This is a genomic window from Streptomyces sp. NPDC029836, assembly GCF_055574495.1.
In genome coordinates, this window is sequence record NZ_JBVHZI010000024.1 from 1 (window position 1) to 57671 (window position 57671).

At 73.6% G+C, this 57671-nt stretch carries 41 protein-coding genes and 1 riboswitch (1 of these 42 running past the window's edge); of the genes, 24 read left to right on the forward strand and 17 right to left on the reverse strand.

The features are described from left to right. The 16 genes from ACZ4XJ_RS35285 to ACZ4XJ_RS35360 form a co-directional block, all read left to right on the forward strand. Window positions 1-775 (forward strand): phosphopantetheine-binding protein (locus ACZ4XJ_RS35285; protein ID WP_468498622.1); only part of this gene is annotated, 775 nt, incomplete at its 5' end. Beyond that, entirely contained in the window at window positions 772-1563 is a 792-nt protein-coding gene (locus ACZ4XJ_RS35290; RefSeq protein WP_468498623.1) for a thioesterase II family protein, read from the forward strand. The genes ACZ4XJ_RS35285 and ACZ4XJ_RS35290, both read left to right, overlap by 4 nt. 128 nt (window positions 1564-1691) lie before the next feature. Next, window positions 1692-2759: a TauD/TfdA family dioxygenase gene (locus tag ACZ4XJ_RS35295; RefSeq protein ID WP_362878406.1), complete on the forward strand. Its 1068-nt coding sequence runs from the start codon at window positions 1692-1694 to the stop codon at window positions 2757-2759. Between the two features lie 5 nt (window positions 2760-2764). Beyond that, window positions 2765-4636 (forward strand): non-ribosomal peptide synthetase, encoded by a 1872-nt coding sequence (locus ACZ4XJ_RS35300; RefSeq protein ID WP_468498624.1) that lies wholly within the window; start codon window positions 2765-2767, stop codon window positions 4634-4636. Between the two features lie 19 nt (window positions 4637-4655). Next, on the forward strand, window positions 4656-9968 hold the full coding sequence (locus ACZ4XJ_RS35305; RefSeq protein WP_468498654.1) for a condensation domain-containing protein: 5313 nt from the start codon (window positions 4656-4658) through the stop codon (window positions 9966-9968). A 296-nt stretch (window positions 9969-10264) separates the two neighbouring features. Continuing rightward, on the forward strand, window positions 10265-17419 hold the full coding sequence (locus tag ACZ4XJ_RS35310) for an amino acid adenylation domain-containing protein (protein ID WP_468498625.1): 7155 nt from the start codon (window positions 10265-10267) through the stop codon (window positions 17417-17419). Further along, the gene (locus ACZ4XJ_RS35315; RefSeq protein WP_468498626.1) at window positions 17416-17622 is read left to right on the forward strand and encodes an MbtH family protein; all 207 of its coding nucleotides are present in this window, start codon (window positions 17416-17418) and stop codon (window positions 17620-17622) included. The genes ACZ4XJ_RS35310 and ACZ4XJ_RS35315 overlap by 4 nt, the downstream gene beginning before the upstream one ends. A 165-nt stretch (window positions 17623-17787) precedes the next feature. Further along, the gene (locus ACZ4XJ_RS35320) at window positions 17788-18231 is read left to right on the forward strand and encodes a cobalamin B12-binding domain-containing protein (RefSeq protein ID WP_468498627.1); all 444 of its coding nucleotides are present in this window, start codon (window positions 17788-17790) and stop codon (window positions 18229-18231) included. Continuing rightward, window positions 18228-19643, forward strand: a complete 1416-nt coding sequence (locus tag ACZ4XJ_RS35325) for a methylaspartate mutase (protein ID WP_468498628.1) — start codon at window positions 18228-18230, stop codon at window positions 19641-19643. Before ACZ4XJ_RS35320 ends, ACZ4XJ_RS35325 begins: the two co-directional genes overlap by 4 nt. Window positions 19644-19771: 128 nt before the next feature. Then, entirely contained in the window at window positions 19772-20755 is a 984-nt protein-coding gene (locus tag ACZ4XJ_RS35330) for an asparagine synthetase A (RefSeq protein WP_468498629.1), read from the forward strand. After that, window positions 20752-22065 carry a glutamate synthase-related protein gene (locus tag ACZ4XJ_RS35335; protein WP_468498630.1) on the forward strand — a complete coding sequence of 438 codons (1314 nt, stop codon included), beginning with the start codon at window positions 20752-20754 and terminating at the stop codon, window positions 22063-22065. Before ACZ4XJ_RS35330 ends, ACZ4XJ_RS35335 begins: the two co-directional genes overlap by 4 nt. Next, window positions 22062-22367 (forward strand): hypothetical protein, encoded by a 306-nt coding sequence (locus ACZ4XJ_RS35340; RefSeq protein ID WP_362878419.1) that lies wholly within the window; start codon window positions 22062-22064, stop codon window positions 22365-22367. Before ACZ4XJ_RS35335 ends, ACZ4XJ_RS35340 begins: the two co-directional genes overlap by 4 nt. A gap of 135 nt (window positions 22368-22502) precedes the next feature. Beyond that, window positions 22503-23774, forward strand: coding sequence for an MFS transporter (locus ACZ4XJ_RS35345; RefSeq protein ID WP_383994002.1), 1272 nt, complete (start codon window positions 22503-22505; stop codon window positions 23772-23774). 10 nt (window positions 23775-23784) lie between these two features. After that, the gene (locus ACZ4XJ_RS35350; RefSeq protein WP_468498631.1) at window positions 23785-24498 is read left to right on the forward strand and encodes a 4'-phosphopantetheinyl transferase family protein; all 714 of its coding nucleotides are present in this window, start codon (window positions 23785-23787) and stop codon (window positions 24496-24498) included. A gap of 118 nt (window positions 24499-24616) precedes the next feature. Beyond that, the gene (locus ACZ4XJ_RS35355) at window positions 24617-25267 is read left to right on the forward strand and encodes an alpha/beta hydrolase family protein (RefSeq protein WP_362878425.1); all 651 of its coding nucleotides are present in this window, start codon (window positions 24617-24619) and stop codon (window positions 25265-25267) included. A gap of 258 nt (window positions 25268-25525) precedes the next feature. Then, window positions 25526-25822, forward strand: coding sequence for a hypothetical protein (locus tag ACZ4XJ_RS35360; RefSeq protein ID WP_468498632.1), 297 nt, complete (start codon window positions 25526-25528; stop codon window positions 25820-25822). Here the strand turns inward: ACZ4XJ_RS35360 and ACZ4XJ_RS35365 are convergent. After that, window positions 25812-25985, reverse strand: a complete 174-nt coding sequence (locus ACZ4XJ_RS35365; RefSeq protein WP_468498633.1) for a hypothetical protein — start codon at window positions 25983-25985, stop codon at window positions 25812-25814. The two genes, ACZ4XJ_RS35360 and ACZ4XJ_RS35365, sit on opposite strands and share 11 nt — an antisense overlap. A 199-nt stretch (window positions 25986-26184) precedes the next feature. Here ACZ4XJ_RS35365 and ACZ4XJ_RS35370 point away from each other — a divergent pair, with 199 nt between their 5' ends. After that, a complete protein-coding gene (locus tag ACZ4XJ_RS35370) occupies window positions 26185-27120 on the forward strand; it encodes a trypsin-like serine peptidase (RefSeq protein WP_468498634.1) in 936 nt (311 codons plus the stop codon). Between the two features lie 65 nt (window positions 27121-27185). Here ACZ4XJ_RS35370 and ACZ4XJ_RS35375 read toward each other — a convergent pair whose 3' ends face one another. From ACZ4XJ_RS35375 to ACZ4XJ_RS35390, 4 genes are all read right to left on the reverse strand, one after another. Next, the gene (locus ACZ4XJ_RS35375; protein WP_468498635.1) at window positions 27186-27374 is read right to left on the reverse strand and encodes a hypothetical protein; all 189 of its coding nucleotides are present in this window, start codon (window positions 27372-27374) and stop codon (window positions 27186-27188) included. Between the two features lie 19 nt (window positions 27375-27393). Next, the gene (locus ACZ4XJ_RS35380) at window positions 27394-28614 is read right to left on the reverse strand and encodes an RNA-guided endonuclease InsQ/TnpB family protein (RefSeq protein ID WP_468498636.1); all 1221 of its coding nucleotides are present in this window, start codon (window positions 28612-28614) and stop codon (window positions 27394-27396) included. Window positions 28615-28645: 31 nt separating this feature from the next. Then, window positions 28646-28825: an FAD-binding protein gene (locus ACZ4XJ_RS35385; protein WP_468498637.1), complete on the reverse strand. Its 180-nt coding sequence runs from the start codon at window positions 28823-28825 to the stop codon at window positions 28646-28648. A gap of 203 nt (window positions 28826-29028) precedes the next feature. Beyond that, complete coding sequence (locus ACZ4XJ_RS35390) at window positions 29029-29997, reverse strand: transcriptional regulator (protein WP_362878431.1); 969 nt, start codon at window positions 29995-29997, stop codon at window positions 29029-29031. A 197-nt stretch (window positions 29998-30194) separates the two neighbouring features. On the opposite strand from ACZ4XJ_RS35390, the gene ACZ4XJ_RS35395 reads away from it, so the two are divergent. Genes ACZ4XJ_RS35395 through ACZ4XJ_RS35410 form a run of 4 tightly spaced genes read left to right on the forward strand, consistent with a single transcriptional unit; the run spans window position 30195 to window position 34279 of the window. After that, the gene (locus ACZ4XJ_RS35395) at window positions 30195-31412 is read left to right on the forward strand and encodes an MFS transporter (protein WP_468498638.1); all 1218 of its coding nucleotides are present in this window, start codon (window positions 30195-30197) and stop codon (window positions 31410-31412) included. Then, on the forward strand, window positions 31409-32737 hold the full coding sequence (gene cbiE / locus ACZ4XJ_RS35400; protein ID WP_468498639.1) for a precorrin-6y C5,15-methyltransferase (decarboxylating) subunit CbiE: 1329 nt from the start codon (window positions 31409-31411) through the stop codon (window positions 32735-32737). The genes ACZ4XJ_RS35395 and cbiE overlap by 4 nt, the downstream gene beginning before the upstream one ends. Then, entirely contained in the window at window positions 32734-33483 is a 750-nt protein-coding gene (gene cobM, locus ACZ4XJ_RS35405; protein ID WP_468498640.1) for a precorrin-4 C(11)-methyltransferase, read from the forward strand. The genes cbiE and cobM overlap by 4 nt, the downstream gene beginning before the upstream one ends. Then, window positions 33473-34279: a cobalt-precorrin-6A reductase gene (locus ACZ4XJ_RS35410; protein ID WP_362878437.1), complete on the forward strand. Its 807-nt coding sequence runs from the start codon at window positions 33473-33475 to the stop codon at window positions 34277-34279. Before cobM ends, ACZ4XJ_RS35410 begins: the two co-directional genes overlap by 11 nt. A 61-nt stretch (window positions 34280-34340) precedes the next feature. Here the strand turns inward: ACZ4XJ_RS35410 and ACZ4XJ_RS35415 are convergent, their stop codons facing one another. From ACZ4XJ_RS35415 to cobG, 3 genes are read right to left on the reverse strand one after another with little or no spacing between them, the layout of a single operon-like run. Further along, window positions 34341-35840 carry a precorrin-2 C(20)-methyltransferase gene (locus ACZ4XJ_RS35415; protein ID WP_468498641.1) on the reverse strand — a complete coding sequence of 500 codons (1500 nt, stop codon included), beginning with the start codon at window positions 35838-35840 and terminating at the stop codon, window positions 34341-34343. Continuing rightward, window positions 35837-36484 carry a precorrin-8X methylmutase gene (locus tag ACZ4XJ_RS35420; RefSeq protein ID WP_362878441.1) on the reverse strand — a complete coding sequence of 216 codons (648 nt, stop codon included), beginning with the start codon at window positions 36482-36484 and terminating at the stop codon, window positions 35837-35839. Before ACZ4XJ_RS35420 ends, ACZ4XJ_RS35415 begins: the two co-directional genes overlap by 4 nt. A 38-nt stretch (window positions 36485-36522) precedes the next feature. Then, the gene (gene cobG / locus ACZ4XJ_RS35425) at window positions 36523-37860 is read right to left on the reverse strand and encodes a precorrin-3B synthase (protein WP_468498642.1); all 1338 of its coding nucleotides are present in this window, start codon (window positions 37858-37860) and stop codon (window positions 36523-36525) included. Window positions 37861-38057: 197 nt separating this feature from the next. Further along, window positions 38058-38184, forward strand: a riboswitch (cobalamin riboswitch). Between the two features lie 40 nt (window positions 38185-38224). Between cobG and cobN the strand changes: the two genes are divergently transcribed. Next, the gene (gene cobN / locus ACZ4XJ_RS35430; RefSeq protein ID WP_468498643.1) at window positions 38225-41842 is read left to right on the forward strand and encodes a cobaltochelatase subunit CobN; all 3618 of its coding nucleotides are present in this window, start codon (window positions 38225-38227) and stop codon (window positions 41840-41842) included. 92 nt (window positions 41843-41934) lie between these two features. Here cobN and ACZ4XJ_RS35435 read toward each other — a convergent pair whose 3' ends face one another. Both ACZ4XJ_RS35435 and ACZ4XJ_RS35440 read right to left on the reverse strand, forming a co-directional pair. Continuing rightward, entirely contained in the window at window positions 41935-42705 is a 771-nt protein-coding gene (locus tag ACZ4XJ_RS35435; protein ID WP_468498655.1) for an alpha-ketoglutarate-dependent dioxygenase AlkB family protein, read from the reverse strand. Between the two features lie 37 nt (window positions 42706-42742). Beyond that, window positions 42743-43972, reverse strand: coding sequence for a hypothetical protein (locus ACZ4XJ_RS35440; protein ID WP_468498644.1), 1230 nt, complete (start codon window positions 43970-43972; stop codon window positions 42743-42745). Between the two features lie 321 nt (window positions 43973-44293). On the opposite strand from ACZ4XJ_RS35440, the gene ACZ4XJ_RS35445 reads away from it, so the two are divergent. Further along, a complete protein-coding gene (locus ACZ4XJ_RS35445; protein WP_468498645.1) occupies window positions 44294-46510 on the forward strand; it encodes a terpene synthase family protein in 2217 nt (738 codons plus the stop codon). 57 nt (window positions 46511-46567) lie between these two features. Here ACZ4XJ_RS35445 and ACZ4XJ_RS35450 read toward each other — a convergent pair whose 3' ends face one another. The 7 genes from ACZ4XJ_RS35450 to ACZ4XJ_RS35480 form a co-directional block, all read right to left on the reverse strand. Next, window positions 46568-47803 (reverse strand): GNAT family N-acetyltransferase, encoded by a 1236-nt coding sequence (locus ACZ4XJ_RS35450; RefSeq protein ID WP_468498646.1) that lies wholly within the window; start codon window positions 47801-47803, stop codon window positions 46568-46570. Window positions 47804-47950: 147 nt separating this feature from the next. Continuing rightward, on the reverse strand, window positions 47951-49300 hold the full coding sequence (locus ACZ4XJ_RS35455; protein WP_468498647.1) for a YncE family protein: 1350 nt from the start codon (window positions 49298-49300) through the stop codon (window positions 47951-47953). A 212-nt stretch (window positions 49301-49512) separates the two neighbouring features. Beyond that, window positions 49513-50676, reverse strand: a complete 1164-nt coding sequence (locus tag ACZ4XJ_RS35460) for an XdhC family protein (RefSeq protein ID WP_362878459.1) — start codon at window positions 50674-50676, stop codon at window positions 49513-49515. A 98-nt stretch (window positions 50677-50774) separates the two neighbouring features. Then, entirely contained in the window at window positions 50775-52235 is a 1461-nt protein-coding gene (locus ACZ4XJ_RS35465; protein WP_468498648.1) for an NCS2 family permease, read from the reverse strand. A 306-nt stretch (window positions 52236-52541) separates the two neighbouring features. Beyond that, complete coding sequence (locus tag ACZ4XJ_RS35470) at window positions 52542-54947, reverse strand: xanthine dehydrogenase family protein molybdopterin-binding subunit (protein WP_362878463.1); 2406 nt, start codon at window positions 54945-54947, stop codon at window positions 52542-52544. 2 nt (window positions 54948-54949) lie between these two features. After that, the gene (locus tag ACZ4XJ_RS35475; RefSeq protein ID WP_362878465.1) at window positions 54950-55555 is read right to left on the reverse strand and encodes a (2Fe-2S)-binding protein; all 606 of its coding nucleotides are present in this window, start codon (window positions 55553-55555) and stop codon (window positions 54950-54952) included. A gap of 2 nt (window positions 55556-55557) precedes the next feature. Beyond that, on the reverse strand, window positions 55558-56451 hold the full coding sequence (locus tag ACZ4XJ_RS35480; protein WP_362878467.1) for an FAD binding domain-containing protein: 894 nt from the start codon (window positions 56449-56451) through the stop codon (window positions 55558-55560). Between the two features lie 253 nt (window positions 56452-56704). Here ACZ4XJ_RS35480 and ACZ4XJ_RS35485 point away from each other — a divergent pair, with 253 nt between their 5' ends. Then, on the forward strand, window positions 56705-57671 hold the 5' portion of the coding sequence (locus ACZ4XJ_RS35485; RefSeq protein WP_362878469.1) for a PucR family transcriptional regulator. The gene runs 713 nt beyond the window's last position; 967 of the gene's 1680 nt are visible here — the first part of the coding sequence; the start codon lies at window positions 56705-56707; the stop codon falls past the right edge of the window.

Sequence of the window (57671 nt, forward strand, 5' to 3'; positions counted from 1 at the left end):
CCACGGCTACCTCGCCCAACCCACCACCACCGCCACCCACTTCGTCCCCAACCCGTACGGACCCCCCGGCAGCCGCCTCTACCGCACCGGCGACCGGGCCCACTGGGACACCCACGGCAACCTCCACTACACCGGCCGCACCGACACCCAGATCAAGATCCGCGGCTTCCGCATCGAACCCACCGAAATCGAAACCACCCTCACCACCCACCCGCAGATCACCCAGGCCACCCTCGCCACCCACCCGGACCACCACAACACCCCGCAACTAACGGCCTACCTGGTCACCACCGAGCCGGCCCCGGCTCCGCAGGACGTCCGCCTCTGGCTTCGGACCCTGCTGCCCGACCACATGGTTCCGGCGTTCGTGGTCCTGCTGGACCGGCTGCCGCTGACCCCCAACGGCAAGATCGACCGGAGCGCCCTGCCGTCGCCCCGTACGCAGACCACGCCCGGCGGCCGGGAACCGCGCACCCCGCTGGAGGAGACGGTCCGTACCTCCTTCAGCGAGGCGCTGGGCACGCCGTCGCCACTGTCGATCGACGACGACTTCTTCGACCACGGCGGCCACTCGCTGCTCGCCGCCCGCCTCACCCACCGTCTCGGTACCGCCCTCGGCGTCACCCTCACCCTCCGCGACGTCTTCCAGCACCCCACCCCGGCCACCCTCGCGCACCACATCGGGACGCGGCTGCAGGCCGCCCCTCCCACACCACGACGTGCCAGGCCGGCCCTGCGCCGCCGCACCCCCGACCAGGAACGGAGTTCCTCATGAGCCACGACCAGCAGTCGGACTTCCAGCCCGCACCCGACGACGTCGTCTGGGACCTGCCGGGCGAAGGCCCGCAACGCACCGCGCTGTTGGTGCTGCCCCACGCCGGCGGGAACGCCCACGCGTACGCACAGTGGCGCGACCACCTCCCGCCGGACGTCCGGCTCCTCATCGGCCAGTACCCGGGCCGCGGCGCCCGCTTCGCCGAGGACCTGCCCCGGGACATCGGTGACCTGGCCGGGCCGGTGGTGGCGGCCCTGCCCGCCGGGGTCGCCGACGACCTGGTGGTGCTGGGGCACAGCATGGGCTCGCTCGTCGCGTTCGAGGTCGTACGCAGCCTCCAGGCGGCGGGCCGTACGCCGAGGGCCCTGGTCGTCTCGGCCTGCCGGGCGCCGTTCCTGGCCAACCCGTGCGCCGTCCACCCCGAACTCCTCGACGACGACGGCCTGGTGGCCGCGATCAAGGAGCGCGGCGGCACCGACGACGGCATCCTCGACGAGCCGGAGCTCCGCGAGATCATCCTGCCGTCCATCCGTGCCGACTTCGCGATCGACGACGTCTACCGGTGCGCGGAGTCCGCGGCCCGCGTGGAGTGCCCGGTAACGGTGATCGGCGGGGACGTCGACCCCGTCGCGCCCGCCGCCTCCCTGGACCGCTGGGCCCGCATCACCGACCGCGGGTTCTCCTCGCACGTGCTGCCGGGCGGCCACTTCTACTTCCAGGAGCGGCTCCCCGAGTTCTTCGCGGTGCTGGCCCCGGTGGTCGGCGGCCACGCCCCGGCCCCCGCCTGACCCCGGTCCGGCCGCGCCACCGCGCCCCTTCCCTGCCCCGCACTCCGTTGCACTTCTCCGCGCTCCTCCGTATTCCTCTGCCTTCCCCCGCATTCCTCCGCATTCCTCCGCATCCCGAGGGAAAACCCATGACCATCACGCACACCGAAGCGTCACCGGCCCCGACCCCGCAGCCGGCCGCCGGCACCGGCATCGACCCCGTCCGTGAGCCCGGCAAGCCCGTCGTCGTGCACACCCCGGCCGGGCTCGGCCTCGCCGCCTCCGTCGCCTGGCTGACCGAGCACCGAGCGGCGATCCAGGCCGAGTTGCTGCGCAGCGGGGCCGTCCTGCTGCGCGGACTGCCCGTCGAGGACGCGGCCTCCTTCGCCGCCGCCCGGGACGCCCTGATCGAACGGCGCGCCGGTTACAAGGAGAAGGCCACTCCGCGCACCGACTTCGGCGAGGGCGTGTTCTCCTCCACCGACCTGCCCGCCGTGCAGCCGATCCGGCTGCACAACGAGAACAGCTACACCCTCGACTTCCCCGGCGTCCTGCTGTTCGGCTGCGTGACCGCCCCCGAGGAGGGCGGCGCCACCACCGTCGGCGACATGCGCGAGGCCCTGCGGCTGCTGCCGCCGGAGTTGGTCCGCCGCTTCGAGCGGGCCGGCTGGCTCCTCGTACGGAACTACTCGGAACTGGCCGGGCTGCCCTGGTACAAGACCTTCGCGACCGAGGACAAGGCGGTGGCGCAGGCGTACTGCGAGGAGAACACGATCGGCTACGAGTGGACCGACGAGGGCGACTCGATGATCACCCGGCAGCGTCGCTCGGCGATCGTCACCCACCCGGTGACGGGCGAGCGGACCTGGTTCAACCACTTCGCGTTCTGGAACAGCCGCACCCTCGACCCCGACGTCCGCGAGGTGCTCCTCGACACGTACGGCGAGGACGGGCTGCCGTTCAACACCTACCTGGGTGACGGCTCCCGGCTCACCGACGCCGAGGTCGACGCGGTCAACGCCGTCTACGACCGGGTCACCGTACGGGAGACCTGGCGGACGGGCGACCTGATGATCGTCGACAACATCCTGTGCGCGCACGGCCGCGAGGCCTACCGGGGCGACCGGAAGATCCTCGTCGCGATGGGCGAGCCGGTCGCGCTGGCCGACTGCGCGCCCGCCACCCAGCCCTCCACCACCGTCCACACCGGGGAGTGACCGCCGTGACCGCCGTACTTCCCGAACGTTCCCGCACCCACGCGGCCCCCTCGTCCGTACCGGACCTGCTGGAGCGGCTCGCCCAGGCACCCGCCGGCCGTACCGCCGTCGTCGCGGGCGGCGACGAGCTGACCTTCGCCGCGCTGCGCGCGGGTGCGACGCGGTTCGCCGACCGGCTGACCGCGCGGGGCATCGGCCCCGAGAGCGTGGTGGCGCTGTGCCTGCCGCGCGGCGCGGACCTGGTCGTGGCGCTGATCGGCACCCTGACCGCGGGGGCCGCCTACCTGCCGGTGGATCCGAAGTTGCCCGCCGAGCGGCGGAGTTACCTGGTCGAGGACGCGCGCGCCGACCTGGTCGTCACGGCCGGGGAGGGCGACGGGCCGGCGGCCGGAGGCGTACCGCACCTGCCGGTGGCCGAACTGCTGTCACCGGCGCCGGAGCGGCCCTACGCCCCGGTGACCGTCGGCGCCGACACCCTCGCGTACGTCATCTACACCTCCGGCTCCACCGGCCGCCCCAAGGGCGTCGAGATCGGCCGGGCGGCCGTGTCCGCGCTGCTGGCCGAGCTGGAGGAGTCGGACATCGCGGTGACGGACGGCGGCCGGGTCGGCTGGAACGCCTCGCCATCCTTCGACGCCTCCGTCCAGCAGTGGGTGCGGCTGTGCCGGGGCGACACCCTGGTCATGATCGACGAGGAGACCCGCGCGGACCCGGCGCTGCTGGCCCGCTTCGTCGACGAACAGGCCCTGACCGACCTGGACATCACCCCCTCGCACGCCGATCCGCTGCTGGACCTGATCAGCGCCGACGGCGGACCGCGCCCGCTGACCCTGCTGGTCGGCGGGGAGGCCGTCAGCCCCGCGCTGTGGCGGCGCCTGGACTTCCTGGGCGCACGCGGGGTGCTGCGTACGGTCAACCTGTACGGGCCGACCGAGTGCACGGTCGACGCCACCGCCGGCTGGGTCGACGCCGGCGGCGAGCCGCACATCGGCCGGGTGCTGCCCGGGCTGCGGATGCGGGTCCTGGACGCGGCGCTGAACCCGGTGCCGGAGGGCGGCAGCGGCGAGCTGTACCTCGCGGGGCCGCGGGTGGCCCGCGGCTACCGGGGGCGGCCGGCTCTGACGGCGGAACGGTTCGTCCCGGACCGGGCGAAGGACTCCGGCGACGGTGCCGGCTACGGCTACGGCGACGGCGACGGCCCCGTCGGGGACCACGGCGGGCGCATGTACCGCACCGGTGACCTGGTCCGGGTGCTGCCCGAGGGGCGACTGGCCTACCTCGGTCGCGCCGACGGGCAGATCAAGCTGCGCGGCCACCGGATCGAGCTCCGGGAGGTCGAGGCCGCGGTGGCCGCGGCGCCCGGGGTCGCCGAGGCGGTCGTCGTCCTGCACCCGGAGGTGCACGGGGCCCCCGGCCTGGTGGCCTATCACCGGGGCGACGGGCCGGCCGTCGCCGAGGGGCGGTTGCGGGCCCACCTGGAAGCCGTCCTGCCCGCCTACATGGTCCCATCGCTGTTCGTGGCCCTGGACCGGTTCCCGACCACCGTCAACGGCAAGGTCGACCGGGCGGCCCTGCCCGCCCCGGCCACCGCCGCGCCCCTCTCCCCGGCCGGGCCGGCCGACGACGGGCTGAGCGCCTCGCAGCGGCTGATCGCGAAGGTGTGGGCCACCGTGCTCGGCGCCCCGCGCATCGGCCCCGACGACAACTTCTTCAAGCTCGGCGGCCATTCGCTGCTCGCCATCAAGCTGGTCTCGCGGGTCCGCGCCGAACTGGGCGTCGCCCTACCCGTGAAGGCCGTCTACGCCAACCCGCGCCTGCGGGACCTGGCCGCCCACATCGACACGCTCGTGGCGGCCACCGCGGGCCAGGACCGTTGAGGACGCCGAGGACATGACCCTGATCCCGTTGTCGTACGCGCAGCGCCGGCTGTGGTTCCTGGGCCGGCTGCACGGTCCGTCCGCGACCTACAACGCGCCGGTCGTCCTGCGCCTGGACGCCGACCCCGCCGCCGGCGCGTCACCCGACACCCCGCCCGGTGTGCGGTTCGACGCGCTGGCCGACGCACTGGCCGACGTCGTGGAGCGGCACGAGGTGCTCCGTACGGTCCTGCCCGCCGGCGCCGACGCGGAGCCGTACCAGCGGGTGGTGCCGGCGGCCGACGTGCCCCGGCTGGTCGTCGAGGACTGCGCGGACGACGCACGGGAGGCCCGGGTCGCCGCCTTCGTCCGGGAGACGTTCGACATCACCCGCGAACCGCCGCTGCGGGCCCGGCTGTTCCGCTCCGGCGTCGGGACCCGGGTCCTGGTCCTGCTGATCCACCACGTGGCGACCGACGGCTGGTCGGTGCGCCCGCTGCTGCGGGACCTGGCGCGGGCCCACCGGGCGCGGCTGGCCGGGCGGGCCCCCGACTGGGAGCCGCTGCCCGTGCAGTACGCCGACTACGCGCTGTGGCAGCACGAGGTGCTCGGCGACCCCGAGGACCCGGAGGGCGCGGCCGGGGAGCAGTTGGCGTACTGGCGGGACGCCCTGAAGGGCGCGCCGCCGGTGCTCGCCCTGCCCGCCGACCGGCCCCGTCCGGCGGAGCCGTCGGGGCGCGGGGGCGCGGTGACCGGCCGCCTCGACGCGGTGGCGCACGCCGCGCTGCTGGCGTTGGCACGCGGTCGGCGCGCGACGGCGACGATGGTGGTGCGGGCCGCGCTCGCCGCGGCCCTGTCGGCGGCGGGGGCGGGTGAGGACGTGGTGATCGGCGTGCCCGTCGCGGGCCGCCCCGAGGAGGACCTGTACGAGCTGGTCGGGTTCTTCGTCAACTCCCTGGCCCTGCGCACCGATCTGGCGGGCGCCGGGTCGGCGGCGGAGCTCGTCGACCGGGTCCGGGACGCGGACCTGGCCGCGTACGAGCACCAGGAACTCCCCTTCGACCTGCTGGTGGAGAAGCTGTGCCCGGAGCGGGCGCTGGGCCACCACCCGTTCTTCCAGACGATGTTGACCGTGGACGCGGACGCCGCCGGTAGCGCCTCGGTGGAGCTGGGCGGGGGTCTGGTCGGGCGGCTCGCCGATGTCGGCCTGGGCGCCGCCAAGTTCGACCTGACGTGGTACTGCGCGCAGCGGCACACCGCGGACGGGCTGCCGGACGGCATGGACGTCGCCCTCCAGTACGCGGGTGACCTCTTCGACGAGGACACGGCCCGGCTGCTGCTGGAGCTGTTCGTGCGGACGCTCGACGCCTTCGGGCGGACTCCCGACGCCCCGCTCGGCGAGGCGGGACCCGAGGCCGTCGAGGCGGCCCGGGCGCTGGCCGGGCGGCCGCACACCACCGCGGCGGCGCCCGCCCCGACGGCCGCCGGCTCCGGGGCGCGCCGGGAGGCACTGGCACCCCGGGAGGAGATCCTGTGCGGGCTGTTCGCCGAGGTGCTCGACCGGCCCGGGCTCGACGCCGACGCCAACTTCTTCCGCAGCGGCGGCCATTCGCTGCTCGCGAGCAAGCTCGTCAACCGGATCCGGGGCGCGCTCGGTCTGGAATTGGGCATCCGGGACCTGTTCCTGGCTCCGACCCCGGCCGCGCTGCACCGGCGGCTGGCCGGGCGCCTCGGCGCGTCCGCGTCCCGGCCGGCGCTGGTGTCCGTACCGGCCGGGGAGCGCCCGCGGCTGCTCCCGCTGTCCGCGGCGCAGCGTTCGTTGTGGTTGCTGGGCCGGATCGAGGGCCCGTCGGCGACGTACAACGCGCCGCTGGTGCTGCGGCTGGAGGGAGTTCCCGAGCCGGCGGCGCTGGGAGCCGCGCTGGGTGACGTACTGGCCCGGCACGAGGTGCTGCGCACGGTGTACGGGGAGGAGGGCGGGCAGCCCTACCAGCGGGTGCTGGACGTGCCCGGGGAGCTGCTGGAGGTCGCCGACTGCGCGCCGGAGACGTTGGAGGACCTCGTCGCGGGCTTCGGGCGGGAGACCTTCGACCTGGCGGTACGGGTGCCGGTGCGGGCCCGGCTGCTGCGGCCCGGGAACGGCACCTCGGTACTGGTGCTGCTGCTCCACCACATCGCCACCGACGGCTGGTCCCTGGCGCCGCTGCTGCGGGACCTGACCGAGGCGTACGGGGCACGCTGCGCGGGCCGCGCCCCGACCTGGCGTGCGCTGCCGGTGCAGTACGCCGACTACGCCCTGTGGCAGCGGGAGTTGCTGGCCGATCCGGCGGCCCTGCTGGCGCACTGGCGGGCGGCCCTGGAGGGGCTGCCGGCGCGGACCGCGCTGCCCGCGGACCGGCCTCGACCGGCCGAACCGTCGGGACGGGCCGCGACGGTTTCGGCGGTGCTCGGCCAGGACGCGCACCGGGCGCTGGCCGCACTGGCGCGGGAGCGCCGGGCCAGCCTGTTCATGGTGGTCCGCTCGGCCCTGGCGGCGGCGCTGTCCGCCGCGGGGGCGGGCGAGGACCTCGCGATCGGAACCCCGGCGGCGGGCCGCTCCGACGAGGACCTGCACGACCTCGTGGGCTGCTTCGTCAACTCCCTGGTGCTGCGCGCCGACCTGTCGGGCGACCCGTCGGCCTCGGAGCTCGTCGAGCGGGTCCGGGACGCGGACCTGGCGGCCTTCGACCACCAGGACCTGCCCTTCGACGTCCTGGTGGAACAACTGGCCGGCCCCGAGCGGGCCCTCGGTGAACACCCGTTCTTCCAAGTCATGTTGACCGTGGGCCAGGCCGACGCCGGCCGGGTCCGGCTCGGCGGGATCCCCGGTCGGGCGGGCAGCACCGATCTGGGCGCCGCCCGCTTCGACCTGTCCTTCCACTGCGCCGAGCGCCGGACCCCCGACGGCGGCCCGGACGGCCTGGACGTGCTGGTCCAGTACGCGGGCGACCTGTACGAGGAGGACACGGCCCGTCTGCTGCTGGAACTGTTCGTCCGGGCGCTGCGCGCCTTCGGGCAGGCTCCCGGAACCCGGCTCGGCGCCCTGGAGCTGCTGCGGGAGCCGGAGCGGCAGGCCCTGGAACAGCGGCGGGTCGCGCTGGAACGGCACGACCGCGAGCGGCTCGCCGCCGCGGCGGGAGCCCGCCGCGCGGGCGGCGGCCCGGGCCGGGTGTCCTCGCCGCGGGAGGAGATCCTGTGCGGGTTGTTCGCGGAGGTGCTGGGTCGCGAACGGATCGCGTCGGACGCCAACTTCTTCAAGGCGGGCGGGCATTCGCTGCTGGCGAGCCGGTTGATGAACCGGATCCGGGCGGTCCTCGGCGTGCAGGCCGGGATCCGCGACCTGTTCCTCGCGCCGACCCCGGCGGCGCTGCACCGCCGCCTCGGCGAGGCCGCCGGGAACGGCGCCGGGCGGCCGGCGCCGGTCGCCGTCGCGGACCGGCCCGAGCGGCTGCCGCTGTCGTACGCGCAGCGCCGGCTGTGGTTCGTCGACCAGCTGGAGGGCCCGTCCTCGACGTACAACATCGCGCTGGTACGGGAGTTGGAGCGGCCCCTGGACCCGGCCGCGCTCGCCGGGGCCCTCGCCGACCTGGCGGCGCGGCACGAGGTGCTGCGCACCGTGTACGGGGTCGAGGGTGGTGAACCGTACCAGCGGATCCTGGAGGGGGCGCGGCCCCAGTTGGAGCTGGGTCGTCCGGCGGACCTCGCGGCGGCCGTGGACGAGACGGCCGCGGAGGTCTTCGACCTGACCCGGGACCTGCCGCTGCGGGCCCGACTGTTCCTCCCCGACGGCGACGGCCCGCAGACCCTGGTGCTGCTCCTGCACCACATCGCGGCCGACGGCTGGTCCACCGGACCGCTCCTCGCGGACCTGACCACCGCCTACGAGGCCCGGCTGGCCCGAACCGCACCCGACTGGGAGCCGCTGCCGGTGCAGTACGCGGACTACACCCTGTGGGAGCGGGCCGCGCTGGACGCGCCTGCCGCCGCCGGGCACTGGCGTACGGCGCTGGCGGGGCTGCCCCCGTTGATCGACCTGCCGACGCAGCGGCCCCGGCCCGCCGTCCCCTCGGGGCGGGGCGCGGTCACCGGGTTCTCCGTGGACGCGGACACGCACCGGCGGCTGCTGCGGATCGCGCACGCCCGCGACGCCACCCTGTTCATGGTGGTGCAGGCGGCGCTGGCCGCCGCCCTGGCCCGTACCGGGGCGGGCGAGGACCTCGCGATCGGCACGACGGTCGCGGGCCGCGGCGACGACACCCTCTCCGGCCTCGTCGGCTTCTTCGTAAACACCTTGGTGCTGCGCACCGACGTGACGGGCGACCCGGTGTTCGGGGACCTCGTGGACCGGGTCCGGGAGGCGGACCTGACGGCGTACGCGCACCAGGAGCTGCCCTTCGACCTGCTGGTGGAGGCCCTGAACCCGCACCGCTCCTCGGCGCACCACCCGCTGGTACAGGTGATGCTCCAGGTGAACCCGGCGCCGGCCGGTCCGCTCCCGGGCCCGTTCGCGGGCACGGAGCGCTCGTTCGCCGCCCGGACCGCGAAGTCGGACCTCACCTTCGCCCTGACCGAGCGGGACGGGGGCGGGCTGTCCGGGGTGCTGGAGTACGCCACGGACCTGTACGAGCCCTCGGGCGCGGGCCGGCTCGCGGCGCTGCTGGTGTCGGCGCTGGAGCTGTTCGCCGCCGGTCCGCAGCTGCGGGTGTCGGACCTCGCGGCGCCCGCGGACCGGCGGGCCCCGCGCCCGCTCGTCGGGGGCTACCCGATCGACCTGGCCCGGGTCGAGGCGGTTCTCGCGGAGCACCCGGGGGTCGGCGGCGCGCGGGTTTGGGTGGCCGCGGACCGGCTCCTCGCGGAGGTCACCGCGACGGGCGGGCCGGTGCCGGAGGCCGAGCTGCAGACCTGGGCGGCGCGACACCTGCCGGAGTACGCCGTCCCCGCGACGGTACGGGTCCCCGGGGAGCAGGCCGGCGCGCCGGCGGGCGCCACGACCACGGCCGCCGCCGCGGCGCCGGGTGAGGACCCGGCGGCCCGGGCGCGGGCGGCCGCCCTGCTACGGCTCTTCGCGGAGGTCCTGGAACGGCAGGTCGCACCGGACGACAACTTCTTCAAGTCCGGCGGCCACTCCCTGCTCGCGGTCCGCCTGGTGAACCGGGTCCGCGCGGAACTGGGTCACGAACTCACCCTCCGCGACGTCTTCCGCCACCCCACCCCGGCCCGCCTGGCAACCCTGCTGTCCTCGACGGCGCCCGCCCCGGCCGCCGCACCGACCCTGCGCCGCCGCACCCACGCCGGCGCCCGCGTCCGGACCTGAGGCACCCGGGCCGCTCGACGCGGGGGGGGGGCGACCGGCCGGGCCCGACCCCGTGGCCGCCCGTCAACGCGGGCGGCCACGGGGCGTTTCCGGGTGCTCTTCAACGTCAGGGCGCTCCCGACTGCCGTGCGTCCGACCGTGCGCTCCGGAGCGGCGGTCGGGAGCGGCGGTCGGGAGCGGCAGTCGGCCGGCGGCGGAGCTGCCGGAGGGACTGCCCGCCGGGGCGGGCGGGGGTGCCTAGCGTGGGGGCACGGAGTCCGCTCCCGCTCCCGAACCCCTCGCCTGGAGGCCCCGCGATGCCCTCGACCGCCCCCACCGCCTCCGCCGTCCTGGACGGCGGCCCGGCGATCAGTCCGGCACCCGGCGTACTCGACCGGATAGCCGCCCAGGACCCCGGGCGGACCGCGCTGGTGCACGGTGAGCGGCGGCTGACGTACGGACAGTTGGCGTTCGCGGTGGCGCTGCGGGCCGACGAGCTCGCCGCGGGCGGGGCCGGACCGGGACGGCTGGTGGCCGTCCACCGACCCCGGGGCGTCGACGCGATCGTAGGGCTGCTCGCCGCCCTGCGGACCGGCGCCGGCTACCTGCCGCTGGATCCCGCGGCGCCCGCCGCCCGCAACGCGGCGATCCTCGCCGACTGCTCGGGCCGCGAACAGGAGCTGATGGACGGGGAGTTCATTCTTCCCGGCGCCCGGGTCCCCGAGGGAACCGCCTACGTCATCTACACCTCCGGGTCGACGGGCACCCCGAACGGCGTGGTCGTCGGACACGGGGCGCTGGCCCGGTTCGTGGCGGGCGCGGGCGTCCGGTACGGGATCGGCCCCGAGGACCGGGTGCTCCAGTTCGCCCCGCTGCACTTCGACGCGAGCGTGGAGGAGGTCTTCCTGACCCTCGGCTCGGGCGCCGCCCTGGTCCTGCGCGACGAGGACATGCTCGACGTCCCCGGACTGCTCGCGGGCTGCGCCGCGCACGGGGTGACGGTGCTCGACCTGCCGACCGCGTACTGGCACGAACTGGCCCACGCCCTGGCCGGCGGGATCGCCGAACTGCCCTCCTGCCTGCGGACGGTGATCATCGGCGGTGAGGCAGCGCTCCCCGAGCGGGTCGCGCAGTGGTGCGCGGTGGTGGATCCGGAGCGGGTCCGGCTGTGGAACACGTACGGGCCGACCGAGGCCACCGTCGTGGCGACCGTCGCCGACCTGTCCCGGTACGCGGGCGGTCCGGTGCCGATCGGGACGCCGCTGCCGGGGGTGCGCGCGGCCGTGGTCGACGGGGAGCTGTGGCTGCTGGGCGGGGCCCTCGCCGACGGCTACCTGGGCCGGCCGGAGCTGACCCGGGCCCGGTTCACGACGCTGGGCACCGAGCGCGCGTACCGTACCGGGGACCTGGTCCACGTACGGCCCGACGGGCTGCTGGGGTTCCGCGGGCGGGCCGACGACGAGGTGAAGATCAACGGGCACCGGGTGGATCCGGCGTCCGTGGAGTCGGTGCTGACCGCGCACCCCGGGGTGCGCGAGGCGGCCGTGGTGGCGCGGGAGACGACGGACGGGGTGCGGTCGCTGGCGGCGTACGTGGTCGCCGACGACGGGGTGAGCGCCCACGAGCTGCGCGACCGGGTCCGGGCGGAGCTGCCGGCCGCGGCCGTGCCGGGCACGGTGACGCTGGTGGAGGCGCTGCCCCGGACCTCCTCCGGGAAGATCGACCGCAAGGCACTGCGGGGGTCACCGCTCGACGAACACCCCACCCCGAACAGCGTGTTCGACGGGGTGGCGGTGCTGCCCGCCGAAGAGCGGGTACCGCTCTCGTACGCGCAGCGCCGGCTGTGGTTCCTGGCCTCACTGGAGGGGCCCTCCGCGACGTACAACCTGCCGGTCGTGCTGCGCCTGGACGCCGTCCCGGACCGGGCCGTCCTGGCCGCGGCGCTGGCCGACGTGGTGGAGCGGCACGAGGTGCTGCGGACGGTCTACCCCGTCGTGGACGCGGAGCCGTACCAGCACGTGCTGCCCGCCCCGCCGGTGGAGCTCGCCGTCCGACCGTGCGCGGAGGACGAACTGACGGCGCTGGTGGCCCGGTTCACCGCGACGCCGTTCGACCTGGCCGCACACCTCCCGATCCGGGCGACCCTGTTCCTACCGGGTGACGGGTCCGCGACCCTGGCGTTGCTGACCCATCACATCGCCACCGACGGCTGGTCGGTCGGCCCGCTGCTGCGCGACCTGGCGCGGGCGTACGAGGCCCGGCTGGCGGGCGCGGCGCCGGACTGGGAGCCGCTGCCGGTGCAGTACGCCGACTACACCCTGTGGCAACGGGAGTTGCTGGAGGAACCGGACGAACTGGTGGAGCACTGGCGGGCCGCCCTGGCCGGCATGCCGGGCGTGCTGGACCTGCCGACGGACCGTCCCCGGCCGGCCGAGCCCGGCGGCGGGGGCGCGACGATCGTCGCCCGCCTGGACACGGACGCGCACCGCCGACTGGTGGCGCTGGCCGAGGAGCGCGGCGCGAGCCTGCTGATGGTGGTGCAGCCCGCCCTCGCGCTGGCCCTGGCCGCGGCCGGCGCCGGCACGGACATCGCCGTCGGCACCCCGGTGGCGGGCCGGGCCGACGAGGCCCTGAACGACCTGGTCGGCTTCTTCGTGAACACCCTGGTCCTGCGCACCGACGTGTCGGGCGACGCCTCGTACGCCGAGCTGGTGGACCGGACCCGGGAGGCGGACCTGGCCGCGTACGCGCATCAGGAACTGCCCTTCGACCTGCTGGTGGAGCACCTGCGGCCGCAACGCACCTCGGCGGTCAACCCGTTCTTCCAGGTGATGCTGACCGCCCAGGAGGCGGCCGACGCGGATTCCGGCGGCCCCGAAGGGGCGTTGGGCGCCGGGCCGTTGTCCGGTCGGTTCGTCGAACCGGGCCTGGAGGTGGCGAAGTTCGACCTCAGCGCCTCCTGCGTGGAGCGGGCGGAGGGCGGGCTGGAGGTCTGGTGGCAGTACGCGGTGGACCTGTTCGACCGGGAGACGGCGCAGCTGCTGTTGGACCTGTTCGTACGCGCCCTCGCGCGGGCCGCCGCCGACCCCGACGCCCGGCCGGGCGCCCGGCCGCTGCCGACCGCCGAGGAAGCCGCGGTCCTGACCGGGCTCCGGGAGCGGCCGGCCGTGACCGCGCCCCCGCGTGCCCCCGCGACCGCCACGCACTCCCCCGCCGAGCAACTGCTGTGCGCGCTGTTCGGAGAGGTCATCGGGCTCGCCGGGCCGGTGGCCCCGGACGCCAACTTCTTCGCGGAGGGCGGCCATTCGATGATGGGGATCCGCCTGGTGAACCGCATCCGCGCGACGCTCGGGGTGCAGGCGCGGATCCGTGACCTGTTCCTCGACCCGACGCCCGCCGGCCTCGCCCGCCGGCTCCTCACCGACCCGGGCGCGGAGACCGGGCCCGCCCCGACCGCCGCGGAGGCGGAGTCGGCCCCCGGCCGGCCCGGACCGACCGCCGTGCCGGCCGCGCTGCGCCCCGAGCGGATCCCGCTGTCGTACGCGCAGCGCCGGCTGTGGTTCGTGGACCAGCTGGAGGGCCCGAGCCGCTCGTACAACATCCCCTTCGTGCTCCGTCCGGACCGGCCGCTGGAGCCGGCGGCCCTCGCCGAGGCGCTGGCCGACGTGGCGGAGCGGCACGAGGTGCTGCGGACCGTGTACCCGGCGGTGGACGGGCAGCCGTACCAGCGGGTGCGCGCGGGGGCCCGGCCGGTGCTGGACCAGGTGACCGTGCGGGAGGACGCCCCGGCGGCCGGCACGGAGGACGACGCGCAGGCCCCGCCCGGCCCCGCGCTGCGGGCCGCCGTCGACGCGGCGGCCGGGCACGTCTTCGACCTCGCGGCCGAACTGCCCTTCCGGGCGACGCTGATCGACTGCGGGACCGGTCAGGTCCTGGTGGTGCTGGTCCACCACATCGCCGCCGACGGCTGGTCCGCCGGCCCGCTGCTCGACGACCTGACCACCGCCTACGAGGCCCGGCTGGCCGGGGGCGCCCCCGGCTGGGAGCCGCTGCCGGTGCAGTACGCCGACTACACCCTGTGGGAGCGGGCCGCCCTGGAGGGCGAGGACGCCGCCGCACACATCGCCTTCTGGAAGGGGGCCCTCGCCGACGCGCCGCCCGTCCTGGAGCTCACCGGCGCCCGGACCCGGCCCGCCGAGGCCTCCCACCGGGGCGCGACGGCCCCGCTGGCCGTGGACGCCGCCACGCACGCCCGGCTGGAGCGCCTGGCCCTGGACCACGGGGCCACCCTGTTCACGGTCGTCCAGGCGGCCTTCGCCGCCACCCTCACCCGGCACGGCGCCGGCACCGACCTGCCGCTCGGCACGGTCGTGGCGGGCCGGGACGACGAGGCCCTGAACGACCTGGTCGGCTTCTTCGTCAACACCCTCGCCCTGCGCTGCGACACCTCCGGCGACCCCCGGTTCACGGAGCTGCTCGGCCGGGTCCGGGACACCGCGTACGCGGCGTACGCCCACGCCGAACTGCCCTTCGACCTGGTCGTGGAGCAGCTGAACCCCGTACGGTCCACCGCGCACCACCCCCTGGTACAGGCGGTCGTCCAGGTCCAGCCGGCCGAGGCGGGCGCGCCCCGCGCGTCGGCGCTGGCCGGGACGGCCGTCGGCACGGACTCCGGGTTCACGAAGTTCGACCTCACCCTGTCGCTGCGCGAGACGCGCGGCGCCGACGGCACTCCGGGCGGGCTGGACGGTGTACTGGAGTACGCGACGGACCTGTACGACGCGGCCACGGCCGCCGTGCTCGCCGGGCACGTGGCGCGGACGCTGCGCGCCGTGGCCCGGGACCCGGAGCAGCGGATCGGGGACGTACGGCTGCTGTCCGCCGAGGAGGAGCACCGGCTGGTCGTCGCGTACAACGACACGGCCGCGCCGCGGGCGGCGTGCGGGCTGGTGCACGAGCGGTTCGCGGCGCAGGCCCGGCGCACGCCGCGGCGGACCGCCGTCTCGTACGGGGAGGAGACCCTGCGGTACGAGGAGGTCGACGCGCGCGCCAACGCGCTGGCGCACCGGCTGATCGAGGCGGGCGTGGGCCGGGACGGGGCGGTGGGGCTGCTGATGGAGCGCACCCCGCACCTGCTGGTCGCCGCCCTCGCGGTACTCAAGTGCGGCGCCGCGTACGTGCCGTTGGATCCGCGGTTGCCGCAGGCGCGGGTGGACATGGTGATGGAGGACGTGGGCGCGCGGGTCCTGCTCGTCGGTGAGGCGCAGGCCGGCCTCCCGGCGGTGCGGGCGCAACTCGAAGGCGGAGTGCGGGTGTTGTCGGTGGACACCCCGGTGTCGGGTCATCCGACGACCGATCCGGGCGTGCCGGTCGGCGAGGACGCCCTGATGTACGTGATGTTCACCTCCGGCTCCACGGGCCGCCCCAAGGGCGTCGGCGTCACCCACCGCAACGTGGTCGACCTGGTCACCGACCGGTGCTGGGACCTGGCCAACCACCGCCGGATGCTCGTCCATTCGGCGATCGGCTTCGACGCCTCGACGTACGAGCTGTGGGTGCCGCTGCTGAACGGCGGCCAGTTGGTGATCGCCCCCGGCGACGGCACCGACGTCGCGGAGCTCGACCACGCGATCCGCAGCAACGAGGTCAGCGCCGCCTACTTCACGATGGGCCTGTTCCACATCATGGCGGACGAGGGCCTGGACACCCTCAAGCTCCTCGACGAGGTGTGGACCGGCGGCGACGTGGCCTCCCCGAGCGCCCTCCAACGGGTGCTGGACCACTGCCCGGACACGGTGCTCGTCCACTCGTACGGTCCGACCGAGACCACCTTCGCCTCGCACCAGCAGCGGTTCCCGCTGACCCAGCGGGAGGTCCGCGGCGTGTACCTGGGCGCGGCCCTCGACAACACCCGCGCCCACGTCCTGGACGGGCGGCTGCGCCCGGTGCCCGTGGGGGTCGCCGGCGAGCTGTACCTGTCCGGTACCCAGGTGGCTCGCGGATACGTGGGGCGGCCCGGCCTGACGGCCGAACGGTTCCTGCCCGACCCGTTCGCGGCGGACGGCAGCCGGATGTACCGCACCGGGGACCTCGCGCACTGGACGGCGGGCGGCGAGCTGCGCTTCCTCGGGCGGGCCGACGGCCAGGTGAAACTGCGCGGCTTCCGCATCGAACCCGGCGAGATCGAGGACACCCTCGCCCGCCACCCGGGGGTCGGACAGGTCGCCGTCACCGTCCGCGAGGACGGTCCGGGCGGCAAGCGGCTCGTGGCGTACGCCGTGCCCCGCGCCGGGCACACCCTGACCGGACCGGGGCTGCTGCGCTGGGCGGCTGACGAACTGCCCGAGCACATGGTGCCCTCGGCGGCGGTGCTGCTCGACGCGATCCCGCTGACCGTCAATGGCAAGCCCGACCGGGCGGCGCTGCCGGCGCCCGCGCCGGCCGAACGGGGCGGCGGCCGGGCGGCCCGCACCCCGCGCGAGGAGGTGCTGTGCTCGCTGTTCGCCGAGGTGTTGGGGCTGGAGCGGGTCGGCATCGACGACAACTTCTTCGCCCTGGGCGGGCATTCGCTGCTCGGCGTGCGGTTGGTGAGTCGGATGCGGACCGTGCTGGGCCTGGAGCTCGGGGTCCGCGACCTGTTCCGCACACCGACGGTCGCCGGCCTCCTCGGTGACGAGCCCTCCGGCTTCGACCCGATGGGGGTCATGCTGCCGCTGAGCACCCGGGGTGCGGAGCGGCCGCTGTTCTGCCTCCACCCGGGGACGGGCGTCGGCTGGCCGTACGCCGGACTGGCCCGCCACCTCGGGCCGGACCAGCCGCTGTACGCGGTGCAGGCGCGGGCGCTGAGCGAGCTGGGGCACTCCCCCGGGTCCGTCGAGGAGATGGTGGACGACTACCTGCCGCTGATCCGCGGGATCCAGCCGCACGGTCCGTACCGCTTCCTCGGTTGGTCCTTCGGCGGCACGGTCGCCCACGCGCTGGCGGTACGCCTCGCCGAGCTGGGCGAACGCACCGACCTGCTGGCGATGATGGACGTGCACCTGCTGCCGACGGAACCCGAGCGGCGCCGGATGACGCCGGCGCAGAAGCGGGACATGCTCGTCGGCGACGCCACCGACGAGCCCGAGGACGCCCCCTTCGACGTGGACGCGCTCATCGGGCTGGTCCGGCTGAAGGACCCGGTGCTCGGCGCCTTCTCCGACGCGGAGATCCGGTCGGTGATCGGCGCCTCCATCAACCACGCCGAAATCATGAACCTGTACGTCCCGCGCCCGGTCGCCACGGATCTTCTCTTCCTGGCGGCCCTGGAGGACGGGGAAACCGAAAACACCCTCGCCCAGCATTGGATTCCCTATGTGGAGGGCCGGGTGGAGAACCATCTGATCGGCGTGCCGCATACCAGAATGGGCGAACCGGAACCACTCGCGATGATCGGCCGTATCCTTTCCGAGAAATTGAGGAGTCTGTCATGACCAATCCTTTCGACGACACCGAGGGCACCTTCCACGTCGTGGTCAACGCCGAGGGTCAGCATGCCCTGTGGCCGGTGTTCGCCCAGGTCCCGGCCGGTTGGGAGACCGTATGGGGCGAGGGAACCCGCGCCGACGCACTCGCCTGGGTCGAGCAGCACTGGACCGACATCCGACCGCGGAGCCTGGTCGCCCAGTACTCCTGATCTAAAATCCGCACCGCGATCCGAATGGCCGTGCCCCGCACCGCGGGGCGCGGCCGTTCGCCTTTGTCCCGCCGGCCCGTGCCGGCGCCGACGGCCCGGGCCGAATTCCCCATACTGCCGCCCCAACTTCCCCTCGACCCTTCGACCGCTTTCTATATTCTGGGTATGCGACGACGGAATATGGACATCCTGCTGAGCGGAACGGCATCGGATTCCCACACCTGGAACCTGGTCTACCTCCAGCTCTTCCTGGAGGAGCTCGGACACCGGGTCCGCAACCTCGGCCCCTGCGTACCGGACGACCTGCTGACCGGAGCCTGCGCCGCGGCGGGGCCGGGCCGGCCGGACCTGGTGGTCATCAGCAGCGTCAACGGCCACGGCTACCGTGACGGGCTGGGCGCCGTACGGGCGGTGCGGCGGGCCGGGCTGACCCTGCCGGTGGTCATCGGCGGGAAGCTGGGCGTCGCCGGGGTCGCGGACCCCGAGCAGCGCGGGCGCCTCCTCGACGCCGGGTGTGACGCCGTCTTCGACGACGGGAACGTGGCCGCCCTGCGGGACTACCTCACCACGCTCGCCGTCGGCCGCTCCGCCCCGCGGGCCGTGGCATGAGCGGCGGCGCCACCCTGCTGGCCCCCGGGGTGCAGCGGGAGCCGGGCGCCCCGCAACCCGACGCCTCCTTCGGGGGCTTCGTGGCCCGCGCCGCCGCCGCCGGACAGCTCGTGGTGCAGCCCCGCATGGGGTTCGGCGACCCGCGCCGGATGCGGGCCGGACTGGAACGCACGAAGAGCGCCGTCGCCACCACCGTCGGCACCCTCACCATCGACAGCTACACCCGGGTCGGGGACGCCGCCGCGGCCCGGGCGGCGGTGGCCGAGGGCACCGCCCTCAACGGCTACCCGATCACCACCCACCCCGTCGAACTGACCCGGTCCCTGCTGGACGGCTTGGCCGGCCCCGGCTTCCCCGTCCAGGTCCGGCACGGCTCCTCGCGGCCCGAGGCCATCGTGCGGGCGCTGGTGGCCGCCGGGCTCGACGCCACCGAGGGCGGACCGGTCTCGTACTGCCTGCCCTACGGTCGGACCCCGCTCGCCGAGTCCGTGGAGAACTGGGCCCGCTGCTGCGAGCTCCTGGCCTCGCTGACGCCCGCGCCCCGGGTCCCGCACCTGGAGAGCTTCGGCGGCTGCATGCTCGGCCAACTCTGCCCGCCCGGACTATTGGTGGCGCTGAGCCTGCTGGAGGGGATGTTCTTCGTCCGGCACGGCATCCGCAGCGTCTCCCTCAGCTACGCCCAGCAGACCGACCCCGCGCAGGACGCGGAGGCCGTCCGGGCGCTGCGCCGTCTCGCCGCCGAGTTCCTGCCGGCCGGGGTGGACCGGCACGTGGTGCTCTACACCTACATGGGGGTCTTCCCGCACACCGCCCGGGGCGCCACCCGCCTGCTGGAGGCCTCGGCGCGGCTCGCCGTACGGTCCGGGGCGCAGCGGCTGATCGTCAAGACGGCCGCCGAGGCGTACCGGATCCCGACGGTGCTGGAGAACGTACGGGCGCTGGAGACGGCCGCGGCGACGGCGGCCCTGCAGGAACGCCCGTACGTCCGAAGCAGCGGGCCGGGCGGAGGGCCGCCGGATCCCCGGTTCGGCGGCGACCGGTGTGCCGGCTCCGACGGCTCCGACGGCTCCGACAGCTCCGACAGCTCCGACAGCGAGGTGTACCGGGAGGCCCGGGCCTTCGTGGAGGCGGTGCTGGAGCTGGACGAGGACCTGGGACGGGCCCTGCGGGCCGCGTTCGCGCGGGGCGTGCTGGACGTCCCCTACTGCCTGCACCCGGACAACGCGGGCCGCTCGCGCAGTTTCGTCGACGCCGGCGGACGGCTGCGCTGGTCCCGGACCGGCTCGATGCCGGCGACGCCCTGCCGAACCCCCGGCGCGGGAGCCTGCGCCCCGGACCTGGGGTCGGACGGACTGCTCGCGGCCGTGCACGGGGTGGCCCGGCGCTACGACGAACAGGAGGACGGGCAGTGACCGGACCCCGGCCGGCGAGCACACCGGCGACGACCGACCCGTCCACGACCTTCCCGCCCACGACCGACCCGTCCACGACCTTCCCGTCCACGGACGGACCCATGACCCAAAGATCGACAGGAGTCGACATGGAGCTTCGAACCCCTCCCCCGCTCGGTGAGCACCTGCGTTCGCCGCGCCTGCGCTCCGCGATGCTCGTGCAACAGGAAGCCCTGTACGCGGCGCGGGAGTTCCTGCGCGGCGAGGACTTCGTGGAGCTGCTGCCGCCGCTGATCGGTCCGGTGACGGATCCGGGCGGGCGCGGCGCGAAGGCCCTGGACGTGGACTACTACGGGCAGCCGTACAAGTTGATGACGAGCGCGATCCTCTACAAGCAGGCTTCGCTGAAGGGCTTTCCGCGGCTGTTCTACATCGCCCCGAACGTCCGGGTGGAGCCCCCGGAGACGGCGTCCACCGGCCGGCACCTGGTGGAGTTCCACCAGATCGACGTGGAGCTGGCGGGCGGGACCCGGCGCGACGTCCAGGAGCTCGCGGCCGGACTGCTGACGCACGTGGTGCGGCACGTGTGGACGGCGGTACCGCAGGTGCTCCGCGAACTGGGCCGGGACGAGCTGGAGTTCGCGGAGCTGCGGCAGGGCAAGTTCGACTCGCTGACGCACGCGGAGGCGGTGGCGCGGCTGCTGGCCGGGGGCCACGCCCAGAGCCCGGACGCGGAGATCGACTGGGCGGGCGAACGGATCCTCTCCCTGGAGGCCGACCGGCCGTTCTTCGTCAACGACTATCCGAAGGGATCGCGCGGGTTCTACGACCGCGAGGACCGGGAACGGCCGGGTGTGCTGCGGAACTTCGATCTGATCGCGCACGGCGGGTTCGGCGAGCTGGTCAGCGGCAGCGAGCGGGAGAACGACTACGCGACGATCGTCACCCGGATGCGGGAGAGCGGCGAGAACCCGGCCAAGTACGCCTGGTACCTGGAGCTGGCCCGCGAGGGCTTCGAAGCCAGTGCCGGCTTCGGGATGGGTCTCCAGCGCCTCGTGCGGTACCTGACCGGTCTGGACGCGCTCTGGCAGGTCAGCGCCTACCCGAAGCTGCCGGGGGTGATCGCCCCGTGAGCGGCGCCCTGGAAGCGGCCGGGTTCCCGGCGGACGCCGTACGGGCCCGGGCCCGGGCGGGAACGGCCGAGGTGTTCCCCGCCGCGGACGGCTACGGGACCCGCCTGTTCGGCGCCGCCCCCGAACCGACAGGCCTGGACGGCTCCGGCGGGCCGCAGCCGTCCGGCGTCGAGATCGGCGGCGACTGGCTGGACTCGCTGCGCCTCGCCCCGCCGGTGTTCATGCCCAGGCGGCTGGAGAAGCTGATCGACCTGGGCCGGGAGCCCTCGTACGAGGACGTGGACCTGCGCACCCCGGTGGGCGGCTTCGCCTCGCAACTGCCGCTCTACCTGTCGGCGTTCGGCTCCACCCGGGCCGGCAGCGGTGACCTCGGCGTGGCCGCCGCCCGGCAGGCCGCACGACTCGGCATCCCGATGGTCATCGGCGAGAACATGGTGCCGGTGCACGGCTACGGCAGCCGGTCGGCGTTGCTGGAACGGGTCGCGGCGTACGCGGAGCACCTCGCGGACGGGGTCGGTGGGGTGGTGGTGCAGCAGTCCACCGAGGACGCCGACTCCGAGGTGTGGAACCTGCTCTACAGCGATCCGGGATCCCGCCCGCTGCGGGACTCCGGGCGGCTCGGCTTCGAGCTGAAGACCGGCCAGGGCGCGAAGCCCGGGCTCGGCGGGATGACGGTGGTCGGCGCGGCCGAGGCCGAGCGGCTGGCCGGCCGGTTCACCGTTCGGGACCTGCTGGGCGAACCCGCCGGACGCCGGCTGCGGTCCGCGACCCCGGGAACCTTCACCGAGGAGATCCTGCGCCAGCAGCTGCGGTTCATGCGGAACAACTTCCCGCTGGCCCGGACCTGGGTGAAGTTCCACCCGGGCCGCGACGTCGCCCGGGCCGCCGCGACGGCGTGGACGGCGGGCGCCGACGCGGTCACCGTCGACGGCGCCGAGGGCGGCACCGGCTGGGCGCCGCGGGTGTTCCTCGACCGGGTCGGCCTGCCCCTCGGGGAATGCCTGCGCCGGATCGAACGCCCGCCCGGGGCAGCCCTGTTGGCCTCGGGTCGGATGTGGGAGGGCGGTCGCGCCGTGCGGGCCCTGGCCTTGGGCGCGACGGCGGTGGGGCTCGGCCGGGCGGCCCTGCTCGCGGTGGACGAGGACCCCGACGAGGGGCTGGTCCGGCTGGTGAAGGCGCTCGCCCTGGAGGCGCGGTTGCTGATCAGCGCCGTCGGGCAGTACCGGCCCGCCGACCTGACCCCCGAGGACCTGTGGTCGCCCGGCGACCCCGCGCCGGTGGCCGCGCTCCCGGTCGGCGGGCCGGTGTGAGCGGCCGCCCGCCGGGGGCCCCGGCCGGCGGCGCGGCCCACGTCGTGGCGCCGGGTCGCCGGGGCGGGCTCGTACGGGCCCGGTTCCGGCTCGGCGACCTGCCCGGGGTCACCGTCCGCCCCGGGCCAGCCGGGCGGGTGGCGGGCCCCGCCGCCCGCCGCGCCCTCACCGAAGCCGGGCTCGGCCACCTCGGCGGACACCTGGAGCTCCGTACGCGCGGGCCCGCGCCCCGGGCCGCCGACCTGGCCCGGGCCGGCCGCCGGGCCGTGACCCGAGCCCTGGAGACCCGGCCCCGACCTTGATCGCACGCCCCCGCCGCACCCCGTACCGCGGGCGCCGGACCTGACCGGCCGCCGAACGACCCGCGGTGCACGAACCCCCGACCCCTGAGGGGCCCGCGAGCCCCTCCCCCGAACGCCTCCCAGAGAAGGTGCTCCATGGACACCCCCGTACCGCAGCCCGTCCGGCCCCCCGACCACGAGCGGGTGCAGTGGGGCCGCGTCAGTTCCCTCGTCGGCGGCCAGGCCGCCGTGCAACTCGGCAGCTTCGCCCTGCTGATCGCCATGAACTGGACGGCGGTCGAGCTCGGCGGCACCCGCGCCGTGACGTTGCTGATGCTCGCCGCGACCGTGCCGCGCGCCCTCATGCTCATCTTCGGCGGGGCCGTCGCCGACACCCTCGGCCCCCGCTTCGTCCTGCTGCGCACCACGGCGGCCCGGGTGGCGCTGCTCGCCGTCGGCGCGGTGGTCACGGCCACCACCCAGGAGCTGTGGCCGCTGGTGGTGATCGCCCTGATCGAGGGGATCCTGTTGGGGCTGGCGGGTCCGGCGTCGGGTGTCCTGCTGCCCATGTTCGCCCGGGGCGACCAGCTCGCCCGCGCCAACTCCCTGTACGCGATGGTGCTGCGGGTGGCGCCCATCCTCGGCGCCCCCGCCGGCGCGTTCCTGATCACCGTCGGCGAACTGTGGGTGGCGATGCTGGTCGGCGCGGTGACCGGCGCCGTCTGGCTCGGCTGCCTGCTCCACGTCACCCACGGGTTCGTCCGCCCGAAGCCGGAACCGGGGGTCTCCCTGGTCAAGCGGTCCGGGGACGGGTTCCGGCTGCTGGCCCGGCACCCGCGGCTGCGGTGGATGTTCGTCGCCGCCCTCTGCCTGGACCTGGCGTTCAGCTGGCCCGCCGAGGTGGCGCTGCCCCTGCTGGTCTCCGAGCGCGGCTGGGGCGTGAGCGCGGTCGGCATCGTCCTCGCGGCGTTCAGCGTGGGCGCCCTGGGCTCCAGCGCGGTCGGCGCGGCCCTCGCGCACCGCATCCCCATGTTCGTACGGCTCGTGGTGACCGGCGTCGGCCTGGCCGCCGGGATCCTCGTGATGGCGCTGATGCCCTCGGTGCTCTCGCTGACGGCCGTCGCGGCCGGGGTCGGCCTGCTGTCGGGGCTCAACGGCCCGGCCATCGTCACCCTGTACCAGCAGTCCGCGCCGGAGGACCGGATGGGCGCCGCGATGTCCACCCTGTCCCTCGCCGGGATCGGCACCGCCCCGATCTCCATCGCCGTCTTCAGCTCGCTGTCGCTGGTCATCGGGGTCCAGACGACCTGGCTGGTGTGCGGTGCGATCGCCTTCGTCTCGCCGGTCGCCGCCGTCCTGGCCCTGCGCCACCCGGTGCACGCCGAGGAGCCGGCCGCGGAGCGGGCGCCCGTCGCGGCCTCGGTGTGAGGGGCACGCGATGGCCCTCGCGACCACCGACGACCGACTCCTGGTTCCGCGTACGCTGACCGATCCCGGTCCCGCCCGGGCGGTGGTGGTGCCGGCGAGTCCGCAGCTGTGGCTCGTGGACACCAGCGCCTACAGGGCGCACGCCGCCCGGCACGCGCCGGGCACGCTGGACGCCCAGGAGCTCGCGCGGGCGGCCGAGTTCGCGCGGGCCGCCGACCGGGACGGCTACGTCTGCGCGCACGTGGCGCTGCGCCGGCTGCTCGGCGCCTACCTGGGCCTGGCCCCGCGCGAGGTGACCGTCGAGCGGGCGCCGTGCTCGCACTGCGACGAGCCGCACGGCCGGCCCGTCCTGCCGGGCGGGGCCCTGCACTTCTCCCTGTCGCACTGCACCGGGCTCAGCCTGTTGGCCTTCGCGGACGCGCCGGTCGGCGTGGACGTGGAGGAACTGGTCGCCCCGGGCGTCATCGCGGACACCGCCGACGTCCTGCACCCGAGGGAGGCGGCGGAACTCGCCGCACTACCGGCCGCGGAACGGTCGGCGGCCTTCACCCGGGTGTGGACCCGCAAGGAGGCCTACCTCAAGGGGCTGGGCGTGGGACTGTCGGAGAATCCGGCGGCGGACTACGTGGGCGCGGGCCACCACCCGGCCCAGCCCCCGGGATGGTCCCTGACGGACGTCCGCGTCCCGGAGGGCCACCGGGCAGCGGTCGCCCTCCTCCGATGACCGGCGACGGGGGGGCGGCTCCCGGGAGCCGCGATCCGCTGCGCGTAGCCTGGCCGGAGCCGAGCACGGAGTGACCCGCGGGCCGGCTTCGGGAACGGCCCCATGGTGAAGGAGCGAGATGCGAGCACTGACGCTTGGTCCCACGAAGCATGAGCGCGTCGTGCTCTTCGCCACGGGAGCGGGCGGCGATCCGGAGCGTTACCGCCCCCTACTGGAGGACCTGGCAGCCGATGGCTGCCAGGTCATCGCGCCGCACTTCGAGCGCTTTGCCGCTCGGGAGCCGACCACCGCCGAGCTGCTCGCGCGCCCGGCCGGGTTGATCGAGGCGCTCCACCGGTGGGCATCCGATGACGCGGACGTTGTCGTGGTCGGCCATTCGATCGGTGGTTGGGCCGGCCTCTGTCTCGCCGGTGCGACGCCCCGGGGGCGGGACGGCAGACCGCTGGATGTCCCGCGCGAGCCACGCGTCGGCCGTCTCGTCCTGTACGCGCCCGCTGCCGGCTGGTTCGCCGCTCCGGACGCCTTGGACGGGGTGACGGCGCCGATGCTCGTCTTCGCGGGGGAGACGGACACCATCACGCCCGTCGAGCAGGCCGTCCGCTTGAAGGGTGCGCCGACCCGGGTCGACCTTCGCGTCGTGCCGGGCGCCGGTCACTTCAGTTTCATGCACGCGCCTCCTCCGGGCACGGTCGAGAACGAGGGTTTCGACCAGGCCCGGTTCCTCACCGACCTCGCGCAAGCGACCCGGGAGTTCGCCCTCGCGCCCTGAGGTGACGTGACCCGCCGGCACCGACGCTGCGCGGACGGCGCGGAGTTGCCGGGCGGTGTGGGTGGCGGGGCCGACCGGGCTTGACCCGCCGCGCCCGACCCGAAGCCTGAACCGGCCGACCTCCTGGTCGCCAGGGACGGTCGACGAGCCGAGTTTCGTAGGCAAACCGTTGTCGGCACATCGTTGCCCGGCCGGCCCGTCACCCGCATCCTGACGGTTCGGCACGCTCACCATGCGAAGAATGAAGGTTGCCCGCTCATGCAGCAGACCCCCGACCTCGAAAAGAACTCGCTCGGCAAGCCGGATCCGTGGGCCAAGTTCCGGGGACTCGCCTGGTGGCAGTTGGTCCTCTCGATCGCACCGATCATCCTGTTGCCGATCGGCGGGGCGATAGGCGGGGTCATCGGGGCGGCGGGCCTCTTCGCGAACCTCTCCCTCGCCCGCAAGCCGTTCGGGACGCCGGCCAAGCTCCTGGCGATGCTGGGCGCGGTACTCGCCTCCTACCTGGCGTACCTCCTCGTCGCGGGTCTCGTCCACAGCCTGTTCAAGGACTGACCCTCCGGCCGGGAATCCTGATCCCGACGCCCGTGGAGCCGGCGAACGGCAGGCCGTCCGTGCCCTGCGGGGCGGCGGCTCCCGCCGGGGCCGTGCCCAGGACCAGGCCCAGGGCCGCGAGTGCGGCCACCGCGGTGCCCGCCATCCGATTCCGTATGCTCATGCCGTCGACTCCCTCGGTTACCGGCGCGTAAGTCGCCTGGAGGTTATGGGAGTTCAGTGACAGGCGGAAGGACGGCGGATGGCGGGCCGAGGACGGCGAGGCCGGCTGTGAGGGCGGACACGTTCCGGTCCGGGAACCCCTGCCGCCTTTGCGCCCGTCGAACAGGACGTTGGACGATCGACGAGGGCGGGAGCACCTGATGCCGGGCTGGACGAGGGGGCGGACCGTACGGGTCCTCCTGCCGGCCGTCGCTTGCTGCGCCCTGGTGGCCGGCGGCTTCGCCCACCGGGCGGAACTGGCCGCGCTGTTCGGGCCCGTCGCGCGGGGCGACGCCGCGCGCGGAAGCTACGCACAGGATCCCGGGCTCGCGGATCGGGCCGGCGCCGACGTACGGGCGACCCTGCGCGAGGGCGTCGCGGCAGGCGCCCGTCCGCTCGCCGCGACCGGACAAGACCCGGCCGCCGGGTGGCGGCCCTCCGACCCATTGGAGGCCCGGCCCGTGCCCACCGATCCCGCGATCGGGGCCCTGTTCTCGCCCGGCTCGGACTGGGACGGCGACCACCACTGCTCCGGGAGCGTGCTCCACTCCCCGACCGGCGACCTCGTCGTCACCGCCGCGCACTGCGTGTACCAGGGCGGCTTCCGCACCAACCTCGCCTTCGTCCCCGGCTACCGTGACGGGGTCGCCCCGTACGGCGTCTGGGTGCCCACCCGCATCGAGGTCAACCCCCGCTGGGTCCGCTCGGCCGACCCGGACCACGACGTGGCCTTCCTGCGGGTGCGCCGGGCCGGTGAGCCCGGGGCCGCACTGGAGGAGGTCACCGGGGCGCTGTCGCCCGGCTTCGGGCCCGAACTGCCCGCGCCGGCGCGGCTGGTGGGCTACCCGAACGACGGCGAGGCGCCGCTGGGTTGCGCCAACACGGCCGTCGCCGCCGGACCGACGCAGCTGCGGCTGGACTGCGCTGACGTACCCAACGGCACCAGTGGCGGCCCGCTCGTGACCGGGGACCGGACCCTGATCGGGGTGATCGGCGGCCGCGACGGGGGCGGGGACGAGGAAACCTCGTACAGCAGCCATCTCGGCGCGGACGCCCGTGCCCTGTACGAGCGCGCGACCACGGCCCAGGCCGGCTGACCGACGGGCGGCCGTGGGGCGCACCGGCCGCGGGCGTCCCCCGTCACACCCGGCCGGCCATGGCCCTACGGGCCCGATGGCGGCGGATGGTGGGGCGGGTAGGCGGGGGTGGTCGGCAGGCGCCACTTCGACAGGACCCGCAGCATCGTCGCCGGTCCGAGCAGGGCGTTGGGCGGGGTGGACAGCGACAGCACCCCGAAGAAGCGGGACGAGAGCGCCGGGTCGGCATTGGCGCCGACCATGACGCGGGACATTTGGCTTCCGCTCCCCTCCCTAACGGGATGGGATTCCTACCACGGTCGCATGACCGCCTCGGTGGGTTCCTGCTTCTTCGCGCTGTGCCGGAACAAGTTCCGGTCCTACCCGCGCTCGACAGGCTGACACTGCCAGTCCGGCAGCCTTGGCGACGTTGACCGCCGCATTGATGTCCCGGTCCAGCCACGCACCGCACGCCCGGCACTGCCAGATACGGATGTGCAGCGGCTTGGGGCCATCCTTGACGCCGCACTGCGAGCAGACCTGCGAGGTCGGCTCGAAGCGGCCGATCCGTACGAGGATCCGCCCGTACCGGGCGGCCTTGTACTCCAGCATCGTCACGAACGCCGACCATCCGGCGTCGTGAATCGACTTGGCCATGCGCGTCCGGGCGAGTCCCCTGACCGCCAGGTCTTCCACTGCGACCGCTTGGTTCTCGCGGATCAGCTTGGTGGAGAGCCGGTGGTGGAACTCGCGCCGAGCGTCGGCCACCCGTGCGTGCGCGCGGGCGACCTTGATACGGGCCTTGGCCCGGTTGTGGGAACCCTTGGCCTTGCGGGACAGACGGCGCTGTTCCCGCTTCAGTTTCTTCTCGGCCCGGCGCAGAAAACGCGGGGATTCGATCCTCGTGCCATCCGAGAGGATCGCGAAGTGCGTGAGACCCAGGTCGATACCCACCTCGGGCCTCACCTCCGGCAGCGTCTCATCCCCGCTGGTCTCGACCACGAACGAACAGAAGTACCGTCCGGCCGCATCCTTGACCACGGTCACCGTCGACGGAACCGACGGCAGGGCGCGGGACCATTTCACCCGCACATCGCCGATCTTCGGCAAGGACAGGTCACCGCCGGTCGTGATCCTCCACCGGGCGTTCGCGGTGAACCGTACGGCCTGCCGATTGTCCTTACGGGACTTGAACCGGGGCGCGCCCATGCGAGGGCGCTTGCCCTTGAGGCCGTCGAAGAAGTTCCGGTAGGCGGTATCCAGGTCCCGAAGGGACTGCTGGAGCACGACGGCGGACACCTCGCCGAGCCAGCCCCGTTCGTCGGTCCTCTTCGCCTCGGTGATCAGCAGCTTCGACAGGTCCCCCGTCCTCGGGAACGGCGCACCTTCCATACGGGCGGTCTCACGAGCACGGAGCGCATCGTTGTAGACCACCCGCGAGCACCCGAACGCCCTGGCAAGCGCCGAGCGCTGCGGACCGTTCGGGTACATCCGGAAGGAATACCTGAGCTGCATGACGATCAGCGTACTCAGCTGGTTTATGACCTCATATCAGAACATTCGTACTGGTCGGCACTGCACTTTCGCCCTCCACGCCCTCGACCACGGTCACGCGGGCGAACCGCTCCGCGAGCACCCGCGCCGCCAACAGCCCGGCGAGACCGGCCCCGAGGACCACGGCGTGGTCGTCCCGGGCTTCTGGGTGGTTGTCCGGAGTGTCGTCCATACCCCTGATTGTCGGGCGGCCCGCCCGGCCCGGTCAGGCCCCGACCCGGGGCGCCCGGAGGCGTCCGGGGGGCGCCAGGGGGCGCTCACCGGCGGACGCCCGCCCCACCGGATCCCGCGCCCGGACCCCCGTCCCACACCGACGGCCCCGGCCGAGCCGCCGTACGGATCCACCCGGGCGGGGACCGCAGCCCCTGACCGCGGTCAGGCCGGGCCCGGGGTCGACGCCGCGACGAGGACGTCGCCCGCCGCGACCCGGCTGTACAGGACCGTGCGGCCGGTGCGCCGGCGCAGTACCAGGCCTGCCGCGAGGAGGACCTTCAGCTGCCCGGCGACCGCGCCCAGGCTGTACCCGGTCAACGCCACCAGCTGCGTCGTGGACTTCGGGCTCTCCAGCAGGACCAGCACCTTCGCCCGGACCGGCCCCAGCAGCCGGACCAGGGCCTGCGGGGCCGGCCGCGCGGCGCCCTGGGTGAGCTGGCCCGCGCACGGGTAGACCAGCGCGTGCCGACGGGTCCCGGTCCAGCTCACCCACCCGTGTCCCGGCGTCACGGGGACGAAGACCAGCCCGGCGTCCCCCGACAGTTCGCGCGGCCGCCGCTGCTGGAGGTTGATCCGCAGCCGCCCCTCGCCCAACCAGGCCATGTCCGGCCGCATCCCGGACAGGGCCTCGGCCAGACCGCCCCGACCCAGGTGCCGGGTACGGACCAGGACGTCCGCCTCCGCGACCCGGCGGCGGCGCTCCCAGTCCGGGCGCACGGCCTCCGCCCACACCCACTCCAGCAGCTCCGCCGTCCTCGGGCCCAGTCCCCGGGCCCGGACGAGCGCGTCGGGGAGTCCGGACGCGGCGCGCAGGTCCGTACGCACCACCGCGTCCGGGGTCGCGCGTACGGAGGCCAGCTCCTCCTCGAACGGGCGCCCGTCGGGCGGCGGCGTGAGGTACCCCGCGATCCACCGTCGGCCGAAGGCGGCCCGTACCAGCTCGGCGGTCAGGGGTTCGGCGGCCAGCCGGGCCCGGTAGTGCGGGAACCGGTCCTCCAGCCAGGCCCGCTCGGCGGGGTGCGTCGCGGTCCGCCGGTGCAACGCCATCAGCGCGGCCGTGGTCTCCGCGAGCGCGGACACCACGAACCGGCTCCGCGCCAGCGCGTCCGTGTCGATCCGCCACCACCCCATGCGCCCCGCCTCCCGCTCCCCCGCCCGTCCACCACCGACCGGGCCAGTGTCCCCCGCCGCACGCGACCCACCCGCCCCGGGCGCCCGGCGACCCACCGCCCCGCGGTCACGGCGACCCACCGCCCCGCGGCGCCGCCACCTTTCGCGCCCACGCGAAACATTGGGGCCGCCCGCCCGCCCGTACCGAGACTCCCCGCATGCCCCGCTCCTACCGCTCGCTCGCCCGTGTCCCCGAGTTCACGCCCTTCTTCGCCGCCGCCGCGCTCCGCACCGGCGCGGCCACCGTCGGCGGGCTCGCCCTCGGCGTCCTCGTCCACGACCGCACCGGCAGCCCGTTCCTCGCCGCCCTCGCCATGTTCGGCCCCTCCCTCGCCCAGGTGCTCGGCGCGACCCTGCTGCTGTCCGCCGCCGACCGATTGCCCCCGCGCGCCGCCCTCGCCTCCCTGGCCGTGCTCGCCGCCGCCGGCACCGCCGTGCTCGCCCTCCCCGGCCTGTCCGGGTGGGCGGTGTGCGCGGTACTCCTTGGCCAGGGCCTCGCCGACTCCCTCGCGGGCGGGGTCCGGTACGGGCTGCTCACCGAGATCCTGCCCGCCGACGACTACCTCGCCGGCCGGTCCCTGCTCGCCGTCTGCGCCGGCGTGACGCAGATCGCCGGATTCGCCCTCGGCGGGCTGCTGCTCGCCGTGCTCTCCCCGAGCGGGGCCCTGCTGGTGGCCGCCGGGCTGGGGTCGGCCGCGGCGGTCACCGTCCGCCTCGGCCTGAGCCGTCGCCCCGCCCGGGCCGGCGGGCGCCCGTCCGTCCGCGAGACCTGGCGGGTCAACGTCCTGCTCCTCTCCGACCCGGCACGCCGCCGGCTCTACCTGGCCCTGTGGGTGCCCAACGGGCTGATCGTCGGCTGCGAATCCCTGTTCGTCCCCTACGACCCCGCACATGCCGGGCTGCTGTTCGGCTGCGCCGCCGCCGGCATGCTCGCCGGGGACACCGTCGCCGGGCGGTGGTTGCCCGCCCACCTGCGGATCCGGCTCGCGGCCCCGCTCCGGCTGCTGCTCGCCGCGCCCTACCCGGTGTTCCTGCTGGAGCCCGGACCACTGGTCGCCGCGACCGCCGTCACCGTCGCCTCCGTCGGATACTCGGCCGGGCTGCTCATGCAGGAACGCCTCCTCCCGCTGCTCCCCGAAGGGACCCGGGGCCAGGCGCTCGGGTTGCACTCGGCCGGAATGCTGACGATGCAGGGCGTGTGCGCGGCGCTCGCCGGAGCCGTCGCCCAGTACACCTCGCCGGCCGTCGCGATCACCTCCCTGGCCTGCGCCTCGATGGCGGTCACCCTGGCACTGGAGCCCGGGCTCCACCCCAGTAAGCTGCGGGTCCGTCCCCCGCACGCTCCTTCTCCCGTTGCCCGAGGTACCGCGCAGTGAGCTCCCCCGCACCCCCCTCCCCGGTGACGGTCGTCGGCCTCGGCGCCGACGGCTGGGCCGGGCTCGCCGCCGCCGCGCGGTCCGCGCTGTCCTCGGCCGAGGTACTGATCGGCGGGCCGCGCCAACTGGACCTGCTGCCCGCCGACGCCTGCGCCGGCCTGCGCGTCGCCTGGCCGAGCCCGCTGCGGCCGGCCGTGCCGAAGCTGACCGCCGAACACGCGGGCCGCCGGATCGCCGTACTGGCCAGCGGGGACCCCATGTTCTACGGGATCGGTCGCGCGCTCAGTGAGGAACTGGGCCCGCAGCGGCTGCTGGTCCACCCCCACCCGTCCTCCGTGTCGTACGCGTGCGCCCGCCTGGGCTGGCCCGTCGAGGACACCGAGGTCGTCACCGTCGTCGGCCGTCCCGTGGCCCGGCTCACGGCCGCCCTCCACGAGGGCCGGCGGGTGCTCGTACTGAGCGCGGGCGCCGCCTCCCCCGGCGAGATCGCCGCGCTGCTGCGCGCGCGGGGCTTCGGGCCCAGCCGGATGCGGGTGCTGGAACAGCTCGGTTCCGAACGGGAGGACCTCCGCGAGGGGACCGCCGAGCAGTGGGAGCACCCGCCCGGTGACGCCCTCAACGTGGTTGCCGTGGACTGCCGGCGCGACCCCGCGCACCCGGCCCCGCGCCTCGGCGCGACCCCGGGCCTGCCGGACGCGGCGTACGAGCACGACGGCCAGCTCACCAAGCGGCACGTGCGCGCCGCGACCCTGTGCGCGCTGGCGCCGGCCCCCGGCGAGCTGCTGTGGGACATCGGCGGCGGCTCCGGCTCCATCGGCATCGAGTGGATGCGTACGCACCCGTCCTGCCGGGCGGTGGCGGTGGAGCGCGTACCGGAGCGGGCCGCCCGCATCACCCGCAACGCGGACGCCCTCGGCGTCCCGGGGCTGCGCGTGGTCACCGGCGCGGCGCCCGACGCGCTGGCCGCACTGCCCGTCCCCGACGCGGTGTTCATCGGCGGCGGGCTGACCGCCCCGGGCCTGCTCGACGCGGCGTGGGAGGCGCTGGCCCCCGGCGGCCGGCTCGTGGTCAACACGGTCACCCTGGAATCGGAGGCGGTCCTCACCGACCGCTACCGCCGGCACGGCGGTGACCTGGTGAAACTGGCCGTCGCGCACGCCGTGCCGGTCGGTGGTTTCACGGGCTGGCGCCAGGCGATGGCGGTCACCCAGTGGTCGGTGACGAAGCCCGCCGCGAGGGCGACGGACCCGGCGAACGAGACGCACGACGCGGACGACGCGAGCTGCGCGATCCGCACGAACGAGGCAGAGGCGGAACGGACATGACCGTGTACTTCATCGGGGCGGGCCCCGGCGCCGCCGACCTGATCACCGTGCGCGGTGCCCGACGGCTGGCCGTCTCGCCCGTGTGCCTGTACGCGGGCAGTCTCGTACCGCGCGAGCTGCTCGCCGAATGCCCGGCGGACGCCCGGCTGGTGGACACCTCGCGGTTGAACCTGGACGAGATCGTCGCCGAGTTCGTACGGGCCCACGCGGCCGGTCAGGACGTGGCCCGGCTGCACTCGGGCGACCCGTCCGTGTTCAGCGCGGTCGCCGAGCAGATGCGCCGCCTCGACGCGGCGGGCATCCCCTACGAGGTCGTGCCCGGCGTACCCGCCTTCGCGGCGGCCGCGGCGGCGCTGAAGCGGGAGCTGACGGTGCCCACCGTCGGCCAGACCGTGATCCTGACCCGGATCGCCCAGCAGGCCACGCCGATGCCCCCCGGCGAGGACCTGGCCACGCTGGGCCGCAGCGGCGCGCTGTTGGTGCTGCACCTGGCCACCCGGTACGCGGACCGCGTCGTCGAGGAACTGCTGCCGCACTACGGGGCGGACTGCCCGGCGGCGGTCGTCGCCATGGCCAGCCGCCCCGACGAACTGGTCCTGCGCGGAACCCTCGCCGACATCGCCGGCCAGGTGAAGGAGGCGGGCCTGGTGCGCACCGCGGTGATCCTGGTGGGCCGCACGCTGGGCGCCGAGCAGTTCCGCGACAGCCACCTGTACTCCGCCGAGCGCGACCGGCATGCCTGCTGAACCGGGCCCCGCCGGCGGCGTGCCCGCCCGGGTGTCGCTCGGGCACGTGCTGCTGCTGGGCGGTACGACGGAGGCCCGCCGCCTCGCGGAGGCGCTGGCGGGGCAGGGCGCGTACCGGGTGACGACCTCGCTGGCGGGCCGGGTCGCCGCGCCCGTGCTGCCGCCGGGCGAGGTCCGCGTCGGTGGTTTCGGCGGGCCCACCGGTCTGGCCGAGTGGATCGCCGCCCACGGTGTGACGCACCTGGTCGACGCCACGCATCCGTTCGCGGAGCGGATGAGCTTCAACGCGGCCGCGGCGGCGCAGAGTTCGGGAGTACCGCTGCTCGCGCTGCGCCGCCCGGGGTGGACTCCGGAGCCCGGCGACGACTGGACCTTCACGGACTCCCTCGCCGAGGCCGCCGCCGCCCTGCCGTCGCTGGGCCGGCGGGCCTTCCTGACCACCGGCCGCACCGGCCTGCACGCGTTCGCGGGGCTCACCGACACCTGGTTCCTGGTGCGTTCGGTGGATCCGCCGGCCGGAGCGGTACCGCCCAGGCTGGAAGTGCTCTTGGCGCGGGGCCCGTTCGGCCTCGACGCGGAGCGGGAGCTGTTGGCCCGGCACGGCATCGACGTGTTGGTGACGAAGGACAGCGGTGGTTCGGCGACCGCCCCGAAGCTGACGGCCGCCCGCGAGGCGGGCCTCCCGGTCCTCGTCGTACGCCGCCCTCCGGTCCCGGCCGGGGTCGCCGAGACCGGGTCGCCGGAAGCGGTGGTGCGCTGGCTGGAGACCGGTGAAGGGCGGGACGGGTCGGCCTGACGCCGTCCGTCCCGCCCTCACCGCTCACCGCCCGCCACGGTCCGTCAACTGCCGGGCCGGCTCAGGGATAGCGGCGCGGCGTCCAGGTGACCCTCGATCCGTCGGGCCGTTCGGTGACCCGGGTCTGCGAAGAGCCGATCAGCAGGATGGTGCGCATGTCGACCTCGGCGGGCTCCAGTTCGGCCAGCGTGACGATCCGCACCGACTGCTCCGGGCCGCCCACGTCCCGGGCGACGACCACCGGGGTCTGCGGCGGCCGCAGCTCCAGCAGCAGCTCCCGGGCCTGCGCCACCTGCCAGGTGCGGGTGCGGGAGCCCGGGTTGTACAGGGCGAGCACCAGGTCGGCGGCGGCCGCGGCGCGCAGCCGCTCCGCGATGACCTCCCACGGCTTGAGCCGGTCGGACAGCGAGATGGTCGCGTAGTCGTGACCGAGGGGGGCTCCGGCCGCGGCGGCCGCCGCGTTGGCGGCGGTCACCCCCGGCAGGACCCGTACGGGCACCTCCGCGTACTCGGGCTGCGCTGCCACTTCCAGGACGGCGGTGGCCATGGCGAAGACGCCCGGGTCCCCGCCGGAGACGACGGCGACCCGCTTGCCGCGCCGGGCGAGGTCGAGGGCGAACTCGGCCCGCTCGGACTCCACCTTGTTGTCGGAACCGTGCCTGACCTGGCCCGGCTTGGCGGGGATCCTGTCGAGGTAGGTCGTGTACCCGACGAGCACCTCGGCGTCGGCCAGCGCCCGCCGGGTCTCGGCGGTGATCCACAGCGGCCCGGCCGGGCCGGTGCCGACGACGGCGACCTCGCCGGGGCCGGACGGCACGCTGCCCGGGTTGCCGATCCGGCTGGGCACGACGGCGACGGCGAAGTACGGCACCGACTCCGGGTCCGTGTCCGCCAGCAGGCCGGTGCGTTCGCCCTCCATGGTGGCGCGCTCCACGTAGCGGGCCTCGGCGAGCCGGCCACTGTTCTCCATGGCCCGCCGGACCGTGGGGAAGGTCCGGCCGAGCTTCATCACGACGGCCGAGTCGGTGGCGGCGAGCCGGGCCGTCAGCTCCTCCTCCGACAGGGTGCCGGGCAGGATGGTCAGTACTTCCTCGCCCTCGACGAGGGGGGTGCCGAGCCGGGCGGCGGCGGCGCTCACCGAGGTGACCCCGGGGATCACCTCGGCCTCGTACCGGTCGGCGAGACGCTTGTGCATGTGCATGTAGGAGCCGTAGAAGAGCGGGTCGCCCTCCGCGAGCACCGCGACGGTGCGGCCGGCGTCCAGGTGCGCGGCGAGGCGGGCGGCGGAGGCCTCGTAGAACTCCTCCATCGCGCCCTGGTAGCCGCCGGGGTGGTCGGTGGTCTCGGTGGTGACCGGGTAGACCAGCGGTTCCTCGACGTGGTCGTCGCGCAGGTGCTTCGCGGCGATCGAGCGGGCGATCGAGCGGCCGTGGCGGGCGCTGTGGTAGGCCACCACGTCGGCCTGGGCGATCACTTCGACGGCGCGCAGGGTCATGAGGGACGGGTCGCCGGGGCCGAGCCCGACGCCGTAGAGGCGTCCCTTGGTCGGTGCGGTGCTCATTCGGCCACGCTCGCGATGGCGTTGACGGCGGCGGCCGCGATGGCGCTGCCACCGCGTCGGCCCCGCACGATCAGGTGGTCGAGGCCCGAGGGGTGCGCGGCGAGGGCGTCCTTGGACTCGGCGGCGCCGATGAAACCGACGGGCACGCCGATGACGGCGGCCGGGCGCGGAGCGCCCTCCTCGATCATCTCCAGCAGCCGGAACAGGGCGGTCGGCGCGTTGCCGACGGCGATCACGGAGCCCTCCAACAGGCCCCGGTCGCGCCAGACTTCGAGGGCGGCGGCGCTGCGCGTCGTGCCCATCCTCGCGGCGAGTTCCGGTACGGCCGGGTCGGAGAGGGTGCAGATCACCTCGTTGTCGGCGGGCAGCCGCTTACGGGTGACCCCGCTGGCGACCATCTGGACGTCGCAGAGGATCGGCGCGCCGGCCTCCAGGGCGGCGCGGGCCCGCAGCACGACCTCGGGGGTCCAGCCGAGGTCCTGGGGGAGGTCGGTCATGCCGCAGGCGTGAATCATGCGCACCGCGACCTGGGCGACCGAGGCGGGCAGCCCGGAGAGGTCCGCCTCGGCGCGGATCGTGGCAAAGGACTGGCGGTAGATGGCCGCGCCGTCCTTCTCGTACTCGAACACGGTGTACTCGCTCATTTCTTCACTGTCTTCACTGCGGCGGTGAGGGGCTGTTGTCATGACTGTTGCTGCTGCTGTTGCTGCCGTGTACCGCTGTCGCCGTCGCCGGGCCTGCTGTCGCGCGCGGCCTTGAGTGCGGCCGCCAGGCCGTGGCGAGGGACCGGTACGGGGTCCCGTCCGTGCACGGAGAGCGCGTACGCGTCGGCGGTCGCGACGAGGTCCACCCAGGCGGCGCCGCGCGGGTGCCCGCACCGGCGCTCGCAGCCGGACCAGTGCACGGGCAGCGCTCCGGCCGACCCGGCCACGACCGCGCGCGCGTCGGCCCGTACGTCGGCCAGGGATTTGGCGCAACCGGGCCGCCCGGTACAGGCGGTGACGGACTGCCAGGGATCGTCGGCGGCGACGACCAGGCCGGCCGCCTCGATCAGGGCGGCGCCGCCGCCGAGCCCGGTGGTGCTCACCGACGGCAGCACGACGGTCCGCCAAGGAGTGACGCGCAGGCCGCCGTCCCCCTGGGAGGCGACCTGTACGAGCACCTCCCACTGGCCGGCGTCGAACCGACCCAGGGGCGGCAGCACGCACAAGGGGGTCGACTCCCCCGCGCCGCTGCCCCAGGGGCGGGGCGGCGGCGCGTACGGCAGGCGCACCTCGGGCACGGGGCGGGCCTCGATGCCGGCGACGGCCAAACGCCGACCCAACTCGCTCTCGTCCAGCCCGAGTTGCGCGGGCAACTCGGCCACCCGCCAGGCTCGGGTACCGGCGGAGGCGGCCGCGTCCAGGAAGTACTCGGCGGCCAGCAGCGCCGCCCGGGGAGCGTCGCCGGCGGCGACGTCGAGGGCGCCGTCCGCCGCGCCGAGACGGATCAGCGCCCGGCCCGCGGGCAGGGCGAGGGCGGTCACGTCGGGGTCGAGGGTGGCGACGTCCCCGCGGCCGTCGTCGAGGGCGAACAGGAACCGCCCGGACAGGGCGGCCGCGCGGGTGCTCGCGCACAGCAGCCGGTCCAGTTCCCCGACCCACGGCGTGACGTCGGGCCGCCCGTCGTCGAAGAGCCCGGACACCGGGGTGGCCACGATGTTGCGCACGCGTTCGTGGGTGGGCGCGGGCAGCAGGCCGGCCGCCGTCAGCAGCTCGGCGAGTCCCGCGCCGCAGGTCTCCGTCAGGCCCCGGAGCTGGACGTTGCCGCGCGAGGTGAGTTCCAGGTTCCCGTCCCCGAACCGGTCGGCGGCGAGCCCGAGCGCGGCGGCCTGCTCGACCGTGAGCAGCCCGCCGGGGATCCGGACGCGCGCCAGCAGCCCGTCGTCCGCCGCGTGCAGACGCAGCGCGCCGGGGCAGGCGTCACCGCGGTCCCGTATGACGGGTTCGTCCCGCGATGCGACGGAAGGGGACTGGGGCATGGCCGCGAGCATACCCACGATTGCCCACCCCCGACCTGTGTCCGTCACCACCCCCACCCCCCGGACCAGCCACGACCCGCACCCGGACCAACCCGCCCGCCCCACCCGCGCCCCCGCCCCCGGACCCCCGGCGGAGCAACACGTCACCCCCGCTGCCGGCCAGGGACCCGGCCGCCTAGGATGACCTTCCGACGGACCGTTCGGCCCGTCGTCGCCGAGGACGGCGACATGGGAGGAAGCCCGGTGCGAATCCGGCGCGGTCCCGCCACTGTGAACCCCGCGGAGCGATCGGCGGGGTGAGTCAGGAACTCCCGCTGTCCTCACTGCCCGGGGCGCGGAAACCCCGAGGAAGGCCTGCCGCCGCATGATCCTGTTGCTGTCGACGTCCGACACCGATCTGCTGAGCGCCCGCGCGGCGAACGCGGCGGACGCCCCGGTCCCGTACCGGTTCGCGAACCCCTCCCGCCTCCCCCTGGACGACCTCCCCGGGCTCCTCGAAGGCGTCGACCTGGTCGTCGTACGCCTCCTCGGCGGCCTGCGCGCCTGGCAGGAGGGCCTCGACCTGCTCCTGGCTCCCGACCAGACCCGTCCGGTGGTCGTGCTCACCGGCGAACAGGCCCCGGACGCACAGCTGATGGAGGCGTCCACCGTCCCCATCGGCATCGCCGCCGAGGCGCACGGCTACCTCGCGCACGGCGGACCGGCCAACCTGGACCAGCTCGCCCGCTTCCTCTCGGACACGGTCCTGCTGACGGGTCACGGCTTCGAGCCGCCCGCCGCCTCCGCGACCTGGGGCCCCCTGGAGCGCACCCCGGGCCGCACCACCGGCCCGCTCGTCGCCGTGCTGTACTACCGCGCGCACCAGATGAGCGGCAACACCGCCTTCGTGCACGCCCTGTGCGAGGCCGTCGAGGCCCACGACGCGCAGGTGCTGCCGCTGTACGTGTCCTCCCTGCGCACCCCCGAACCGGAGCTGATCGCCGCTCTGCGGTCGGCGGACGCGGTCGTCACGACGGTGCTCGCGGCCGGCGGCACCCGCCCCGCGACCGCCTCCGCCGGCGGCGACGACGAGTCCTGGGACGCGGGCGCCCTCGCCTCGCTCGGCGTACCGATCCTGCAGGCCCTGTGCCTGACCGGCTCCCGCGGCACCTGGGAGGAGAACGACGAGGGGCTGTCCCCGTTGGACGCCGCGACGCAGGTCGCCGTCCCGGAGTTCGACGGCCGGCTGATCACCGTCCCGTTCTCCTTCAAGGAGATCGACGAGGACGGCCTGCCCGCCTACGTCGCCGATCCCGAGCGCGCCGCCCGCGTCGCCGGGATCGCCGTGCGCCACGCCCGGCTGCGGCACATCGACCGGCGCGACAAGAAGGTCGCCCTGGTCCTCTCCGCGTACCCCACCAAGCACTCCCGCATCGGCAACGCGGTCGGCCTGGACACCCCGGCCAGCGCCGTGGAGCTGCTGCGCACCCTGATCGCCGGCGGCTACGACTTCGGTCCCGCCGACGGGATCCCGGGCCTGGTCTCCGGCGACGGCGACGAGCTGATCCGTGCGTTGATCGAGGCGGGCGGCCACGACCAGGACTGGCTGACCGAGGAGCAGTTGGCCCGCAACCCGGTCCGCATCCCGGCCGCCGACTACCGGCGCTGGTTCGCGCAGCTGCCTGCGGAGCTGCGCGAGAGCGTGGAGCGGCACTGGGGCGAGGCCCCCGGCAGCATGTTCGTCGACCACTCGGCGAACCCGGAGGGCGACATCGTCCTGGCGGCGCTGCGCCGCGGGAACCTGCTGATCCTGATCCAGCCGCCGCGCGGCTTCGGCGAGAACCCGATCGCGATCTACCACGACCCGGACCTGCCGCCGTCGCACCACTACCTGGCCGCGTACCGCTGGATCCAGGCCCGGGAGCAGGACGGCGGCTTCGGCGCCGACGCGATGATCCACCTGGGCAAGCACGGCAACCTGGAGTGGCTGCCGGGCAAGAACGCGGGCCTGTCCGCGTCCTGCGCGCCCGATGCCGCGCTCGGTGACCTGCCGCTCATCTACCCGTTCCTGGTGAACGACCCGGGCGAGGGCACGCAGGCCAAGCGCCGCGTGCACGCCACCCTGGTCGACCACCTGGTGCCGCCGATGGCGCGCGCGGAGTCGTACGGCGACATCGCCCGGCTGGAACAGCACCTGGACGAGTACGCGCAGATCTCGGCGATGGACCCGTCGAAGCTGCCGGCGATCCGGGCGCAGATCTGGACCCTGATCCAGGCGGCGAAGCTGGACCACGACCTGGGGCTGGAGGAGCGTCCGGACGACGACGGCTTCGACGACTTCCTGCTGCACGTCGACGGCTGGTTGTGCGAGGTCAAGGACGCCCAGATCCGCGACGGGCTGCACGTGCTGGGCGGCGCGCCGACCGGTACGGCCCGGGTGAACCTGGTCCTGGCGATCCTGCGCGCCCGCCAGATCTGGGGCGGGACCACGGCCCTGCCGGGTCTGCGCGAGGCGCTGGGCCTGGACGAGTCCGCGGCGACGCGGACCTCGGCCGACGCCGTCGAGGAGCAGGCCCGCGCGCTGGTGCAGGCGATGGAGGACGCGGACTGGTCGCTCGACGCGGTCGCCGGCGTGACGGCGGGCCACTCCGCGGACGTGGCGGCCGTACTGGACTTCGCCGCGCGCGAGGTCGTGCCGCGCCTGGCCGGCACGACGGACGAGATCGCCCACGTGGTGTCCGCGCTGGACGGCGCCTTCGTCCCGGCCGGCCCCTCGGGCTCGCCGCTGCGCGGCTTGGTCAACGTCCTGCCGACGGGCCGCAACTTCTACTCGGTGGACCCGAAGGCCGTCCCCTCGCGCCTGGCGTGGGAGACGGGTCAGGCGCTCGCGGAGTCGCTGCTGACCCGCTACCGCACGGACAACGGCGAGTGGCCGGCCTCGGTCGGCCTGTCCCTGTGGGGCACCAGCGCGATGCGGACGGCCGGCGACGACATCGCCGAGGCCCTGTCGCTGCTGGGCGTGCGGCCGGTGTGGGACGAGGCCTCGCGCCGCGTCACCGGCATCGAGGCGATCCCGCTCGCCGAGCTGGGCCGCCCCCGCATCGACGTGACACTGCGCATCTCGGGCTTCTTCCGCGACGCGTTCCCCCACGTCATCGGTCTCCTGGACGACGCGGTGCGGCTGGCGGCCTCGCTGGAGGAGCCCGCCGAGTCGAACTTCGTACGCGCCCACGCCCAGGCCGACCTGGCCGAGCACGGTGACGAGCGCCGCGCGACGACCCGCATCTTCGGCTCCCGCCCGGGCACCTACGGCGCGGGCATCCTCCAGCTGATCGACTCCCGCGACTGGCGCACGGACGCCGACCTCGCGGAGGTCTACACGGTGTGGGGCGGGTACGCGTACGGCCGCGGCCTCGAAGGACGCCCGGCCCGGGACGAGATGGAGACCGCGTACAAGCGGATCACCGTCGCGGCGAAGAACACGGACACCCGCGAGCACGACATCGCGGACTCCGACGACTACTTCCAGTACCACGGTGGCATGGTGGCCACCGTCCGCGCGCTGCGCGGCACGGCCCCGGAGGCGTACATCGGCGACTCCACCCGCCCGGAAACGGTCAAGACCCGCACCCTGGTCGAGGAGACCTCCCGCGTCTTCCGCGCCCGCGTCGTCAACCCCAAGTGGATCGAGGCGATGCGCCGCCACGGCTACAAGGGTGCCTTCGAGCTGGCGGCGACGGTCGACTACCTCTTCGGCTACGACGCCACGACCGGCGTGGTCGCCGACTGGATGTACGACAAGCTGACGGAGACGTACGTCCTGGACCCGACGAACCGCGCCTTCCTGGAGGAAGCCAACCCCTGGGCCCTGCACGGCATCGCCGAGCGCCTGCTGGAAGCGGAGTCCCGCGGCATGTGGGAGAAGCCGGACCCGCAGATCCTGGAATCCCTGCGCCAGGTCTACCTGGACACCGAGGGCAACCTGGAGGGCGAGGCGGAGTAACCACCGCCGCTGCGGCGGCACGCGGGTCTTCGGCCCGCATGCCGCCGATCCCCGCGGACGGTGCGTCTCCCCCGCCGGGCCGGGGCGCGAGGTCAGACCGGCGGCATCAGGTCGCTGTCACTGACGGTGTACGCCAGCAGGGGGTAGGTGAAGTCCGACGCGTCGTTCTCCCGGCGCCGCAGCCGGTAGAACTCGCGCCGCTGCTCGTCGTCGGCCGACAGGAGCCGCTCGCCCTGCGGGAGGTACGCCTGTCCGTCGCGGTACCGGACGAAGGTCTTCGACGTTCTGAAGGTCACACCCAACCATCGGTTGTCCGCCGTCCCGACGGGCGCGTCCCAGACGATCCGGTGCTTGAGCATCCGGTTCGAGGCGACGGAAAACGCGACGACGCCGTGGTGGGTGAGGGGGATCTCGACCTTCTCACCACCGGCTTCCTTCGATTCGAAGATCAGCTTCCTCGGCGTGCCCGCTTCGGGATGTTCGTAGCAGGAGAAGACGGCGATGAACGAATCGTCGGACAGATCGAGGGCCTGGTCGCAATGGCCGCCCATGGTCCTGTAGGCGTTCGTGTAGAGCTCGATGAGGGCGTTGTTGAAGCCGACCGGCAGCGCCGCACGTTCTTGGATCCTTCGTGCCAGCCGTTCGTGCACCGCCCGGAAGCGCTGCGCCGGATCGCCGTACCGCGTGGTGGTACGCACGAGAGGCACGTCGCCCGCGTCGTCGATCCGGGTGAGCACGGCGGCTCGCCGGCCCTTCCCCACGTCCTCCCAACGAGCCGACTCGGACAGCTCCGCGAAGAGGTTCTCCTCGGTCGAGGAGGACGACAGGGGCGCCAGGGACGCCAGGGACGCCAGGGACGCCAGGGACGCCAGGGACGACACGAGGATCTCGTCCGAGATCCTAGATCCGAGGGGCAACGTAGTCCCCCGCGTTCATGCTGAAGAGCAATTCCTCGCCGTAGTCGATGACGGACGAGGTCCTGTTCTCCTCGGCGTACAGCCCGCGCAGCTGCTCCATGCCGGCCGCCGTGGCCGGCCCCAGCTCCACCAGCTCCCCATCCGCCTTGAGGAACGTGCGGCCGCTCCTGTGAACGGCTTCGGCGCTCGAACAGCGCACCACGTATCCCAGACGGGTCGGGAGCAGGTCGGCGTCCAACGACGAGGGCCGGATCTCGTGCGTGTACAGGCGGTTGGTGGACAGCGGCATGAGGAAGACGGAGCCGGGGTGGAGGGTGAGGGTGAACCGCGGGGGCAGCGCGGCCCCGTCGCGTTCTTCGACCGGCTCCTTCAGACGGAAGTGGAGCCTGGTCAGCCCGCTGGCGCCCTTCACACCGTAATCGAAGGGGTCTTCGGCCAGGGGCCGCAGCTCGTCGATCCGATCGTAGAAGGTGCAGAACGCCATGATGCCGTTGACGGGCATGTCCTTGGTCTTGTCGGCATGGGCCGAGATCCTGGCCTTGGCCTGCTTGCGCCCGGCCGTGGCAGCGCTGTTGCGGTAGACCTGGGCGAGGACGTGGTTCAGCGGTGCCTGGTCCCGGAAGACGGCGGCGGCCTCGCGGTTCAGGTCCGCGACGATGTCCGTGTCGGTCGGGCGAAAGTTCTCGGTCGGCCCCGAGAGGTTCGTGGAGCAGCGCAGCAGGCGGAAATGCAGTGCGTCGTCCTCTCGCGTGACGGGCGTCAGGTAGATGCCGCTGCGATGCGCCGTTCCGGGCTTGGTGGACTCCGTCAGGGACTGGAACGCGTGCTCCGCGCGGATCCGCCCGAAGTGGTCGGCCTCCGGTGCGAAGAAGCGGCGGTAGTACACGCCGACGCCGTGCACACGGAGGGGAACCCGACCGAGGTCGACGAGGGCCCACGGCCGGTCGACGTCCTCGCGGTAACCCTGCGACAACTCCCGGATGACGAACACCCGGGCGGCCGAGCGTAGTTGGCGGCCATCCATCGCGGATATGTCGCCACACAGGTAGACAGTCCTCCGCGCGAGGTCGACCGAACCGGAAGCAAGTTCCTCCGGCGTGATCACGGACCCGAGGAAATCCCCGACGACGTCCTTGTCCCGCACCCCCGAAGGCGCCACCAGGATGTTGCCCGCCTCGTCGACGCGGGCTTCGGTCAGCTCTGTTGTGCGCAAGAGACGGCACCTGCCAGTAAGAACCGGGGACATCAAAACCGTGGACATGACACTGCTGTGGAACATCGATGCTCTCACGGGGCCCGCCGCCGGGCAACGAGCTCCGCTGCCGAGCGGTCCGCGGAACTCCTCGACGAGGTCGCGGGAGCGCAGGCGTCCTAGCCGCCGCCGCGTCGCGCCGCATCACAAAGGGGTCCGCGTCACCTGATGCGGTGAACTCCCCCTTATCCCCCCGGCATCCGGGGTAGGGCCCTGCTGATCTCGTGCCGGGGGGACGGAACGCCGGCTCCCCGCACCCGTGGACGAAAGGCCGACCCCGTCGTGACGCAGCCGTTCCAACTGCCGGATTTCTACGTGCCCCATCCGGCGCGACTGAACCCCCACCTGGAGGACGCCAGGGCCCACACCAAGCAGTGGGCCCGCGCCTTCGGGATGTTGGAGGGTTCCGGCGTGTGGGAGGAGAAGGACCTCGACTCGCACGACTACGCCCTGCTGTGCTCCTACACCCACCCCGACTGCGATGCGGCCGCGCTCTCCCTGGTCACCGACTGGTACGTGTGGGTCTTCTTCTTCGACGACCACTTCCTGGAGATGTACAAGCGCTCCCAGGACCGCGCCGGCGCCAAGGCCTACCTGGACCGGCTCGGCGCCTTCATGCCGATGGACCTGGCCGACGGGTTCCCCGAGCCCACCAACCCGGTCGAGGCGGGCCTCGCCGATCTGTGGGCCCGTACCGTCCCGGCGATGTCGCTGGACTGGCGGGAGCGGTTCTCCCTGTCGACGAAGAACCTCCTCGACGAGTCGATGTGGGAACTCGCCAACATCAACATCGGGCGTATCGCGAACCCCCTCGAATACATCGAGATGCGCCGCAAGGTGGGCGGCGCCCCCTGGTCGGCGGGCCTGATCGAGTACGTCTCCGCCGAGGTCCCGGCGCGCGTCGCGCACGCGCGGCCGCTCGGCGTGCTGCGCGACGCCTTCTCCGACGCCGTGCACATCAGGAACGACATCTTCTCCTACCAGCGCGAGGTCGCCGACGAGGGTGAACTCTCCAACGCCATCCTGGTGTTGGAGACCTTCCTGGACTGCACCACCCAGGAGGCCGCCGAAGCCTCCAACGACCTGCTCACCTCCCGGCTGCACCAGTTCGAGCAGACGGCCCTCGTCGAACTGCCCCAGCTCTTCGCCGACCGGGCCATGGATCCCACCGAGATCGCCGCGGTCCTCGCCTACGCCAAGGGGCTCCAGGACTGGCAGTCCGGCGGCCACGCATGGCACATGGTCTCCAGCCGCTACATGAACAAGGAGGCCAAACCGACCGCCCCGCTGACCCTGCCCTTCCTCCCCTCGGGCCTCGGCACCACCGCGCTCGACCTGGGGTCCCTCTTCACCCGCCGCTCGATGGAGCTGCGCCGGCGCTCCTTCACCCACGTCCCCTTCGAGGCCACCGGCCCCTCGGTGATCCCGGACCTGTCCCTGCCGTTCCCGCTCACCCTGAGCCCCCACCTCGACCACGCACGCGAGGGCTCCGTCGCCTGGTCGCGCCGCATGGGCCTGCTCGATCCGCAGCCCGGCGATCCCGGCTCGGCGATCTGGACGGAGGGCAAGGTGCGCGGCTACGACTTCGCGCTCTGTTCCGCCGGCATCGACCCCGACGCCACGCCCGAGGCGCTCCTGCTCAACTCGTGCTGGCTGACCTGGGGAACGTACGGGGACGACTACTACCCGGTGGTGTTCGGCCGGACGAAGGACCTCCCGGCGGCCAAGGCCGCCACCGCCCGGCTCGTCTCGATGATCCCCGTCGACCTCGCGGAGCAGCCGCCGCCGGTCACCGCGCTGGAACGTTCCCTCGCCGACCTGTGGATCCGTACGAGCGCGGACATGACGCCGACGGTCCGCGCCGAGTTCCGGGCGACCCTGGTGAGCATGCTGGAGAGCTGGGTCTGGGAGATCGAGAACCAGATCCTGAACCACATCCCGGACCCGGTGGACTACGCGGAGATGCGCCGCAGCACGTTCGGCTCCCACCTGACGATGTACCTGTGCCGGCTGGGCCTGGCGGGCCGGGGCATCCCCGAGGAGATCTACGCCTCGGGAACCATCCGGTCCCTGGAGAACGCGGCGGCGGACACGGGGTGCCTGATCAACGACATCTTCTCCTACCAGAAGGAGCTGGAGGTCGAGGGCGAGGTCCACAACTACCTCCTCGTCACCCGCAACTTCTTCGACATCGGCTACCCGGAGGCGCTGCGGATCTGCCACTCGCTGATGCGGCAGCGCGTGGAGGAGTTCCAGCACATCGTGGCGAACCAACTGCCGGTGCTGTACTCCGACTGGAAGTTGACCGCCGACGCCCGGGCCGGTCTCGACGCGTACGTCGGCGAGCTCGGGGACTGGCTCGCGGGGATCCTCAACTGGCACGAAAAGTGCCGACGTTACCGCGAGGCCGACCTGCACCGGCCGGCCGGGGCCCTCGCCACGGGGGTCCTGAGCCCCGACTTCGGCAGGTCGGCGGCGCGGATCTCGCTGCCCGCCTGAGCCGGTGCGCCGGCCGGCGGGGGCGGACCGCTCGCCCGCCCCCGCCTGAGCCGGGGCTCAGAACTCGTCGGCCGTGTGCGGCAGTGGGTCGGTGCGCAGCGCGGCGTCCAGCGCGGCCGCCGCGCCGGGCGTGCGTTCGGCGACCAGCCCGGCGGCCACCAGCTCGACCAGCCGGGTGCCGCCGAGGTAGCAGGCGGCCAACTCCCGTACGTCCAGCGTCAGATCGGCCTCCGCCCGGGCCGGTTCGTACGTCGCCCCGCGCGGGCCCGCCTTGAGCCGGAACCGTCCGGCGTTCGTGGGCCTACGCACGTCGGCCAGGTCCAGCACCAGTTCCACGGGCGCGGCCCAGTCCCGGGCGGTCAGGGCCGCCTGTACGTCGACCAGGCGCAGCCAGAGCGCGGGGAACTGGGCGGTGACCCTGACCTGGTCCCGGTCGGCGGCGAAGTGCAGGAGCGGGTCGTCGGCGGGGCGGCCCCAAGCGCGGACCCGGCCGGTCAGGTCCAGGGAACCGACGCAGTCCCACAGCGCCGCGGCCACGGCCGGGGTATCGGCCTCCAGTTCGTCGACGCGCACCAGCCCCGGGGTGCGGCCGGGGCCGGCCGTGTCGTCCTCCGGCTTCGTACGGAAGAGGACGTATCCCGCGACGGGTTCACCGGGATCACCGAGGACGATGATCCGGGGCGGACCCAACTCCTCGTCCTCCTCGTCCTGTTCGCAGAGCCACTCCTCGTTCCAGCGCTGCGGGCTGCGGTTCGGGCGGCCTGCCCGCTCCGTCCGGGCGGCCTCGTGGCGGGGGCCGATCACGGCGAGGGCGTCCTGGGGCGCGACGAGGCGCAGCGGGCGCGGGTCGGGGGCGATGCGCAGGGCCAACGGCCGGCCGGAGTCGATCTCGATGGTCAGGCCCTGGGTGGCGGCGCCGTAGCCGAAGCGTCCGTAGATGGCGGCTTCGGAGGCCCACAGGGCGGCGAGCGGGCTGCCCGTCGCGGCGGCGCGGCGCAGTTGCTCGTCCATGAGGGCGGTCAGGACGCCCCGGCGGCGGTGGGTGGGGGCCACGGACACGAAGGTGAGTCCGGGGCAACCGAGTTCGCCGCCGGGGACGGAGAGCCGGAAGTCGTGCGCGGCCATGAACCCGACCAGCGCGGTCCCGTCGTAGGCGCCGAGGCGCGAGCAGCGGGTGAGCAGGGCGCGGTGCCGGGCGCGCCCCTCGGGTTCGGGGCGGTCGTGGAAGACCAGGTAGCCGAGCTCCTGGGCGCGGTCGATGTCGGCCTCGGGTACCTCGCGGATGTCCACCATGATCGGGAGACTAATCGGTCATCGTGGACCGGTCACCTCATAAGCTCCCCATTTTACCGAAATGGCCAGTTCCAGCGCCCGCGACGGGCCGGCGCTCCGGTTCACGCCCCCGACCCGCCGCGCCCACGACCCGCGACCGCGCCGCGCTCAGCGCGCCGTCGATCCCGTCGCCGTCGTCCCCGTCGCCGTCGTCCCCGTCGCAGTCGATCCCGTCGCAGTCGGACCCGTCCATCCCGTCGGCACGTGGCCGAGCCGTACGCGCTGCGGGTGGTCGCCGACGGGAACGGACACCCGCTTGGTCCCGGTGGCGAAGTCGATGGCCGTGACCCGGTCGGCGCCGCTCTCGGAGATCACGCAGCCCTTGCCGTCGCCGTCGACCGTGGCCCAGTACGGCTTGGCGGCGGGTACCAGGGGGCCTTCCGTCAGGGTGGCGCGGTCCACCACGGTGGCGTAGTCGTCCATGGTGCCCGCGATGCAGAGCTTGGATCCGTCCGGGCTCATGGACATGCCGTGGTGGCGGGAGTCGTTGACCCAGGTGGTCCGGTCGGTGCTGGTGGCCGGGTTCATCGGGAGGGCCTTGAGGCGGGTGATCCGGTCGGTGGGCACGTCGTACTCCAGGAAGCCGTTGAAGAACGACACCTGGAAGTAGAACTTCGACTCGTCGGGGCTGAAGGCGACCGGGCGCACGGAATCGGAGAGGTCGGAACGGCCGAAGGCGTCGAGTCGTTCGCGCATGTCGATGACGCGCACCGTGCGGAAGGTCTGCGTGTCGACGACGGTGATCTTCCGGTCGCCCTTCGTCCAGTCCAGCCAGGGGGCGTCGAGAGCCGTGTTCACCTCGCCGATCGAGCTGTTCCACAGGAACCGGCCGTCGCGGGTGTAGGTGTTCTCGTGCGGCTTGTCGCCGGTGCGGAACGAGCCGACCTGGCGCCCGGTGGCGATGTCCAGGACGTGCACGGTGTTGGCGGTGGAGGCGGACACCGCGACGCGCGTGCCGTCGGGCGACACGGCCATGTGGTCGGAACGGTAACCCGCCACGGGGAAGCGCCAGTTGATGCGACCGGAGCGGACGTCGATGGACACGACGTCGGCGAAGCTCGGCCGGGAGACGACGACGGCCGAGCCGTCCGGGGTGGTGTACATGTCGTCGACGAACTGGTCGTGACCCTCGCCGGCGCTCTCGCGGATGCCGAGGAAGAAGGCCAGCTTCAGCGGGTTGAGGTGGATCTCCCACAGCCGGTCGGCCTTGTCGGGGATCACGTTGATCCGGCCGATCCGGGCGAGGTCGCCGGTGGAGGCGAGGACGTCGGCCGTCCCCTCCCAGTTGTTCCCGACGAAGAACACCTCGCGCAGGCCGTCACCGGGCGCGGCCGGTGGCGGCGTCGCGGCCGAGGCCGGCGCGAGGGCGGTCAGCAGGCTCGCGGCGGCCAACACGGCCAGGGTCCGCAGGGGGCGTCGCGTCAACAGCGCTCGCGGGTTTCGCACGGTACGTAACATCCGGTCAACTCCGGTGCTCCGAGGGGACGGAGAGGATGCCGCCCCCTTACCGGCCGGTAAGATAGGGGGAACGCCACAAGGGCGCAACCCCAACGGGTCGCGCCCTTCGCCCACTTCGTGCCCGCGCTCACTACGGGCCCGCGCTCCCTACGGGCGGGCCCGCGCCCACTTCGTGCCCGCGCTCACTCGCGGCCTCCGCCGCCCCCACCGCTTCAAGCGACGGAGCCGATCCTGCCGATCACGGAGTTCGAGGTGTCGTGGTGGATCGGGATGCGCGCGCCGGTGAGGGCCGCGCCGGTGCCGCCGCGGCGGTTCGCGACGATCTCGGCGGCGATGGACAGCGCGGTCTCCTCCGGGGAGCGGGCGCCGAGGTCCAGACCGATCGGGGAGCGCAGCCGGGTCAGTTCCAGCTCCGTCACGCCGACCTCGCGGAGCCGCTTGTTGCGGTCCTCGTGGGTGCGGCGGGAGCCCATGGCGCCGACGTAGGCGACGGGGAGCTTGAGGGCCAGTTCGAGGAGCGGGACATCGAACTTGGCGTCGTGGGTGAGGACGCACAGGACGGTGCGGGCGTCGACGCCGCCCGCGTCGGCCTGGGCCTCCAGGTAGCGGTGCGGCCAGTCGACCACGATCTCGTCCGCCTCGGGGAAACGGTTCTTCGTGGCGAAGACGGGCCGGGCGTCGCACAGGGTCACGTGGTAGCCGAGGAACTTGCCGATCCGTACCAGGGCGGAGGCGAAGTCGATGGCCCCGAAGACGATCATCCGCGGCGGCGGCACGCTCGACTCGACGAGCACCTTGAGGGGCTCTCCGCAGAGCCGCCCGTCGGCGCCGATCTCCAGGACGCCGGTCTTCCCGGCGTCCAGCATGGCGCGGGTCTCCTCGGCGAGGGTGCGGTCCAGTTCGGGGTGTCCCCCGAAGCCGCCCTCGTAGGAGCCGTCGGCGCGCACGGTGATGGCGCGCCCCATGAGCTCGGTCGGACCTTCGGCGATCCGGGCCACCGCGGCGGCCTCGCCACGGGCGGCGGCGGCCAGCGCGGCCGCCAGCACCGGGCGCAGCGGGGAGCCCACGGGGACCGGGGTGACGAGGATGTCGATGATTCCGCCGCAGGTCAGGCCCACGGCGAAGGCATCGTCGTCGCTGTACCCGAAGCGCTCCCGGACGGTCTCGCCGTCCTCCAGCGCCTGCTGGCACAGTTCGTACACCGCACCCTCCACGCATCCACCGGAAACCGAACCGATCGCGGTGCCTTCGCCGTCGACGGCGAGCGCGGCTCCGGGCTGCCGGGGCGCGCTCCCGCCGACCGCCACGACCGTGGCGACGGCGAAGTCACGTCCCTGCTCGACCCACCGGTTCAGTTCTTCGGCGATGTCCAGCATGTGCGGCCTCCTCGGAGGGGTTCGTTTCCAGTATCGATCACGTGGAGGGTGCGGTACTTCGACCGCTCGGAGCTGCTCGGTCGGTGCCCCGACCCGGGTCAGTGGACCCCGAGCAGGCCCTCGATCGGGTTGAGGGCGAAGAACACCAGGAAGATGCCCGTCAGGACCCACATGAAGGCGCCGATCTCGCGGGCCTTGCCCTGCGCGACCTTGATGGCCACGTAGGAGATGACACCGGCCGCGACGCCGGCGGTGATCTGGTAGGTGAACGGCATGATCACGACGGTCAGGAAGACCGGGATCGCGGTCGCGCTGTCGGCCCAGTCCACGTGGCGGGCGTTCTGCATCATCATCGCGCCGATGACGACCAGGGCCGCGGAGGCGACCTCGCCCGGGACCACCTGGGTGATCGGGGTGAAGAAGAGGCAGGCCGCGAAGAAGAGGCCGGTGACGACGGAGGCGAGACCCGTACGGGCTCCCTCACCGACGCCGGTGGCGGACTCGACGAACACGGTCTGGCCGGAGCCGCCCGCGACACCACCGATGGCGCCACCGGCGCCGTCGATGAACAGGGCCTTCGACAGACCCGGCATGCGGCCCTTGTCGTCGGCCAGCTTGGCCTCGGTGCCGACGCCGATGATGGTGGCCATCGCGTCGAAGAAGCCGGCGAGCACCAGGGTGAAGACGATCATGCCGATCGTCATGACGCCGACGTCGCCCCAGCCACCGAACTCGACCTTGCCGAACAGCGAGAAGTCGGGCATCGAGATCGCGGAGCCCGCGAGCTCCGGCGGGCCGTTCCTCCAGGCCTTCGGGTCGATGTCGACGATGGCGCTGAGGATCGCGGCCAGGACGGTGCCGCCGACGATGCCGATCAGGATCGCGCCGGGGACCTTGCGGGCCTGGAGCATGAAGATGGCGAGCAGGGTGACGCAGAAGAGCAGGACGGGCCAGCCGGCGAGCTCACCGGCGGGGCCGAGGGTGAGCGGCCCGCCGACCTGGGAGCCGTGCACGAAGCCGGCCTTGACGAGACCGATGAGGGCCACGAAGAGACCGATGCCCATGGTGATCGCGTGCTTGAGCGCGAGGGGGATCGCGTTCATGATCATCTCTCGGAGGCCGGTGACGACCAGGAGACAGATCACGACGCCGTACATCACGCACATGCCCATGGCCTGCGGCCAGGTCATCTGCGGGGCCACCTGCGAGGCCAGCACGCCGGAGACGGAGAGTCCGGCGGCCAGTGCGAGCGGCACCTTGCCGACGAAGCCCATGAGGAGCGTGGTCAGGGCCGCCGCGAACGCGGTGGCGGTGATCAGCGCTGCCGGGGACATGGTGTTTCCGGCGACGTCCTTGCCGGAAAGGATCAGCGGGTTCAGCAGGAGGATGTACGCCATGGCCATGAAGGTCGTGATACCGCCACGAACCTCGTTGCCGACGTTGGATCCTCTGTGCGTTATGTGGAAATACCGGTCGAGCCAAGAACGCCCGGCGGGATTCAGAGAGCCGTCGTTGGCCTCTTCCGCGGTGGTCTTGGGCTCCACTGATGACTGGGTCATGGTGCCTGACTCCCAAGGTTCAAAGGGGCACCCGCATAAAGATTGGAGACGCGGGATTTGGGTTGGCTGCACGACCCGGGGTGACGGCCCGAGGCGACGCGAATGTTCACTGCGTGTACTGCGGGTAGTGCGGGGGTGACCGCTGGTACTACGTGGGGGTTTGTGCAGGGGTACTGCCAGGTGCGAGGACCGCGAGCGGAGCGGTACTTCGTGCTCCGGGCGGCGGGACCGAAAGTGTGACGTTCCCTGTCCCGCCGCCCGGAAATCCGGGGGGTCCGGGGGCCGAGGCCCCCGGACCACGCCGTCCTAGAGGGTGCCGGTGAGGGCTTCCGGACGGATCGGCGTCTTGTTGATCTCCAGACCGGTCGCCGCCCGGATGGCCGCGATGACGGCCGGGGTGGACGAGAGGGTCGGGGCCTCGCCCATGCCGCGCAGGCCGTACGGGGCCTTCGGGTCGGCGAGCTCCAGGACGTCGACCGGGATGGTCGGGGTGTCGAGGATGGTCGGGATCAGGTAGTCCGTGAAGGAGGGGTTGCGCACCTTCGCGGTCTTCGGGTCCACGATGATCTCTTCCATGATCGCGACGCCCAGGCCCTGGGTGGTACCACCCTGGATCTGGCCGACCACGGAGAGCATGTTCAGCGCCTTGCCGACGTCCTGGGCGGTCGCCAGCTCGACGACCTTGACCAGGCCCAGCTCGGTGTCCACCTCGACGACCGCGCGGTGCGCGGCGAAGGTGTACTGGACGTGCCCGTTGCCCTGGCCGGTGACCAGGTCGAAGGGCTCGGTCGCCGCGTGACGGAACTCGAGTTCGAGGTCGATCGCGTCCTCGCCCTCCAGGATGTCGGCGATGTCCGCGAGGACCTCGCCGCCGTCGGTGACGACCTTTCCGCCTTCGAGGAGCAGTTCGGCCGTGGCCCACGCCGGGTGGTACGAGCCGTTCTTGCGGCGGCCGATCTCCAGCAGGGCCTCGCGGACCGCCTCACAGGTGTTCTTCACGGCGCCACCGGTCATGTACGTCTGCCGCGAGGCGGACGTGGAACCGGCGGAGCCGACCTGCGTGTCGGCCGGGTGGATCGTCACCTGCGTGACGCCCAGCTCGGTACGGGCGATCTGCGTGTGGACGGTGATGCCGCCCTGGCCGACCTCCGCCATGGCCGTGTGGACCATCGCGACGGGCTCGCCGTTCATGACCTCCAGGCGCACGCGGGCGGTGGAGTAGTCGTCGAAGCCCTCGGAGAAGCCGACGTTCTTGATGCCGACCGCGTAGCCGACGCCGCGGACGACGCCTTCGCCGTGGGTGGTGTTGGAGAGGCCGCCGGGCAGCGCGCGGACGTCCGCGCCCTCTCCGGCCGACTCCCACTGACGCTCGGGCGGCAGCGGGCGGGCCTTGACCCGGCGCAGCAGCTCGGCGACGGGCGCCGGGGCGTCCACGACCTGGCCGGTCGGCATGACCGTGCCCATCTCCATGGCGTTGAGCTGGCGGAACTCGACCGGGTCCATGCCCAGCTTCTGCGCGAGCTTGTCCATCTGGGCCTCGTAGGCGAAGCAGGCCTGGACGGCGCCGAAGCCGCGCATCGCGCCACACGGCGGGTTGTTCGTGTAGAGCGCGATCGCCTCGATGTCCACGTCCTCCAGGACGTACGGACCGACCGAGAGGGAGGAGGCGTTGCCCACGACCGCCGGGGAGGCGGACGCGTACGCGCCACCGTCCAGGACGATCTTGCACTTCATGTGCGTGAGCTTGCCGTCCTTGGTGGCGCCGTGCTCGTAGTAGAGCTTCGCCGGGTGGCGGTGCACGTGGCCGAAGAAGGACTCGAAGCGGTTGTAGACGATCTTGACCGGCTTGTTCGTGGCCAGGGCCAGGAGGCAGGCGTGGATCTGCATCGAGATGTCCTCGCGGCCACCGAAGGCCCCGCCGACGCCCGAGAGCGTCATGCGGACCTTCTCCGGCGGCAGGCCCAGGACCGGGGCGATCTGCTGGAGGTCCGAGTGCAGCCACTGGGTGGCGACGTACAGCTCGACGCCGCCGTCCTCGGACGGCACGGCCAGACCGGACTCCGGGCCGAGGAAGGCCTGGTCCTGCATGCCGAACGTGTACTCGCCCTCGACGATGACGTCGGCGCGCTTGCGGGCCTCTTCCACGTTGCCGCGGATGATCGGCTGGCGGTGCACGATGTTCGGGTGCGGGACGTGACCGATGTGGTGGTCGTCGCGGTTCTCGTGGATCAGCGGCGCGCCCTCGGCGAGGGCGGAGGCCTCGTCCGTGACGAGCGGCAGCTCACGGTAGTCGATCTTGATCTTGGCAGCCGCCCGGCGGGCGGTCTCCGGGTGGTCGGCGGCCACGAGGGCGACCGGCTCACCGTGGTGACGTACTCGGCCGTGGGCGAGAACCGGGGTGTCCTGGATCTCCAGGCCGTAGTTCTTCATCTCGGCCGGCAGGTCGTCGTACGTCAGCACCGAGTACACGCCGGGCATGGCGAGCGCCTCGGAGATGTCGATGGAGACGATCTCGGCGTGGGCGACGGTGCTGCGCAGCGTCTGGCCCCACAGCATGTCCTCGTGCCACATGTCCGAGGAGTACGCGAACTCGCCGGTGACCTTGAGGGTGCCGTCCGGACGGAGGATGGACTCGCCGATGCCGCCCTTGTTGTGCTTCTGGGTGACGTTCGTCGGCGTACCGGCGGGCACGGTGCGGGTGTTCTGAGCCATGGTCAGACCGCCTCTCCCTGACGGGCGGCCGCGAGGCGGACCGCGTCGAGGATCTTCTCGTAGCCCGTGCAGCGGCAGAGGTTGCCGGACAGGGCCTCACGGATGTCCTGGTCGGACGGGTCGGAGTTCTCCTCCAGCAGCGCGTCCGCCTGGACGAGCAGACCCGGGGTGCAGAAACCGCACTGGACGGCGCCGGCGTCGATGAACGCCTGCTGGATGTTGGAGAGTTCGAGGCCCTCACCGGTCTGCGAGTCACCGGGCTTGGCAGCCCAGCGCTTCGCCTCGTCGGTGGTCACGCCCTTGCTTCCGCAGCCGCCGCCGGTGCCGCAGGCACCACCGTGGCCGTGCTCCGCGCGCTGCTTGGCGAAGTCCGCCAGGCCCTCGACGGTCACGACGTCGCGACCCTCGACCTGACCGGCGGCCACCAGACAGGAACAGACCGGCACGCCGTCGAGACGGACGGTGCACGAACCGCACTCACCCTGCTCGCAGGCGTTCTTCGAGCCCGGCAGGCCCATGCGCTCGCGCAGGACGTAGAGGAGGGACTCGCCCTCCCACACGTCGTCGGCTTCCTGCTGACGACCGTTGACAGTGAAATTGACGCGCATGGTTACGCAGCCCCTTCGAGCGAGCGGCCGTTGGTGCCGCGGTACTGCTCCCACGTCCAGACGAGCTGGCGGCGAGCCATGATGCCGACCGCGTGGCGGCGGTACTTCGCCGTGCCGCGGACGTCGTCGATCGGGTTGGCCGCGCCGGAGGCGAGGTCACCGAACTGCTTGGCGATCGACGGGGTGATGACCTTGCCCGACTCCCAGAAACCGCCCTCTTCGAGGGCGGCGTTCAGGAACTCCTCGGCGGCCTTCGCCCGGATCGGGGTCGGCGCGGCCGACCCGATGCCGGTGCGGACCGTGCGGGAGTCGGGGTGCAGCGCCAGACCGAAGGCGCACACCGCGATGACCATCGCGTTGCGGGAGCCGACCTTCGAGTACTGCTGCGGACCGGCGGCGTTCTTGATGTGGACCGTCTTGATGAGCTCGTCGGGGGCCAGCGCGTTGCGCTTGACGCCCGTGTAGAACTCGTCGATCGGGATCATTCGCGCGCCGCGGACCGACTCGACCTCGACCTCCGCGCCTGCCGCGAGGAGGGCGGGGTGGGAGTCACCGGCCGGCGAGGCGCAACCGAGGTTGCCGCCGACACCGCCGCGGTTGCGGATCTGCGGGGACGCGACCGTGTGCGAGGCGAGCGCGAGACCCGGCAGCGTACCGCGCAGGTTTTCCATGATCTGGGTGTACGGGACGGAGGCGCCCAGCTTGGTGACCTCCTCGCCTACCTCCCACTCCCGCAGCAGACCGATGCGGTTGAGGTCGAGGAGGTACTCCGGACGGCGGTGGTCGAAATTGATCTCGACCATGATGTCGGTGCCACCCGCAATCGGCACAGCTGTGGGGTACTCGGCCTTAGCGGCGAGCGCCTCCTCCCAGCTGGCGGGGCGAAGGAAGTCCATGTGCGGCTCTCTTCTTCTTCATCGTGTCGTTCACTTCAAGCCAGGAGGCCGAAGGGCCCTCGACTGGTCGTTCACGTGCTGTTAATGCGGTGTGGAGTCAGTACACAAGCCACGCGTCCCTTGGGTGCAGTCACCGAAACCATGAAGGAGTTGGCTGGGGGCCTCCCTCGTCTTGTAGATTCGTATGAAAGGCAGGATGCGACGACCTGCCCGATTTCCAACGGCAACATCGAGACAGATCGGCGGCGACATCATGCGGCTGCGCGCACTGCTGGAAACCGAGGCGCTGGGGCTGCGGCTGCTGGGCGGCGAGGAAGAACTCGACCGGACGGTCCGCGGGGTCATGACGACCGACCTACGGGATCCCAGCCGGTACCTGTCAGGAGGAGAACTCGTCCTCACCGGCCTGGCATGGCGAAGAAATTCAGCCGATTCCGAGCCGTTCGTACGAATCCTCGCGAGCGCGGGCGTCGCGGGCCTCGCGGCGGGCGAGGCCGAGCTGGGCGACGTCCCCGACGACCTCGTGTCAGCCTGTCGGCGCAACCGGCTCCCGCTGTTCGCGGTGAACGAGGACGTTGCATTCGCCACCATCACCGAATACGTGGTGCGGCAGGTCTCCGGGGAGCGCGCGGGCGATCTCGCGGCGGTCGTGGACCGCCACCGGCGGCTGATGACATCGGGCCCGGCGGGAGGGGGACCCGATGTGGTGCTGGATCTGCTCACCACGGACCTCGATCTGCGGGCCTGGGTGCTCTCGCCCACGGGCCGGCAGATCGCCGGCGCCGGCGAGCCGCTGGCTCCGGGCGTCTGCGCGACGCTGGCGAGCGAACACCTCGCGGCGGTCCGGACCGGCCGCAGGGGCCCGCACCGGATGTCCATCCAGGGTATTACCTACTCGCTGTTCCCGATCAGGGGACACGGCCGGGGCCCGGGTCCCGCCGCCCGTGACGTGCGCGAGAGCGTGCTGTCGGACTGGCTGCTGGCCGTCGAGGCGGACGCCGGCGACTGGCCCGCCGAGCGGCTGGATCTGCTCCAGGGCGTCACCCAGCTGATCGCGGTCGAGCGGGAACGCCGCGACGCGGCCCGTACGGTGCGCCGCCGACTTGCCCAGGAGGTGCTCGAACTGGTCCAGACGGGCGCCGCGCCCGCCGAGATCGCGGCCCGCCTGCGGGTGGCGGCCCCGGTGCTGCTGCCCGGACTGGGTGGCGCCCCGCACTGGC

Coding starts and splice junctions, on each gene's coding strand:
- ACZ4XJ_RS35290 (WP_468498623.1), top strand. CDS start 772: ATGAGCCACGACCAGCAGTCGGACTTCCAGCCCGCACCCGACGACGTC.
- ACZ4XJ_RS35295 (WP_362878406.1), top strand. CDS start 1,692: ATGACCATCACGCACACCGAAGCGTCACCGGCCCCGACCCCGCAGCCG.
- ACZ4XJ_RS35310 (WP_468498625.1), top strand. CDS start 10,265: ATGCCCTCGACCGCCCCCACCGCCTCCGCCGTCCTGGACGGCGGCCCG.
- ACZ4XJ_RS35315 (WP_468498626.1), top strand. CDS start 17,416: ATGACCAATCCTTTCGACGACACCGAGGGCACCTTCCACGTCGTGGTC.
- ACZ4XJ_RS35320 (WP_468498627.1), top strand. CDS start 17,788: ATGCGACGACGGAATATGGACATCCTGCTGAGCGGAACGGCATCGGAT.
- ACZ4XJ_RS35325 (WP_468498628.1), top strand. CDS start 18,228: ATGAGCGGCGGCGCCACCCTGCTGGCCCCCGGGGTGCAGCGGGAGCCG.
- ACZ4XJ_RS35330 (WP_468498629.1), top strand. CDS start 19,772: ATGGAGCTTCGAACCCCTCCCCCGCTCGGTGAGCACCTGCGTTCGCCG.
- ACZ4XJ_RS35345 (WP_383994002.1), top strand. CDS start 22,503: ATGGACACCCCCGTACCGCAGCCCGTCCGGCCCCCCGACCACGAGCGG.
- ACZ4XJ_RS35350 (WP_468498631.1), top strand. CDS start 23,785: ATGGCCCTCGCGACCACCGACGACCGACTCCTGGTTCCGCGTACGCTG.
- ACZ4XJ_RS35355 (WP_362878425.1), top strand. CDS start 24,617: ATGCGAGCACTGACGCTTGGTCCCACGAAGCATGAGCGCGTCGTGCTC.
- ACZ4XJ_RS35360 (WP_468498632.1), top strand. CDS start 25,526: ATGCAGCAGACCCCCGACCTCGAAAAGAACTCGCTCGGCAAGCCGGAT.
- ACZ4XJ_RS35365 (WP_468498633.1), bottom strand. CDS start 25,985: ATGAGCATACGGAATCGGATGGCGGGCACCGCGGTGGCCGCACTCGCG.
- ACZ4XJ_RS35370 (WP_468498634.1), top strand. CDS start 26,185: ATGCCGGGCTGGACGAGGGGGCGGACCGTACGGGTCCTCCTGCCGGCC.
- ACZ4XJ_RS35375 (WP_468498635.1), bottom strand. CDS start 27,374: ATGTCCCGCGTCATGGTCGGCGCCAATGCCGACCCGGCGCTCTCGTCC.
- ACZ4XJ_RS35380 (WP_468498636.1), bottom strand. CDS start 28,614: ATGCAGCTCAGGTATTCCTTCCGGATGTACCCGAACGGTCCGCAGCGC.
- ACZ4XJ_RS35385 (WP_468498637.1), bottom strand. CDS start 28,825: ATGGACGACACTCCGGACAACCACCCAGAAGCCCGGGACGACCACGCC.
- ACZ4XJ_RS35390 (WP_362878431.1), bottom strand. CDS start 29,997: ATGGGGTGGTGGCGGATCGACACGGACGCGCTGGCGCGGAGCCGGTTC.
- ACZ4XJ_RS35395 (WP_468498638.1), top strand. CDS start 30,195: ATGCCCCGCTCCTACCGCTCGCTCGCCCGTGTCCCCGAGTTCACGCCC.
- cobM (WP_468498640.1), top strand. CDS start 32,734: ATGACCGTGTACTTCATCGGGGCGGGCCCCGGCGCCGCCGACCTGATC.
- ACZ4XJ_RS35410 (WP_362878437.1), top strand. CDS start 33,473: ATGCCTGCTGAACCGGGCCCCGCCGGCGGCGTGCCCGCCCGGGTGTCG.
- ACZ4XJ_RS35415 (WP_468498641.1), bottom strand. CDS start 35,840: ATGAGCACCGCACCGACCAAGGGACGCCTCTACGGCGTCGGGCTCGGC.
- ACZ4XJ_RS35420 (WP_362878441.1), bottom strand. CDS start 36,484: ATGAGCGAGTACACCGTGTTCGAGTACGAGAAGGACGGCGCGGCCATC.
- cobG (WP_468498642.1), bottom strand. CDS start 37,860: ATGCCCCAGTCCCCTTCCGTCGCATCGCGGGACGAACCCGTCATACGG.
- cobN (WP_468498643.1), top strand. CDS start 38,225: ATGATCCTGTTGCTGTCGACGTCCGACACCGATCTGCTGAGCGCCCGC.
- ACZ4XJ_RS35450 (WP_468498646.1), bottom strand. CDS start 47,803: ATGGTGGACATCCGCGAGGTACCCGAGGCCGACATCGACCGCGCCCAG.
- ACZ4XJ_RS35455 (WP_468498647.1), bottom strand. CDS start 49,300: ATGTTACGTACCGTGCGAAACCCGCGAGCGCTGTTGACGCGACGCCCC.
- ACZ4XJ_RS35460 (WP_362878459.1), bottom strand. CDS start 50,676: ATGCTGGACATCGCCGAAGAACTGAACCGGTGGGTCGAGCAGGGACGT.
- ACZ4XJ_RS35465 (WP_468498648.1), bottom strand. CDS start 52,235: ATGACCCAGTCATCAGTGGAGCCCAAGACCACCGCGGAAGAGGCCAAC.
- ACZ4XJ_RS35470 (WP_362878463.1), bottom strand. CDS start 54,947: ATGGCTCAGAACACCCGCACCGTGCCCGCCGGTACGCCGACGAACGTC.
- ACZ4XJ_RS35475 (WP_362878465.1), bottom strand. CDS start 55,555: ATGCGCGTCAATTTCACTGTCAACGGTCGTCAGCAGGAAGCCGACGAC.
- ACZ4XJ_RS35480 (WP_362878467.1), bottom strand. CDS start 56,451: ATGGACTTCCTTCGCCCCGCCAGCTGGGAGGAGGCGCTCGCCGCTAAG.